This is a genomic window from Pseudomonas sp. TSO6 (assembly GCF_056098905.1).
Genome location: NZ_JBLZWV010000074.1, coordinates 1 through 55926 on the forward strand (window position 1 = coordinate 1; position 55926 = coordinate 55926).

At 63.1% G+C, this 55926-nt stretch carries 55 protein-coding genes (1 of these 55 only partly in view); 28 read left to right on the forward strand and 27 right to left on the reverse strand.

What is annotated here, in order from left to right; genetic code table 11:
- Nucleotides 1–137: 137 nt before the first annotated feature.
- Complete coding sequence (gene pyrE, locus ACN6NG_RS29205; RefSeq protein ID WP_003253405.1) at nt 138–779, reverse strand: orotate phosphoribosyltransferase; 642 nt, start codon at nt 777–779, stop codon at nt 138–140.
- An 80-nt stretch (nt 780–859) separates the two neighbouring features.
- On the opposite strand from pyrE, the gene ACN6NG_RS29210 reads away from it, so the two are divergent.
- A complete protein-coding gene (locus ACN6NG_RS29210) occupies nt 860–1639 on the forward strand; it encodes an exodeoxyribonuclease III (protein WP_003253401.1) in 780 nt (259 codons plus the stop codon).
- A 61-nt stretch (nt 1640–1700) separates the two neighbouring features.
- On the opposite strand, the gene rph is transcribed toward ACN6NG_RS29210, so the two are convergent.
- Nucleotides 1701–2423, reverse strand: a complete 723-nt coding sequence (gene rph, locus ACN6NG_RS29215) for a ribonuclease PH (protein WP_016489819.1) — start codon at nt 2421–2423, stop codon at nt 1701–1703.
- 228 nt (nt 2424–2651) lie between these two features.
- Here rph and ACN6NG_RS29220 point away from each other — a divergent pair, with 228 nt between their 5' ends.
- Nucleotides 2652–3515, forward strand: coding sequence for a YicC/YloC family endoribonuclease (locus tag ACN6NG_RS29220; protein ID WP_016502227.1), 864 nt, complete (start codon nt 2652–2654; stop codon nt 3513–3515).
- Nucleotides 3516–3528: 13 nt separating this feature from the next.
- Complete coding sequence (gene gmk / locus ACN6NG_RS29225; protein ID WP_016502228.1) at nt 3529–4149, forward strand: guanylate kinase; 621 nt, start codon at nt 3529–3531, stop codon at nt 4147–4149.
- A 132-nt stretch (nt 4150–4281) separates the two neighbouring features.
- Here gmk and ACN6NG_RS29230 read toward each other — a convergent pair whose 3' ends face one another.
- From ACN6NG_RS29230 to ACN6NG_RS29240, 3 genes are all read right to left on the reverse strand, one after another.
- Nucleotides 4282–5823, reverse strand: a complete 1542-nt coding sequence (locus ACN6NG_RS29230) for an APC family permease (RefSeq protein ID WP_019471048.1) — start codon at nt 5821–5823, stop codon at nt 4282–4284.
- Nucleotides 5824–5936: 113 nt separating this feature from the next.
- Complete coding sequence (locus ACN6NG_RS29235) at nt 5937–6710, reverse strand: gamma-glutamyl-gamma-aminobutyrate hydrolase family protein (RefSeq protein ID WP_063422519.1); 774 nt, start codon at nt 6708–6710, stop codon at nt 5937–5939.
- 4 nt (nt 6711–6714) lie between these two features.
- Nucleotides 6715–8097 carry a glutamine synthetase family protein gene (locus tag ACN6NG_RS29240; RefSeq protein WP_474317442.1) on the reverse strand — a complete coding sequence of 461 codons (1383 nt, stop codon included), beginning with the start codon at nt 8095–8097 and terminating at the stop codon, nt 6715–6717.
- Between the two features lie 205 nt (nt 8098–8302).
- On the opposite strand from ACN6NG_RS29240, the gene ACN6NG_RS29245 reads away from it, so the two are divergent.
- The 5 genes from ACN6NG_RS29245 (at nt 8303) to ACN6NG_RS29265 (ending at nt 13038) form a co-directional block, all read left to right on the forward strand.
- Nucleotides 8303–9175: a LysR family transcriptional regulator gene (locus ACN6NG_RS29245; RefSeq protein WP_016502232.1), complete on the forward strand. Its 873-nt coding sequence runs from the start codon at nt 8303–8305 to the stop codon at nt 9173–9175.
- Between the two features lie 239 nt (nt 9176–9414).
- Nucleotides 9415–9678, forward strand: coding sequence for a DNA-directed RNA polymerase subunit omega (gene rpoZ, locus ACN6NG_RS29250; RefSeq protein ID WP_003253383.1), 264 nt, complete (start codon nt 9415–9417; stop codon nt 9676–9678).
- A gap of 59 nt (nt 9679–9737) precedes the next feature.
- Nucleotides 9738–11846 (forward strand): bifunctional GTP diphosphokinase/guanosine-3',5'-bis pyrophosphate 3'-pyrophosphohydrolase, encoded by a 2109-nt coding sequence (gene spoT / locus ACN6NG_RS29255; protein ID WP_019471052.1) that lies wholly within the window; start codon nt 9738–9740, stop codon nt 11844–11846.
- Nucleotides 11847–11869: 23 nt separating this feature from the next.
- A complete protein-coding gene (locus ACN6NG_RS29260; RefSeq protein WP_043199829.1) occupies nt 11870–12250 on the forward strand; it encodes a RidA family protein in 381 nt (126 codons plus the stop codon).
- Between the two features lie 56 nt (nt 12251–12306).
- Nucleotides 12307–13038 (forward strand): hypothetical protein, encoded by a 732-nt coding sequence (locus tag ACN6NG_RS29265; protein WP_474317445.1) that lies wholly within the window; start codon nt 12307–12309, stop codon nt 13036–13038.
- A gap of 67 nt (nt 13039–13105) precedes the next feature.
- On the opposite strand, the gene ACN6NG_RS29270 is transcribed toward ACN6NG_RS29265, so the two are convergent.
- Complete coding sequence (locus ACN6NG_RS29270; protein ID WP_063422521.1) at nt 13106–13963, reverse strand: NAD-dependent epimerase/dehydratase family protein; 858 nt, start codon at nt 13961–13963, stop codon at nt 13106–13108.
- A gap of 191 nt (nt 13964–14154) precedes the next feature.
- Here ACN6NG_RS29270 and exbB point away from each other — a divergent pair, with 191 nt between their 5' ends.
- The 6 genes from exbB (at nt 14155) to ACN6NG_RS29300 (ending at nt 20883) form a co-directional block, all read left to right on the forward strand.
- On the forward strand, nt 14155–15138 hold the full coding sequence (gene exbB, locus ACN6NG_RS29275; RefSeq protein ID WP_474317447.1) for a tonB-system energizer ExbB: 984 nt from the start codon (nt 14155–14157) through the stop codon (nt 15136–15138).
- Nucleotides 15139–15141: 3 nt separating this feature from the next.
- Nucleotides 15142–15570: a TonB system transport protein ExbD gene (gene exbD, locus ACN6NG_RS29280; RefSeq protein ID WP_003253367.1), complete on the forward strand. Its 429-nt coding sequence runs from the start codon at nt 15142–15144 to the stop codon at nt 15568–15570.
- Nucleotides 15567–16298, forward strand: coding sequence for an energy transducer TonB (locus tag ACN6NG_RS29285; protein WP_016489831.1), 732 nt, complete (start codon nt 15567–15569; stop codon nt 16296–16298). The genes exbD and ACN6NG_RS29285 overlap by 4 nt, the downstream gene beginning before the upstream one ends.
- A 94-nt stretch (nt 16299–16392) precedes the next feature.
- Nucleotides 16393–17319, forward strand: a complete 927-nt coding sequence (locus ACN6NG_RS29290) for a hydrogen peroxide-inducible genes activator (protein ID WP_016502238.1) — start codon at nt 16393–16395, stop codon at nt 17317–17319.
- A 3-nt stretch (nt 17320–17322) separates the two neighbouring features.
- On the forward strand, nt 17323–19401 hold the full coding sequence (gene recG / locus ACN6NG_RS29295; protein ID WP_474317451.1) for an ATP-dependent DNA helicase RecG: 2079 nt from the start codon (nt 17323–17325) through the stop codon (nt 19399–19401).
- A 78-nt stretch (nt 19402–19479) separates the two neighbouring features.
- Nucleotides 19480–20883, forward strand: a complete 1404-nt coding sequence (locus tag ACN6NG_RS29300; RefSeq protein ID WP_059394540.1) for an aminoacyl-tRNA deacylase and HDOD domain-containing protein — start codon at nt 19480–19482, stop codon at nt 20881–20883.
- Nucleotides 20884–21018: 135 nt separating this feature from the next.
- Here the strand turns inward: ACN6NG_RS29300 and ACN6NG_RS29305 are convergent, their stop codons facing one another.
- From ACN6NG_RS29305 to ACN6NG_RS29320, 4 genes are all read right to left on the reverse strand, one after another.
- Nucleotides 21019–21393, reverse strand: coding sequence for an SCP2 sterol-binding domain-containing protein (locus ACN6NG_RS29305; RefSeq protein ID WP_016502241.1), 375 nt, complete (start codon nt 21391–21393; stop codon nt 21019–21021).
- Nucleotides 21394–21540: 147 nt separating this feature from the next.
- On the reverse strand, nt 21541–21846 hold the full coding sequence (locus tag ACN6NG_RS29310; RefSeq protein ID WP_063422523.1) for an HU family DNA-binding protein: 306 nt from the start codon (nt 21844–21846) through the stop codon (nt 21541–21543).
- Between the two features lie 187 nt (nt 21847–22033).
- Nucleotides 22034–23182 carry an NAD(P)/FAD-dependent oxidoreductase gene (locus ACN6NG_RS29315; RefSeq protein WP_063422525.1) on the reverse strand — a complete coding sequence of 383 codons (1149 nt, stop codon included), beginning with the start codon at nt 23180–23182 and terminating at the stop codon, nt 22034–22036.
- Nucleotides 23183–23198: 16 nt separating this feature from the next.
- On the reverse strand, nt 23199–23366 hold the full coding sequence (locus tag ACN6NG_RS29320) for a rubredoxin (RefSeq protein ID WP_003253349.1): 168 nt from the start codon (nt 23364–23366) through the stop codon (nt 23199–23201).
- 130 nt (nt 23367–23496) lie between these two features.
- Between ACN6NG_RS29320 and ACN6NG_RS29325 the strand changes: the two genes are divergently transcribed.
- Both ACN6NG_RS29325 and ubiA read left to right on the forward strand, forming a co-directional pair.
- Nucleotides 23497–24054: a chorismate--pyruvate lyase family protein gene (locus ACN6NG_RS29325; protein WP_084967337.1), complete on the forward strand. Its 558-nt coding sequence runs from the start codon at nt 23497–23499 to the stop codon at nt 24052–24054.
- Nucleotides 24054–24950, forward strand: coding sequence for a 4-hydroxybenzoate octaprenyltransferase (gene ubiA / locus ACN6NG_RS29330; protein WP_241800180.1), 897 nt, complete (start codon nt 24054–24056; stop codon nt 24948–24950). The genes ACN6NG_RS29325 and ubiA overlap by 1 nt, the downstream gene beginning before the upstream one ends.
- A gap of 111 nt (nt 24951–25061) precedes the next feature.
- Here ubiA and ACN6NG_RS29335 read toward each other — a convergent pair whose 3' ends face one another.
- A complete protein-coding gene (locus ACN6NG_RS29335; protein ID WP_016502247.1) occupies nt 25062–25430 on the reverse strand; it encodes a COG4315 family predicted lipoprotein in 369 nt (122 codons plus the stop codon).
- A 172-nt stretch (nt 25431–25602) separates the two neighbouring features.
- Between ACN6NG_RS29335 and phoB the strand changes: the two genes are divergently transcribed.
- The 3 genes from phoB (at nt 25603) to ACN6NG_RS29350 (ending at nt 29161) form a co-directional block, all read left to right on the forward strand.
- A complete protein-coding gene (gene phoB / locus ACN6NG_RS29340; protein WP_003253341.1) occupies nt 25603–26292 on the forward strand; it encodes a phosphate regulon transcriptional regulator PhoB in 690 nt (229 codons plus the stop codon).
- 48 nt (nt 26293–26340) lie between these two features.
- On the forward strand, nt 26341–27648 hold the full coding sequence (gene phoR, locus ACN6NG_RS29345) for a phosphate regulon sensor histidine kinase PhoR (protein ID WP_063422528.1): 1308 nt from the start codon (nt 26341–26343) through the stop codon (nt 27646–27648).
- A 172-nt stretch (nt 27649–27820) separates the two neighbouring features.
- A complete protein-coding gene (locus ACN6NG_RS29350; protein WP_059394542.1) occupies nt 27821–29161 on the forward strand; it encodes a hemolysin family protein in 1341 nt (446 codons plus the stop codon).
- 117 nt (nt 29162–29278) lie between these two features.
- Here the strand turns inward: ACN6NG_RS29350 and ACN6NG_RS29355 are convergent, their stop codons facing one another.
- The 8 genes from ACN6NG_RS29355 to ACN6NG_RS29390 all read right to left on the reverse strand — a co-directional run bounded on the left by ACN6NG_RS29355 (nt 29279) and on the right by ACN6NG_RS29390 (nt 39815).
- Nucleotides 29279–30175, reverse strand: a complete 897-nt coding sequence (locus tag ACN6NG_RS29355) for a peptidoglycan DD-metalloendopeptidase family protein (protein ID WP_016502250.1) — start codon at nt 30173–30175, stop codon at nt 29279–29281.
- Between the two features lie 114 nt (nt 30176–30289).
- On the reverse strand, nt 30290–31186 hold the full coding sequence (locus tag ACN6NG_RS29360; RefSeq protein ID WP_063422533.1) for a response regulator: 897 nt from the start codon (nt 31184–31186) through the stop codon (nt 30290–30292).
- 164 nt (nt 31187–31350) lie between these two features.
- Nucleotides 31351–32121 (reverse strand): phosphate signaling complex protein PhoU, encoded by a 771-nt coding sequence (phoU, locus tag ACN6NG_RS29365; protein WP_016489846.1) that lies wholly within the window; start codon nt 32119–32121, stop codon nt 31351–31353.
- A 73-nt stretch (nt 32122–32194) separates the two neighbouring features.
- Nucleotides 32195–33028 (reverse strand): phosphate ABC transporter ATP-binding protein PstB, encoded by an 834-nt coding sequence (gene pstB / locus ACN6NG_RS29370; RefSeq protein ID WP_016502253.1) that lies wholly within the window; start codon nt 33026–33028, stop codon nt 32195–32197.
- Nucleotides 33029–33130: 102 nt separating this feature from the next.
- On the reverse strand, nt 33131–34747 hold the full coding sequence (pstA, locus tag ACN6NG_RS29375) for a phosphate ABC transporter permease PstA (protein WP_192902504.1): 1617 nt from the start codon (nt 34745–34747) through the stop codon (nt 33131–33133).
- Between the two features lie 71 nt (nt 34748–34818).
- A complete protein-coding gene (locus ACN6NG_RS29380; RefSeq protein WP_063422537.1) occupies nt 34819–37107 on the reverse strand; it encodes an ABC transporter permease subunit in 2289 nt (762 codons plus the stop codon).
- A 139-nt stretch (nt 37108–37246) separates the two neighbouring features.
- Nucleotides 37247–38245 carry a phosphate ABC transporter substrate-binding protein PstS gene (locus ACN6NG_RS29385; RefSeq protein WP_019470240.1) on the reverse strand — a complete coding sequence of 333 codons (999 nt, stop codon included), beginning with the start codon at nt 38243–38245 and terminating at the stop codon, nt 37247–37249.
- Nucleotides 38246–38525: 280 nt separating this feature from the next.
- Nucleotides 38526–39815, reverse strand: a complete 1290-nt coding sequence (locus ACN6NG_RS29390; protein ID WP_049277693.1) for an MFS transporter — start codon at nt 39813–39815, stop codon at nt 38526–38528.
- A 360-nt stretch (nt 39816–40175) separates the two neighbouring features.
- On the opposite strand from ACN6NG_RS29390, the gene ACN6NG_RS29395 reads away from it, so the two are divergent.
- Complete coding sequence (locus tag ACN6NG_RS29395; protein ID WP_016489852.1) at nt 40176–40574, forward strand: acyl-CoA thioesterase; 399 nt, start codon at nt 40176–40178, stop codon at nt 40572–40574.
- A 71-nt stretch (nt 40575–40645) separates the two neighbouring features.
- Nucleotides 40646–41542 (forward strand): D-hexose-6-phosphate mutarotase, encoded by an 897-nt coding sequence (locus ACN6NG_RS29400; RefSeq protein WP_063422539.1) that lies wholly within the window; start codon nt 40646–40648, stop codon nt 41540–41542.
- Nucleotides 41543–41603: 61 nt separating this feature from the next.
- Here ACN6NG_RS29400 and ACN6NG_RS29405 read toward each other — a convergent pair whose 3' ends face one another.
- The 5 genes from ACN6NG_RS29405 to ACN6NG_RS29425 form a co-directional block, all read right to left on the reverse strand.
- The gene (locus tag ACN6NG_RS29405) at nt 41604–42137 is read right to left on the reverse strand and encodes a DUF3299 domain-containing protein (RefSeq protein WP_161775560.1); all 534 of its coding nucleotides are present in this window, start codon (nt 42135–42137) and stop codon (nt 41604–41606) included.
- Nucleotides 42138–42185: 48 nt separating this feature from the next.
- Nucleotides 42186–42431, reverse strand: coding sequence for a GlsB/YeaQ/YmgE family stress response membrane protein (locus ACN6NG_RS29410; RefSeq protein WP_012054121.1), 246 nt, complete (start codon nt 42429–42431; stop codon nt 42186–42188).
- Between the two features lie 108 nt (nt 42432–42539).
- The gene (locus tag ACN6NG_RS29415; protein ID WP_474317458.1) at nt 42540–43622 is read right to left on the reverse strand and encodes a 5-(carboxyamino)imidazole ribonucleotide synthase; all 1083 of its coding nucleotides are present in this window, start codon (nt 43620–43622) and stop codon (nt 42540–42542) included.
- Nucleotides 43623–43632: 10 nt separating this feature from the next.
- Nucleotides 43633–44124: a 5-(carboxyamino)imidazole ribonucleotide mutase gene (gene purE / locus ACN6NG_RS29420; RefSeq protein WP_016489856.1), complete on the reverse strand. Its 492-nt coding sequence runs from the start codon at nt 44122–44124 to the stop codon at nt 43633–43635.
- A 171-nt stretch (nt 44125–44295) separates the two neighbouring features.
- Entirely contained in the window at nt 44296–45228 is a 933-nt protein-coding gene (locus ACN6NG_RS29425) for a LysR substrate-binding domain-containing protein (RefSeq protein WP_353457183.1), read from the reverse strand.
- 182 nt (nt 45229–45410) lie between these two features.
- On the opposite strand from ACN6NG_RS29425, the gene aspA reads away from it, so the two are divergent.
- The 4 genes from aspA to ACN6NG_RS29445 all read left to right on the forward strand — a co-directional run bounded on the left by aspA (nt 45411) and on the right by ACN6NG_RS29445 (nt 50372).
- Nucleotides 45411–46835: an aspartate ammonia-lyase gene (gene aspA, locus ACN6NG_RS29430; RefSeq protein ID WP_041168153.1), complete on the forward strand. Its 1425-nt coding sequence runs from the start codon at nt 45411–45413 to the stop codon at nt 46833–46835.
- Between the two features lie 180 nt (nt 46836–47015).
- The gene (locus ACN6NG_RS29435) at nt 47016–48008 is read left to right on the forward strand and encodes an AraC family transcriptional regulator (protein ID WP_049273962.1); all 993 of its coding nucleotides are present in this window, start codon (nt 47016–47018) and stop codon (nt 48006–48008) included.
- 217 nt (nt 48009–48225) lie between these two features.
- Nucleotides 48226–49269, forward strand: coding sequence for a histone deacetylase family protein (locus tag ACN6NG_RS29440; protein ID WP_049273960.1), 1044 nt, complete (start codon nt 48226–48228; stop codon nt 49267–49269).
- Nucleotides 49269–50372: a polyamine ABC transporter substrate-binding protein gene (locus tag ACN6NG_RS29445; protein WP_016502264.1), complete on the forward strand. Its 1104-nt coding sequence runs from the start codon at nt 49269–49271 to the stop codon at nt 50370–50372. Before ACN6NG_RS29440 ends, ACN6NG_RS29445 begins: the two co-directional genes overlap by 1 nt.
- Nucleotides 50373–50493: 121 nt before the next feature.
- On the opposite strand, the gene pdxR is transcribed toward ACN6NG_RS29445, so the two are convergent.
- The gene (gene pdxR, locus ACN6NG_RS29450; protein WP_474317462.1) at nt 50494–52023 is read right to left on the reverse strand and encodes a MocR-like pyridoxine biosynthesis transcription factor PdxR; all 1530 of its coding nucleotides are present in this window, start codon (nt 52021–52023) and stop codon (nt 50494–50496) included.
- 90 nt (nt 52024–52113) lie between these two features.
- On the opposite strand from pdxR, the gene ACN6NG_RS29455 reads away from it, so the two are divergent.
- The 3 genes from ACN6NG_RS29455 to ACN6NG_RS29465 are packed head-to-tail and all read left to right on the forward strand — an operon-like array spanning nt 52114 to nt 53881.
- The gene (locus ACN6NG_RS29455) at nt 52114–52743 is read left to right on the forward strand and encodes an FMN-binding negative transcriptional regulator (protein WP_474317465.1); all 630 of its coding nucleotides are present in this window, start codon (nt 52114–52116) and stop codon (nt 52741–52743) included.
- Between the two features lie 12 nt (nt 52744–52755).
- On the forward strand, nt 52756–53202 hold the full coding sequence (locus tag ACN6NG_RS29460) for an N-acetyltransferase family protein (RefSeq protein WP_474317468.1): 447 nt from the start codon (nt 52756–52758) through the stop codon (nt 53200–53202).
- A 7-nt stretch (nt 53203–53209) separates the two neighbouring features.
- On the forward strand, nt 53210–53881 hold the full coding sequence (locus ACN6NG_RS29465; RefSeq protein ID WP_474317471.1) for a GNAT family N-acetyltransferase: 672 nt from the start codon (nt 53210–53212) through the stop codon (nt 53879–53881).
- Nucleotides 53882–54065: 184 nt separating this feature from the next.
- Here ACN6NG_RS29465 and oadA read toward each other — a convergent pair whose 3' ends face one another.
- A complete protein-coding gene (oadA, locus tag ACN6NG_RS29470; RefSeq protein ID WP_063422549.1) occupies nt 54066–55871 on the reverse strand; it encodes a sodium-extruding oxaloacetate decarboxylase subunit alpha in 1806 nt (601 codons plus the stop codon).
- 11 nt (nt 55872–55882) lie between these two features.
- Nucleotides 55883–55926, reverse strand: partial view of an acetyl-CoA carboxylase biotin carboxylase subunit gene (locus ACN6NG_RS29475; protein ID WP_016502270.1) — the final stretch only. The gene runs 1372 nt beyond the window's last position; only the last 44 of its 1416 coding nucleotides appear in the window; its start codon lies beyond the right edge, outside the window — the gene reads right to left on this strand; its stop codon occupies nt 55883–55885.

Below are 55926 nucleotides of genomic sequence, written 5' to 3' on the forward strand. Positions count from 1 at the left end.
GCTCCCACAGGGATGGCGCCAACCTCGAAACTGGCGCATTACCTGTGGGAGCTGGCTTGCCGGCGATGAGGCCGGGACAGGCGACACAAAAAAGGCGACCCTCATGGAGGGTCGCCTTTTTCTTTACCCGGCCAGGATCAGATCCCGTACTGCGCCCGGTAAGCCTCGACAGCCGGCAGATGCTGCTTGAGCTGCGGGTCATCGGCCAGGAACTCCAGCACCTGGGTCAGCGAAACGATGCTGACCACCGGGATACCGAAGTCGCGTTCCACTTCCTGGATCGCCGACAGTTCGCCATTGCCGCGCTCTTCGCGGTTCAGCGCGATCAGCACGCCAGCGGCCTTGGCCTGCTGGGCGTTGATGATCTGCATGACCTCGCGGATAGCGGTACCGGCGGTGATCACGTCGTCGATGATCAGCACATCACCGGCCAGCGGCGCGCCGACCAGGCTGCCGCCTTCGCCGTGGTCCTTGGCTTCCTTGCGGTTGAAGCACCATGGCACGTCGAGCTGATGCTGATCGGCAAGGGCCACGGCAGTGGTCGCCGCCAGAGGGATACCCTTGTAGGCCGGGCCGAACAGCACGTCGAACGGGATCTTGCTGTCGACAATGGCTGCGGCATAGCACCGCCCCAGCTCGGCCAATGCAGAACCGGTGTTGAACAGGCCGGCATTGAAGAAATACGGGCTGGTACGCCCCGATTTCAGGGTGAATTCACCGAAACGCAGTACCCCGCGATCGATGGCAAAACGGATAAAGTCGCGCTGATACGGCTGCATGAATAGTCCCGGACACCACGGATTTAGCTAAATGGGTTGAGCTCGGGTATCATACACGCACGAGATTTTTGGGGCCATTTATGCGGATCATCAGTGTGAACGTAAATGGCATTCAGGCTGCGGCCGAGCGTGGTTTGCTCAGCTGGCTACAAGCCCAGAATGCCGACGTCATCTGCCTTCAGGATACCCGCGCCTCGGCCTTTGAACTCGATGACCCAGCTTTCCAGCTCGATGGCTATTTCCTTTATGCCTGCGACGCGGAGGTGCCTGCCCAAGGTGGTGTGGCCCTTTACTCGCGCATGCAGCCCAAGGCAGTCATCACCGGCCTGGGCTTCGAGACAGCCGACCGCTACGGGCGTTACCTGCAAGCAGATTTCGACAAAGTCAGTATTGCCAGCCTGCTGCTGCCTTCGGGCATGAACGGCGACGAAGACTTGAACCAGAAGTTCAAGTTGATGGACGACTTCGCCAAGTACCTGGACAAACAGCGTCGCAAACGTCGCGAATACATCTATTGCGGCTCGTTCTACGTGGCGCAGCAGAAGCTCGACATCAAGAACTGGCGTGACAGCCAGCAGTCGCCGGGCTTCCTGGCGCCGGAACGCGCCTGGATGGATGCGATCACCGGCGAGATGGGTTACGTCGATGCCCTGCGCGAAGTCAGCCGTGAAGGCGACCAGTACAGCTGGTGGCCGGACAACGAGCAGGCCGAGATGCTCAACCTGGGCTACCGGTTCGACTACCAGATCCTCACCCCGGGCCTGCGCCGCTTCGTGCGCAACGCCCGCCTGCCGCGTCAGCCGCGCTTCTCCCAGCATGCGCCGCTGATCGTGGACTATGACTGGACGTTGACCATCTGATTGCTGTTCAAACACGAAAAAGCCGACATTGATGTCGGCTTTTTCGTATCTACAGGAACAGTCAGTCAGCCAGAGCAGCCTGCTGCAGCTCGAAGATATCGTTCATGCCCTTCTGCGCCAGGGCGAGCATGGCGTTGAAGTCTTCCGGCTGGAACGGCGCACCTTCGGCGGTGCCCTGCACTTCGATGAAGCCACCGGCGCTGGTCATCACCACGTTCAGGTCGGTTTCGGCAGCGGAGTCTTCCGGGTAGTCCAGGTCGAGCACGGCTTCGCCCTGGTACATGCCTACCGACACGGCAGCAATCATGTGCTTGAGCGGGTTGCCGCCCTTCAGGCCGCCGCGCTTCTTGATCACCGCCAAGGCGTCGCACAGTGCGACCATGGCACCGGTGATGGACGCAGTACGGGTGCCGCCATCGGCCTGGATCACGTCGCAGTCGACATACAGGGTGATGTCACCCAGCTTGCTCATGTCCAGCGCGGCGCGCAGCGAACGGCCGATCAGGCGCTGGATTTCGAGGGTGCGGCCACCCTGCTTGCCACGGCTGGCTTCGCGCTGGTTACGCTCACCGGTGGAGCGCGGCAGCATGCCGTACTCGGCAGTCAGCCAACCTTGGCCCTGGCCTTTGAGGAAGCGCGGGACACCGTTTTCCACGCTGACCGTGCAGATGACCTTGGTGTCACCGAACTCGACCAGTACCGACCCTTCGGCGTGCTTGGTGTAGTTGCGGGTGATGCGGATCGAGCGGAGCTGATCGGCGGCGCGACCACTTGGACGTTTCATCTGGGATACCTGTACTGGGACTTTGAATCTGCCGAGCATTATAGAGCCCGCAGCGCGGGGAAGACATGCCTATTGTCGCGCCCGACACAGCCCGTCGCCTTTTCCGACTGCCATGGCCACCCCTCTGTAACATAGGCGGATTGGGCGCCGAGGCCCCACTGCGCTACAATCCTGCGCCTTGCAGCCGAGAGGCTCCCACCGTTCATTCATCTACGCGAGGTACTCCCCATGGTGCACAGCATGACCGCTTTTGCTCGTGTCGAGCGCGCCGGCAGCCAAGGCACCCTGATCTGGGAGCTGCGTTCGGTCAACCACCGTTACCTGGAACCCCACCTGCGCCTGCCCGAGGCCCTGCGCGACCTCGAAGGTGCCGTGCGTGAAGGCCTGCGCCAGGGCCTTTCGCGGGGCAAGGTGGAATGCACCCTGCGCCTCAATGAAGACAGCAACGGCAAGCCGCTGAAGGTAGACCGCGAGCGCGCGGCACAGCTGGTCGCAGCCGCCGAGGAAGTGGCCGGCCTGATCAAGCAGCCGGCACCGCTGAACCCGCTGGAAGTGCTGTCGTGGCCGGGTGTGCTGGTGGCCGACACCAGTGACCCACAGGCGCTGAACGCCGAAGCCATGGCCCTGTTCGACGAAGCACTGGCCGAACTCAAAGCCGGCCGCCAGCGCGAAGGCCAGGAACTGGCCCGGCTGATCAACGAGCGCCTGGACAACATGACCAGCGAAGTCACCACCCTGCGCGCCCTGGTGCCGCAGATGCTGGCGGCGCAGCGGCAGAAGATTCTCGACCGTTTCGGCGACATGCAGGCCGAACTCGACCCGCAGCGCCTGGAGCAGGAAATGGTAATGCTGGCCCAGAAGAGCGACGTGGCCGAGGAACTCGACCGCCTCAGCACCCACGTCACCGAAGTGCGCCGCGTGCTCAAGGGTGGTGGCGCCGCCGGCCGACGCCTGGACTTCCTGATGCAGGAACTCAACCGCGAAGCCAACACCCTGGGCTCCAAGGCCTTCGACCCACGCAGCACGCAAGCGGCGGTCAACTTGAAGGTATTGATCGAACAGATGCGTGAACAAGTACAGAACATCGAGTAAGGCCAACCCGACCATGAACCACAGCAGCGGCACCCTCTACATCGTTTCGGCCCCTTCGGGCGCCGGCAAGACCAGCCTGGTAACAGCCCTGACCAAGGACGACCAGCAAATCCGCGTCTCGGTCTCGCACACCACTCGCGCCATGCGCCCGGGCGAGGAACACGGGGTGAACTACCACTTCGTTGTCCACGAGGAGTTCAAGGCGCTGATCCAGCAAGGCGACTTCCTGGAGCATGCCGAAGTGTTCGGCAACTTCTACGGCACCTCGCGCAGTGCGCTGCAGCAGACCCTTGACCAAGGCTATGACCTGATCCTGGAGATCGACTGGCAAGGCGCCCAGCAGGTGCGCAAGCTGATGCCGCAGGCGTTGTCGGTGTTCATCCTGCCGCCAAGCCAGGAAGCGCTGCGTCAGCGCCTTGACGGCCGCGGGCAGGACAGCGAAGAGATCATCGCCGGGCGCATGAAGGAAGCGGTCAGCGAGATGGTGCACTACGACGAGTATGACTACCTGATCATCAATGATGATTTCGACGCGGCGCTGGAAGATTTGAAAGCGGTGTTCCGCTCGAACCGGCTGGTGCTGAAGAAACAGCAACAGCGCCACGGGTCTCTACTGAAGCAGTTGATCGGCTGAAAAACGATTGGGGCTGCTTTGCAGCCCTTCGCGGGCACGCCCGCTCCCACAGGTTAGTCACCGCCCTGAGGCGTGCGCTGTACCTGTGGGAGCGGGCGTGCCCGCGAAGGGCCGCAGAGCGGCCCCAATTATTTATTCCTGCAAAGGCAGGGTAGCCTGCTGACGCAGGGTAGCCCCCAGGAAGTAAGCCGGCGCCCGCATGCGCGACAGCATCATCAGCCCGATGCCGAGCACCGAGATGATCGCGGCAATCACGAATACCAGCCCCAGCCCGCCCACATGCGAGCCACTGCCGAAGTCCGGCGAGGCGCTGTCGATGGCGGTACGCGCGAAGATCACCGACAAGATCACCCCACCTACCAGCGGGCACAGGCCGCGCATGATGAAGTGGCGCAGGCTGTCGAACAGGCTGGCGCGGAAATACCAGACGCAGGCGAACGCGGTCAGCGAATAGTAGAAGCAGATCATCATGCCTAGCGCGGTGATGGTATCCGCCAGCACGTTCTCGCTCAGGGTACGCATGGTCACGTAGAACAGGCCTGCTGCCAGGCCGGCGCAAATGGTGGCGTAGCGCGGGGTTTGCGAACGCGGGCAGACGCTGGCGAACTTCTGCGGTACCGCACCGTAGTAACCCATGGCCAACAGGGTGCGCGCCGGCGCCACGAAGGTGGACTGCAGCGACGCCGCGGTGCTGGCCAGCACGGCGATGGACATCAGGATTGCCAGCGGCCCCATGACCGGGCCGGCCAGGTGGGCGAAGACGTTCTCCTGGATGCGTGGGTTGTTCAGGCCCAGCCCGGTTTCGCTGATACCGGCAAACTGTAGAGTGGCGATGGCGGTGAACAGGTACAGCCCGAGGATCAACATCACCGTCCAGGTGGCGGCCTTGCCTGGCACTTCTTCGCTGCCCACCGACTCTTCGCTGACGGTCAGGCACGTGTCCCAGCCCCAGAAGATGAAGATCGACAGCGACAGCCCGGCGGCAAAGGCCGAGAACGACTCGACACCGAACGGGTTGAACCAGGCGAAATCGAACGCCAGCGGTGGCGGCGCAGTGGTGCCGCCGAAGGCGGCGAAGGCAAAGCCGATCAGCACCAGCAACTGCAGGGCCACCAGGCCGTACTGCACGGTCATGGTGGTGGCGATGCCGCGACAGCAGATCCACACGGCCAGGCCGATGAACACGCAACAGGTGCTGATGTTGATCAACAGGTTGTCGGCCAACGCTGCCAGCTCATGCTTGCCGGTGATCTGGCCAAGGAACAGGTAGAAGAAATCGACCGCCACCCCCGCCAGGTTCGAGAGCACGATGGTAGTGGCGACCACCAGCCCCCAACCGCCGATCCAGCCGATCATCGGGCCGAAGGCACGCGCCGACCAGGTAAACGAAGTACCGCTGTCCGGTTCTGCCGAGTTCAGTTCGCGGTAGCCCAGGGCCACCAGCAGCATCGGCAGGAAGCCGACGATGAACACGGCGGGCAGGTGGGCACCCACCTCGCGCACAGTCGGGCCAAGGGCGCCCGTCAGGGTGTAGACCGGGGCGATGGTGGAAATGCCCAGCACCACGCTGGCCAGCAGGCCCAGGCGGCCTTTGGCCAAGCCCTTGCCGCGTTGGGTGTTGCCCGCGTCGGCCGCCACATCGGGTGGGCGGCCGGCTTCTGTATAATTGCTCATGAGTATTTGCCGTAAATTTTGGAATTGTTTTCGCAGGCCTTGTGCACAAGGCCTGCTTTCACTCATTGAAAGCTTGCTGCCGGGAACCAGTCATCCAAGACCTTCGGCTGACGTCAGAATGTCTCCTGCCGTGCGCCCTCCCGTGCCGCGTAGACAACGCAGGCCTCGCGAAACGCCTGGAACAGGCGCAGCGAGACCGGGTTTTCGGTGAAGCGCCACTCCGGGTGCCACTGCACGCCAAGCACAAAGCCCGGCGCCGCAGGCATGGATACCGCTTCGATCAGGCCATCCGGGGCCCGTGCCTCGACACGCAGGCCCGGGGCGAGGCGGTCGATGCCCTGGCTGTGCAGCGAGTTGACCTCGAACTGCGCCGCCAGGCCCAGGCGCTCGAACAACCCGCCTGGCTCGATGCCGACAGGGTGACGAGGGCCGTATTGCACCTCCAGGGGTGCGTCCTCAGGTTCGCGGTGGTCAAGGTACCCGGGCATTTCCTGCACGCGCTGGTGCAGGCTGCCGCCAAGCGCCACATTCAGTTCCTGGTAGCCACGGCAGATGCAGAACACCGGCACGCCGGCGGCAATCGCTGCCTGCAGCAGCGGCAGGGTCAGGCGATCGCGCGCCAGATCGTGCCGGGTACCGGCTACGCTAGGGGCGCCATTGTAATGATGCGGTTCGATATTTGAAGGCGAGCCGGTAAAAACAATGCCGTGCAGCCGGGCCAACAGCGCCTGCGTGTCGCTGCCCCCGTCTCGGGCCGGCAGGATCAGCGGCAAACCGGCAAAGCCGGCCGCCTCGACATACTTGTCGCCTACCGTGTGCGACGAGTTCTTCCCCACCTGCTGGCGGCAGGCGCTGACACCGATCAAGGGGACCGCATTTGCGCTCATGGGCTTACACCGTGTGCAGGTACCAGTTGTACTCAAGGTCGGAAATCGACACTTCGAACTCGGCCAGCTCGCTTTCCTTGCAGGCCACGAAGATATCGATGTAGTCCGGGCTGATGTATTGGTTGAGCACTTCGCTGTCGTCCAGCGCGCGCAGGGCATCACGCAGGTTGTTCGGCAGGCTCTGTTCCAGCTGCTCGTATGAGTTGCCCTCGATCGGGGCATCCGGCTCGACCTTGTTGGTCAGGCCGTGATGCACGCCGGCAAGGATTGCCGCGAGCATCAGGTACGGGTTGGCATCGGCGCCGGCCACGCGGTGTTCCAGGCGCACGTTTTCGCTGCTGTCGGTAGGCACGCGCACGGCCACGGTGCGGTTGTCCAGGCCCCAGCTCGGCGCATTGGGCACGTAGAACTGCGCGCCGAAGCGGCGGTAAGAGTTGATGTTCGGGCAGAGGAAGGCCATCGACGCCGGCATGGTCTCCAGCACACCACCAATGGCGTGGCGCAGCGTGTCGCTTTGCAGCGGGTCATCGCTCGAGAAGATGTTCTTGCCGGTTTTCTTGTCCAACAGCGAGATATGCACGTGCAGGCCGTTGCCGGCCTGGCCCGGGTAGGGCTTGGCCATGAAGGTGGTGTCCATCTCATGGTCGTAGGCAACGTTCTTGATCAACCGCTTGAGCAGGATCGCGTAGTCGCAGGCCTTCAGCGGGTCGGCCACGTGGTGCAGGTTGACCTCGAACTGCGCCGGGGCGCTTTCCTTGACGATGGCATCGGCAGGCAGGCCCTGCTCCTTGGCCGCTTCGAGCATGTCCTGCAGGCAGTCGGCATATTCGTCGAGGTCGTCGATCAGGTACACCTGGGTCGACTGCGGACGCTTGCCGGAAATGGGCGAGCGCGGCGGCTGCGGGCGGCCGTTGAGGTTGTCCTGATCGATCAGGTAGAACTCCAGCTCGAACGCCGCGCAAATGGTGAGGCCCAGGTCGTCGAACTTGCTCACCACCTGACGCAGCACTTCACGCGGGTCGGCGAAAAACGGCGCGCCTTCGATCTCGTGCATGGTCATCAGCAGCTGCGCGGTGGGGCGTTTCTGCCACGGCTCATCCGACAGCGTGCCGGAGATAGGGAAGCAGATGCGGTCGGCATCGCCAATGTCCAGGCCAAGGCCGGTGCTCTCTACCGTGGAGCCATTGATGTCCAGGGCGAACAGCGAAGCCGGCAGGTTGATGCCTTTCTCGTACACCTTGTGCAGGCTGGCCCGCTCGATGCGCTTGCCACGTACCACGCCATTCATGTCGGAGATCAGCAGGTCGACGTACTGCGTTTCCGGATGGGCCTGGAGGAAGTCATTCATCTCGCTGGAAGAACTGGCGCACGGGGTTACCGACGTCATGGTGTACATCCTTTGATGTGCTGCGGCGATGTGGGGATACGGCTGGCGCCTCACGGGCGACGATGGTTGCAGCTGTTGTTTTTTTCACTTTCCCATCGTGGGGATTGGTTACCCGACCGGACGCATTGATTCCGGGGGGCCGTTTCACTATAAAATGGCCCCGACGCAACAGACATTGGCAATTCGGCAAGCAGAGCGTGCACCAATGCAATATCAGATCACCCACGCCGACCTCTCCCTGGTCCTGGCACTGGAGCGCGGCCGCTCGCTGGCCAAAGCCGCCGAGCTCCTCAAAGTCGACGTTTCGACGGTATTCCGCTCGATCCGCCGGCTGGAGTCGGCGCTGGGCACCGCCTTGTTCGTCAAGAGCCGCAAGGGCTACCTGCCGACCGACACCGCCCAGGCCCTGGCCGAGCAGGCCGAGCGCGCGGAACAGGCGCTGGAGGCGGCGCGCATTGCCATGACCAGTGGCGAGCAGGTTGTAAGCGGCACGGTGCGGGTGACCTGCACCGAGGCGGTGATGCATAGCCTGCTGCTGCCGGCGCTGGCCGAGTTCATGCCCAACTACCCGGCCTTGTCGCTTGAGATGGGCACCTCGAACACCTTCGCCAACCTCAGCCGGCGCGATGCCGACATTGCCCTGCGCCTGACCAATACACCGCCGGAACACCTGGTGGGTCGCAACCTGGGGTCCACCTCCTATGTGGTCTGCGGCAAGCCGCAGTGGCGCGAGCGCCTGGCAGAATCGGCCGTCAGCGTGCCATGGATCGCCCCAGACGACTCGATGCAGGACCACCCCACGGTGGTCTGGCGCAACCAGCAGCACCCTGGGTTGAGCCCGCGCTATCAGTGCAGCGGCATGTCGACCATCGCCCAGCTGGTAACTGCCGGTCTGGGCGTGGCGGCGCTGCCGGACTACATGGTGCACGCCCTGCCCGGCGTGGATGCGCTGAGCGGACCGCTGCCGGGTTGCGACACCCAGCTGTGGCTGCTGACCCGGCCGGACTGCCGGGCGCTGCGCTCGGTGCAGACCCTTTTCGAAGAGCTGACGCCGCGGTTGCGTGGCGCGATGCTCTGAGGTTATCGTCGGCTCAAGTATTGCGGCTGTCTGGTTCGGCCCTTTCGCGGGAAACCCGCTCCCACAGGGTAGGCGGTGCCTGTGGGGGCAGGTTGGCCCGCGAAGAAGCAAACACAGTGCTTCAAGGTGACCGCCCGGCAAAACAGCGCTTCCCTATTGGCTGGTGAATTTTTATACTATCGAGTCCGCCTGCCCATTACTGGGCTGCACGCCCACCGCATTTGCTACTGAGGAAGACCATGGCCCGCGTAACTGTTGAAGACTGCCTGGAACACGTGGATAACCGCTTCGAGCTGGTCATGCTCTCGACCAAGCGCGCTCGCCAGCTGGCGACCGGCGGCAAAGAGCCACGCGTTGCGTGGGAAAACGACAAACCGACCGTTGTTGCCCTGCGTGAAATCGCCGAAGGCATCGTCACCAACGAGTTCATCGCCGCTGAAGAGATCGTCACCGAGGATCCGGTCTTCGCCGCCTTCGAGGACGAGAACAACGAGGCTGTCTGATTGATGCCAGGTCGACGTCGCACGGCGCAAGGCCCTCGTCCTCCGCAGGAGGTGAACCCATGCCGGGTATAGAAGCCTTGGCCGAACGGCTGTCGACCTACCTTGGCCCCGAACAGGTCAACCTGGTTCGGCGCGCCTATTTCTACGCCGAACAGGCCCACGATGGGCAGCGCCGCCGCAGCGGCGAGCCCTACGTGACCCACCCGCTGGCCGTGGCCAGCATCCTCGCCGACATGCACATGGACCATCAAAGCCTGATGGCGGCTATGCTGCACGATGTGATCGAAGACACCGGTATCGCCAAGGAAGCCCTCAGCCAGCAGTTTGGCGAGACGGTGGCCGAACTGGTCGATGGGGTCAGCAAGCTGACCCAGATGAACTTCGAAACCAAGGCCGAGGCGCAGGCCGAAAACTTCCAGAAGATGGCCATGGCCATGGCCCGCGACATTCGCGTGATCCTGGTCAAGCTGGCCGACCGCCTGCACAACATGCGCACCCTGGAAGTGCTGTCCGGCGAAAAACGTCGGCGCATCGCCAAGGAAACCCTGGAAATCTACGCCCCCATCGCCAACCGCCTGGGCATGCACACCGTGCGCGTGGAGTTCGAGGACCTCGGCTTCAAGGCCATGCACCCGATGCGCTCGTCGCTGATCCACCGGGCGGTGAAAAGCGCACGCGGCAACCGCAAAGAGATCGTCGCCAAGATCGAGCACTCGCTGGCCAACTGCCTGGCTGCCGACGGCATCGAGGGCGAGGTCAGCGGCCGGCAGAAACACCTCTATGGCATCTACAAGAAGATGCGCGGCAAGCGCCGTGCCTTCAACGAGATCATGGACGTGTATGCCTTCCGCATCATCGTCGACAAGGTCGACACCTGCTACCGCGTGCTTGGCGCCGTGCACAACCTGTACAAGCCGCTGCCCGGTCGCTTCAAGGATTACATCGCGATCCCCAAGGCCAACGGCTACCAGTCGTTGCACACAACGCTGTTCGGCATGCACGGCGTGCCCATCGAAATCCAGATCCGCACCCGCGAAATGGAAGAGATGGCCAACAACGGCATCGCCGCGCACTGGCTGTACAAGTCCAACGACGACGAGCAGCCCAAGGGCAGCCACGCCCGCGCGCGGCAGTGGGTGAAGGGTATCCTCGAGTTGCAGCAACGTGCCGGCAACTCACTGGAATTCATCGAGAGCGTGAAGATCGACCTGTTCCCGGACGAGGTCTACGTGTTCACGCCCAAAGGCCGCATCATGGAGTTGCCCAAAGGCTCCACGGCGGTGGACTTCGCCTACGCGGTGCACACCGACGTCGGCAACAGCTGCATCGCCTGCCGCATCAACCGACGCCTGGCGCCGCTGTCCGAACCGCTGCAAAGCGGCTCGACGGTGGAAATCGTCAGCGCACCGGGCGCACGGCCGAACCCGGCCTGGCTCAACTTCGTGGTGACCGGCAAGGCGCGCACGCACATCCGCCACGCACTCAAGCAGCAACGTCGCTCCGAGTCCATCAGCCTGGGCGAACGCCTGCTGAACAAGGTGCTCACCGGCTTCGACAGCAGCCTGGAGAAAATCCCCCAGGAGCGCATCCAGGCGATTCTCGCCGAGTACCGCCTGGAACTGATCGAAGACCTGCTCGAAGACATCGGCCTGGGCAACCGCATGGCCTACGTGGTCGCACGCCGCCTGCTGTCGGCCGAAGGCGAACAGTTGCCTGCACCAGAAGGCCCGCTGGCGATCCGGGGCACCGAAGGCCTGGTGCTGAGCTATGCCAAGTGCTGCACGCCAATCCCTGGCGACCCGATCGTCGGCCACCTGTCGGCCGGCAAGGGCATGGTCGTGCACCTGGAGAATTGCCGCAACATCAGTGAAATCCGCCATAACCCGGAGAAGTGCGTACAGCTTTCCTGGGCCAAGGACATCACCGGTGAGTTCAATGTCGAACTGCGTGTCGAACTGGAGCACCAGCGCGGCCTTATTGCCCTGCTGGCCAGCAGCGTCAACGCGGCCGACGGCAACATCGAGAAGATCAGCATGGACGAACGCGACGGCCGTATCAGCGTGGTCCAACTGGTGGTCAGCGTGCACGACCGTGTGCACCTGGCGCGTGTGATCAAGAAGCTGCGTACCTTGACCGGTGTGGTCCGCATCACCCGCATGCGTACGTAGTCCGCCAACCGCAAGGAGTCATCATGAGCAAGACCGTCATCAATAGCGACAAGGCCCCAGCCGCCATCGGCACCTACTCGCAGGCGATCAAGGCCGGCAACACGGTGTACATGTCGGGCCAGATCCCGCTGGACCCCAAGACCATGGAACTGGTCGAAGGCTTCGAAGCCCAGACCGTGCAGGTGTTCGAGAACCTCAAGTCCGTGGCCGAGGCCGCTGGCGGTTCGTTCAAGGACATCGTCAAGCTGAACATCTTCCTCACCGACCTGAGCCACTTCGCCAAGGTCAACGAGGTAATGGGCCGCTACTTCGAACAGCCCTACCCGGCCCGCGCCGCCATTGGCGTTGCCGCGCTGCCGAAAGGCGCCCAGGTCGAAATGGACGCCATCCTGGTCATCGAATGATGCCCCCGGTGACGGGCGCCCTGCCCGTCACCCCTCCTTTGCAAGGTTACCCCGTCATGCGTCAAGCACTGCCCCTCGCGCTGGCAGCCCTGATACTGGGCGGCTGCGCCAGCCACAAACCCGAAGACTTCAACGGCACCTGGATCAACCAGGAGGCCATCACTGCTGCGGTAAAAGGCGGCAGCCTGCGCCAAGCGCTGAATGAACACGGCCCGGTGTTCGAATGGAAGCTCGACGTTGCCAGCCAGCAGGCCAGCTACAGCAATGGCTTCGAGGCCGCTGACGGCCAGCTGAGCAGCAACGAAAAGCAATGGCAGGCCAGCTTCGAGGGCGGCCAGACCGAGCAGCTGTCGCTCGACGGTGACGAACTGCAAGCCGTCGACCAGCGTGGCGCCAAGCAAACCTTTGTCCGTGCCAAGGCGCCGGCGACTGCCAATGCGCCGCTGGGCAGCAGCTTCGAGAAAGCGCTGTACCAGGCCTACCTGGGCGGCAACTGGAAGGTGGTCGAAGGCGAGGGCAAAGGTGCCAGCGTGCGCTTCAGCGACACCGGCAACGTCACCGGCCTGCCGGGGCCAGACCGTTTCGCACTGTGCCTGGCAGGCGACTGCGCGACCATGGGCGGCAGCAATGACAGCCTGTGGCTGGAGCGTAACCAGCGTGGTGCACCGTTCATCATCAAGCGTGATGGCGACAAGCTGGAGATTTTCCAGGCAGTGAACCGTGCGCAACCGGATGAAATGCCGGAGCTGGCGGCGGGCAAGCGCCAGTGGGTGCTGGAGCGCAGCTGAGTCCTGCTGCGTTTGCACTGAATGCACTGGACTCTTCGCGGGTTTACCCGCGAAGAGGCCGGTAAATTCAACGCCCTCCTTTCAGGATGGCTGCGTACCCTTCCTTGTAGCTTGGGTACACCGGCGCCCAGCCCAGCGCCCGGGCCCGGGCGTTGCTGCAGCGCTTGCTGCCGGTACGCCGCACCCGTTGTTCATCGGACCACTCGGTAACCCCCATGTATGCCCGCAGCCAGGCCACCACGTCAGCCAGCGGCGCCGGGTCGTCATCAACGCCAATGTAGTAGTCGTCCAGCACCTTGCCATCGGCATCGGCCTGCAGCAGGTGCGCCAACAGGCTGGCAGCATCCTCGGCATGAATACGGTTGCCATACAGCGGCGGCTCCTCGGCGACGCGGTAACCCTGGCGCACCTGGCTCAGCAGCCACTCGCGGCCTGGGCCGTAGATGCCCGTCAGGCGCACAACGCTCGCCGGGATACCACTGGCCAGCGCCAGCCGCTCAGCCTCCAGCATCACCCGCCCGGAATAACCTTCAGGCTCGGTGGCCGCGCCTTCCTCGATCCACTCGCCGTCCTTCTGCGCATACACACTGCTGCTGGAGACGAACAGCAGGCGACGGGGGCGCTGGCCTCGCTCGGCCAGCCAGGCCAGCACATGGCGCAAGCCATCCACATAGGCCGCCTGGTAACCGGCCTCGTCGTGCTGGCTGGCCGCCACGCAGTACACCAGGTAATCCAGCGGACCCTGTGGCCAGGCTTGCGGGATCGACGGTTCGGCCAGGTCCGCGGCAACCGGTTGAACGCCCGCAGGCAGCTGCCCGACAGCGCGGCGCAGGCCGCTTACCTGCCAGCCTTTGCCCAGCATTTGCAGGGCCAGACGCCCACCTACATCACCACAACCCACCACCATCACGGAAAGGTCTGACATCTCTGAACTCCCTAGACCAATTGATCAGCCCGGCCACGCTACACGATGGGCGGCTAGACCATAGGCGAAAAAAGCAACAAGATTACTTTTGTTAACAAGAATTACTTGCAATAATGGCCGCCAATTTGTTCTCGGCCTACCTCGAGGCCTTGGAGAACGCTCACTTTATTTCTTCATCAGGTCCGGCCAGCATGACACGTATTCAACCTTCCGCTTCGCCAACCCCGTCGCGCGCCTGGCGCGCCATCGCCGCGCTGACACTCAGCCTGGTGCTGGCCCCGGTGGCCATGGCCGATGAGCCAACCGCCAGCGCCGCCGCGCCTGCTGCTGCCACTGCCCCGGCCGCACCTGCTGCAGCCCCGGCTGCCGACGCGCAGTCGCCTGCTGCCAACGCCACTGCTGCCACCCCGGCCGATGCAACGCCCCCGGCAGACTCGAACGCTCAAGCCTTGGTAGAAGACACCTCGCTGGGCATGGCCCACGACCTGTCCCCATGGGGCATGTACAAGAACGCCGACATCGTGGTGAAGATCGTCATGATCGGCCTGGCCATCGCCTCCATCATCACCTGGACCATCTGGATCGCCAAAGGCTTCGAGCTGATGGGCGCCAAGCGTCGTCTGCGTGGTGAAATCGCCCAGCTGAAGAAGTCCACCACCCTGAAAGAAGCCAGTGACCTCTCCAACAAGGAAGGCACCCTGTCCCACACCTTGGTCCACGACGCCCTCGAGGAGATGCGCCTGTCGGCCAATGCCCGCGAAAAAGAAGGCATCAAGGAGCGCGTCAGCTTCCGCCTGGAGCGCCTGGTGCATGCCAGCGGTCGCACCATGAGCAGCGGCACCGGCGTACTCGCCACCATCGGTTCCACCGCGCCGTTCGTCGGTCTGTTCGGTACCGTATGGGGCATCATGAACAGCTTCATCGGCATCGCCAAGACCCAGACCACCAACCTGGCCGTAGTTGCCCCAGGTATCGCCGAAGCCCTGCTGGCCACCGCCCTGGGCCTGGTCGCTGCAATCCCGGCTGTAGTCATCTACAACGTCTTCGCCCGCTCTATCGCAGGCTACAAGGCCCAGGTGTCCGACGCCTCCGCCCAGGTACTGCTGCTGGTCAGCCGTGACCTGGACCACCAGGGCAGCGAGCGCGCTGCCCCGCACATGGTGAAAGTGGGGTAAGCCATGGGCCTGCATCTCAACGAAGGTGGCGACGACCTCGCCGAAAACCACGAAATCAACGTTACGCCGTTCATCGACGTGATGTTGGTGCTGCTGATCATCTTCATGGTCGCGGCCCCCTTGGCCACGGTCGACATCAAGGTCGACCTGCCCGCTTCAACCGCCAAACCGGCGCCGAGGCCCGAGAAACCGGTGTTCGTCAGCGTCAAGGCCGACCAGAAACTGTACGTCGGCGACGATCAGGTTGCTGCGCCCGACCAGCTTGGCCCGATGCTCGACGCCAAGACCAAGGGTGACAAGGAAACCACCATCTTCTTCCAGGCTGACAAAGGCGTGGATTACGGCGACCTGATGGAAGTGATGAACAACATGCGCGCGGCCGGCTACCTCAAGGTCGGTCTGGTAGGTCTAGAGACGGCAGCCAAGAAATGACGAAAACGCGCTCAAACATGGCGCGCTACGGTGGCAGCCTGGCGATCGTGCTGGGCGTGCACGTGGTCGCCGTGCTGCTGACGCTCAACTGGTCGGTGCCCCAGGCCATCGAACTGCCCCCGGCAGCGATGATGGTCGAGCTGGCACCGTTACCGGAGCCAGCGCCACCACCGCCACCGAAAGCGGCGCCACAGCCACCGGCACCGGTCGAAGAACCGCCACTGCCCAAGCTGGCCGAAGCCCCCAAGCCCAAGATCGCCATCCCCAAGCCGCCCAAGCCGAAGGCCAAGCCCCAGCCGCCGAAGCCCGAGAAAAAGCCTGAGCCGCCGAAGGAAGCGCCACCCACCGAGCAAACGGTAGACGCACCGCCAAGCAACACGCCACCGCAGAAGTCCGCGGCACCGGCGCCGAGCATTGCGTCCAACAGCAACGCCCTGCCAACCTGGCAGAGCGACCTGCTGCGCCACCTGGCGAAGTACAAGCGTTACCCGGAAGACGCGCGCCGTCGCGGCCTGCAAGGCATCAACCGCCTGCGCTTCGTGGTCGATGCCGAAGGCAAGGTGGTGTCGTACTCCATGGCTGGTGGTTCGGGCAGTGCTGCACTGGACCGGGCGACCCTGGAAATGATCCGTCGGGCCGGCACGGTACCCAAGCCGCCACCCGAGTTGCTGAACAATGGCACGATCGAAGTCGTGGCACCGTTCGTCTACTCGCTGGACCGCCGCTAAGACTTTTGCTTCTGTCACAAATCGGCAACTCTGATAACGTGCGTCTATCGATTGCAGCCGCTATGCTGGGCCCGCAACTTCATGGACGCACGTTATGACTCTCACCGAATTACGCTACATCGTCACACTCGCCCAGGAACAGCACTTCGGCCATGCCGCCGAACGCTGCCACGTGAGCCAGCCGACCCTGTCGGTCGGTGTGAAGAAGCTCGAGGACGAGCTTGGCGTTCTGATCTTCGAGCGCAGCAAAAGCGCGGTACGCCTGACCCCGGTCGGCGAAAGCATCGTCGCCCAGGCGCAGAAGGTACTGGAGCAGGCCCAAGGCATTCGCGAACTGGCCCAGGCTGGCAAGAACCAGCTGACCGCCCCGCTCAAGGTCGGTGCCATCTACACCGTCGGCCCCTACCTGTTCCCGCACCTGATCCCGCAACTGCACCGCGTAGCGCCGCAGATGCCGCTGTACATCGAAGAAAACTTCACCCACGTGCTACGTGAAAAGCTGCGTAACGGCGAGCTGGATGCAGTAATCATCGCCCTGCCGTTCAACGAAGCCGATGTGCTGACCCTGCCGCTGTACGATGAGCCGTTCTGCGCCCTGATGCCCGCCGACCACCCATGGACGGCAAAAAAGACCATCGACACCGCCATGCTCAACGACAAGAGCCTGTTGCTGCTCGGTGAGGGCCACTGTTTCCGCGACCAGGTACTGGAAGCCTGCCCGACCCTGAACAAGGGCGGCGAAGGTGCCAGGCACACCACGGTCGAATCCAGCTCGCTGGAAACCATTCGCCACATGGTGGCCTCGGGCCTTGGCGTGTCGATCCTGCCGCTGTCGGCGGTGCACAGCCATCATTACGCCCCTGGCATCATCGAAGTGCGCCCACTGACTGCACCGGCACCGTTCCGTACCGTGGCCATCGCCTGGCGCGCCAGCTTCCCGCGGCCGAAGGCCATCGAGATCCTCGCCGACTCGATCCGCCTGTGCTCGGTCGCCAAAGCCCCTGCGGAACAACCGGCCTGAGTCATGAGTGAGCTGTCGAAGGTCCCGGTCACGGTACTCAAGGGTGTTGGCGAGGCCATGGCGGAAAAACTCGCCAAGGTTGGCCTGGAGAACCTGCAGGATGTGCTGTTCCACCTGCCCATGCGCTACCAGGACCGCACCCGCGTGGTGCCGATCGGCCAACTGCGCCCCGGCCAGGATGCGGTTATCGAAGGTGTGGTCAGTGGTACCGACGTGACCATGGGCAAGCGCCGCAGCCTGGTGGTACGCCTGGGCGACGGCAGCGGCGTGCTGACCTTGCGCTTCTACCACTTCAGCAACGCGCAGAAGGAAGGCCTGAAACGTGGCACCCACCTGCGCTGCTACGGCGAAGCCCGCCCCGGCGCCTCGGGCCTGGAAATCTACCACCCGGAGTACCGCGCGCTGAACGGCGACGAGCCGCCGCCACCGGTCGAACAGACCCTGACGCCGATCTACCCGTCCACCGAAGGCCTCACCCAGCAACGCCTGCGCCTGTTGTGCCAGCAGAGCCTGGGCCTGCTTGGCCCGCGCAGCCTGCCCGACTGGCTGCCTGACGAGCTGGCCCGGGACTACCAATTGGCGCCGCTGGACGATGCCATCCGTTACCTGCACAACCCGCCAGCCGACGCCGACCTCGACGAACTTGCCGAAGGCCAGCACTGGGCCCAGCACCGCCTGGCCTTCGAAGAACTGCTGACCCACCAGCTGTCGCAGCAACGCCTGCGCGAGAGCCTGCGCAGCCTGCGGGCGCCGGTGCTGCCCAAGGCCACGCGGCTGCAGGCGCAGTACCTGGCCAACCTGGGCTTTCAGCCGACCGGCGCACAGCAGCGGGTGGCCAACGAAATTGCCTACGACCTCAGCCAGCACGAGCCGATGATGCGCCTGGTGCAGGGCGATGTCGGTGCCGGCAAGACCGTGGTCGCCGCCCTGGCAGCGCTGCAAGGGCTGGAAGCCGGCTATCAGGTGGCGCTGATGGCGCCCACCGAGATCCTCGCCGAACAGCACTTCATCACCTTCAAGCGCTGGCTCGAGCCGCTGGGCATTGAAGTGGCCTGGCTGGCCGGCAAGCTCAAGGGCAAGGCCCGGGCCAGCGCCCTGGAGCAGATTGCCAACGGTGCGCCGATGGTGGTCGGCACCCACGCGCTGTTCCAGGAAGAAGTGAAATTCAAGCACCTGGCCCTGGCGATCATTGACGAACAGCACCGTTTTGGCGTGCAGCAACGTCTGGCCCTGCGCAAGAAAGGCGTAGCCGGCCAGTTGTGCCCGCACCAGCTGATCATGACCGCCACGCCTATTCCGCGCACCCTGGCCATGAGTGCTTACGCCGACCTGGACACCTCGGTGCTCGACGAGTTGCCGCCTGGGCGCACCCCGGTAAACACCGTGCTGGTAGCCGACAGCCGACGCTTCGAGGTGGTCGAAAGGGTTCGCGCAGCCTGCGCCGAGGGGCGCCAGGCCTACTGGGTGTGCACCCTGATCGAAGAATCCGAAGAGCTGACCTGCCAGGCCGCCGAAAGCACGTATGAAGAACTCGGCAGCGCCTTGGGCGAACTGCGTGTGGGCCTGATCCACGGCCGTATGAAGCCGGCTGAAAAAGCCGAAATCATGGCGCAGTTCAAGGCAGGTGAATTGCAGCTGCTGGTCGCGACCACCGTCATCGAAGTAGGCGTGGACGTACCCAACGCCAGCCTGATGATCATCGAAAACCCCGAACGCCTGGGCCTGGCCCAGTTGCACCAGCTGCGCGGCCGCGTTGGCCGGGGCAGTGCCGTCAGCCATTGCGTGCTGTTGTACCACCCGCCGCTGTCGCAGATCGGCCGCGAACGCTTAGGGATCATGCGCGAGACCAACGACGGCTTCATCATTGCCGAGAAAGACCTCGAACTACGCGGCCCAGGCGAAATGCTGGGGACACGCCAGACCGGCCTGCTGCAATTCAAAGTCGCCGACCTGATGCGCGATGCCGACCTGTTACCGGCTGTGCGCGATGCCGCCCAGGCCCTGGTGGCCCGCTGGCCGGACCATGTCAGCCCGCTGCTCGACCGCTGGCTGCGCCATGGCCAGCAATATGGCCAAGTGTGACGCTAGTCCCAGAATGGATCCAGATTTGCTCGCAGGCTGGTTATACTTCGCGTTTAAAAGAATCAGTGGATACGGACCATGACTGAAGTTGCCCTGGACACCGCAACCCCACACGCCCCCTCTGTCATCAAGCTGCTGCTCGACAAGCTCGGCGTGGTCTACCGCGAGGTCGTCGAACACCCGCAGCTGCCTGCGGCTTCGCGGGTACAGGCGGTGCTTCTCGACGACGAGGTCGGCGCCCTCATGGTGCTGTTCCCGCAGAGCCAACTGCTGGACCTCAGCCGCCTGGCCGAGCTGACCGGGCGCAAGCTGACCGCAGTGTCGGTACCACGCCTCAAGCAAATGCTCGACAAACACCATCTCAAGGCCCTGCCCGGCATTCCCGCCCTGACCAGCTCACCGTGCCAGTACGAAAAGAGCCTGCTCAGCGCCGAGACCGTGTACATCCAGTCTGGCGAAAGCGGGCTGCTGCTGGAGATCGAGCGCGCCCACTTCAAGCGCATGCTGGCCAAGGCCAGCGAAAGCAGCTTCGGCCAGGAGATCGAGGCCATCAGCCCCAACCTCGACCGCCCCCATGACGACACCCAGGAAATCACCGATGCCGTTCAGGCCTTCACCGCCCGGCGCATCCAGAAGCGCCTGGAAGAAACCATCGAGATCCCGCCACTGGCCGATACCGCGCAGAAGATCATCAAGCTGCGGGTAGACCCCAACGCGAGCATCGATGACATCACCGGCGTGGTCGAAACCGACCCGGCGCTGGCGGCACAGGTGGTGAGCTGGGCCGCGTCGCCCTACTACGCTTCGCCGGGCAAGATCCGCTCGGTAGAAGACGCCATCGTGCGCGTGCTGGGCTTCGACCTGGTGATCAACCTGGCCCTGGGCCTGGCGCTGGGCAAGACCTTGAGCCTGCCGAAAGACCAGCCGCAGCAGGCCACACCCTACTGGCAGCAGTCGATCTACACTGCCGCGATCATCGAAGGCCTGACCCGCGCCATGCCTCGGGCAGAACGCCCCGAAGCCGGTCTGACCTACCTGGCCGGGCTGCTGCACAACTTCGGCTACCTGCTGCTGGCGCACGTGTTCCCGCCACACTTCTCGCTGATTTGCCGCCACCTGGAGGTCAACCCGCACCTGAACCACACCTATGTGGAACAGCACCTGCTGGGCATCAACCGCGAACAGATCGGTGCCTGGCTTATGAAGCTGTGGGACATGCCCGAAGAGCTGTCGACCGCGCTGCGCTTCCAGCACGACCCGGCCTACGACGGCGAGTTCTCGGCGTTCCCCAACCTGGTGTGCCTGGCCACCCGCCTGTTGCGCTCGCGGGGGATTGGCTCCGGGCCGCAGGAAGAGATTCCTGACGAGCTGTTGGAGCGCCTTGGGATTACCAGGGAAAAGGCCGAGGATGTGGTAAACAAGGTGCTCGAAGCCGAGAACCTGCTGCGCGAGCTGGCTTCGCAGTTTCAAGCACCGCACTGATATCGCGAGGGGCCGCTTTGCCGCCCAATCGCCGGCAAGCCAGCTTCCACATCGACCGCATTGGTCTCAAACCCTGTGCGGTACCTGTGGGAGCTGGCTTGCCGGCGAATGGACTGCGCAGCAGCCGCGGCAATTTCAGCCTTTCTTCTTCGGTTTCAGGTACTTCATCAGCCCCTGGAACCACATCACAAGCGCCGGGTTGCCCTTGATCTGGATGTTCTTGTCCTGAATCCCCTGCATGAACGCCAACTGCTTGTTGCCCGCCTGCATCGTGGCGTAGCCGTAGGCAGCGTCCTTGAAGGCGATGGCGAAGGCCGGCTGCGGATGTGCGCCGCCCTTGCTGCTGATGCGCTCGTTGTTGACGACGAAGTGCCGGGCAACCTTGCCGTCCAGGGTCTGCATCTGGAACACCAGGTCCTTGCCCTTGAGCTGCTGCTGGAATGCCGGGTTGTTACGGCTGGCCCTGGCCATCAAAAGCCCCATGGCCCAGAGAAGAAAGCGGAACTTCATCGACACGCCTCGATTGAAAAGTGACTAAGTTTCGCAGTTTATCCTCTTAACGACCTTTTTATGCAAGTTCGCAGCAGTTACCGCGTGTAAAGCACAACGGGCGCCATGAAGGCGCCCGTTCGGGATCAACGAATCGTCAGCAGAAGCTTACTTTTTCTTGGCGGCCTTGGCTGGCGGGGCCGGTGGATTGACGCTGTCCTTGAGGTTCTTGCCTGGCTTGAAGGCCACGGTATTGCTGGCTTTGATCTTTACCGGCTCACCCGTTTGCGGGTTTTTGCCGGTACGCGCGCCGCGATGACGTTTTTCGAAGGTGCCGAAACCGACCAGGGTCACCGTGTCCTTGTCCAGGGCACCGGTAATGCTGTCGAGAATCGCGTTCAACACCTGATTGGCCTTTTCCTTGGTCAGATCAGCCTTATCGGCGATGACGGCGGCGAGTTCTGGTTTGCGCATAGTGAAGCCTCTTTGACGGAATTCTTGTTGTTATGCCGTGCTGCCTTTGGGAGCAGCGCTCAAGGCACCGCAGGCTCTAATCTGCGGCAGACGGAAGTGAGAATGGCACGTGCTCAGGGGCCGCGCCAGTATCAGGCCGGCCATTGTGCAGGCAACAACAGGATAAATCCGACAGAACGCCCTCTATTTACGCCATTACCGGCGGTAACTGGCGATTCAGTGCCAGCTTCTCCATCACGGCAGCCCCGGTCAGGGCATAGCCCAGCAATGCGCCGTCAGCGGCGTGGCAGAGCACCTTGAGGTCACTGCCCTGCCCCTCCACTTGCCAAGTGCCCTCGTGGGCCAGGGGCGGCGGCGACACCACCAGCGGGCAGGCCGGGGTTTTCACGGTGATCGGCATCGGCCCGTAGGCAACCGCGGTCGGTTTGCCGGCCAGGGTTTGCGCCAGCGCCCGGGCACAGCTCATCAGCGGCATCACGTAGAGCAGGTTGATGCCATCGACCTCGGCACAGTCGCCGAGGGCGAAGATGTTGGCGTGAGAGGTACGCAGTTCGCGGTCTACGCTGACGCCACGATTGGTCTGCAAGCCGGCTGCGGCAGCCAGGTCGATACGTGGGCGCAGGCCGATGGCCGAAACCACCAGGTCGCAGGCGATCACACTGCCATCCGACAGGTGCGCCTCCAGACCCTGGGCCACCTGCTGCAGGCGGGTCAGCACCGGCCCCAGATGAAAGCGCACACCCAGGCCCTCCAGCCCGCCCTGCACCGCTGCCGCAGCGGCCGGGTGCAGCAGGGTCGGCATGATCTGTTCGCACGGCGCCACCACGTCGACCTGGAAGCCACCCAGGCTCATGTCGTTGGCGAATTCGCAGCCGATCAGGCCGGCACCGAGGATCAGCACACGTTGTTTGCCTACGGCGGCGGCACGGAAGCGTGCGTAATCTTCCAGGTCGTTGATCGGGAACACCAGATGGCTGCCATCGCCTTCGATCGGCACCTGCACGGTCTGCGCCCCCCAGGCCAGCACCAGGTCGCGGTACTCCACGGCCTCTTCGCCGATCCACAGGCGCTTGTGGCCAGGGTCGATGCCGCTGATGCGGGTATGGGTGCGGATCTCGGCGTTCAGTTGCTCGGCCATGACGCCCGGCTCGGCCATGCACAGGCCGTCGGCGTCCTTCTGCTTGGCAAAGCCCATGGAGAGCATGGGCTTGGAGTAGGAGCGACCATCGTCGGCGGTGATCAGCAGCAGCGGCGTCTGCGCATCGAGCTTGCGAAATTCACGGGCCAGGTTGTAGCCCGCCAGGCCGGTACCGATGATTACCACAGGGGACGTCATGTCGTGCTTTCCTCGATTAGCCGATGGAGATCATTTCAAAGTCGCTTTTGCCGACACCACAGTCGGGGCACAGCCAGTCTTCAGGCACATCTTCCCAACGGGTGCCGGGGGCGATGCCGTCGTCGGGCCAGCCTTCGGCTTCGTCGTAGATCAGGCCACAGACAATACATTGCCACTTTTTCATCAGGTCTTTTTCCTCGGTTCAGGCTGGGGGCTTTATCTGGCGGGTCTTCGCCCTGCTTCAGGCATTATGCAAGCAGTCGGGGCAATCATGCTAAGCTCGCCGCCTCATTGGTTGTAACAAGCAGACCGACGTGTCGTACGAATCCCCGCAAGCAGCCGCTGTCGCGTGGCTGCCGTATTCACAGCTGGCGACCGACTTCGACCAGCCTACCCTTGACTGGCTGTTCGACGAAGGCTCGCTGACCCGCCGCCTGACCCGCCTGTCTTCTGATCACTTCTCTGTTACCCCGCTGTTCGAGGGCTGGCAAGCGCTGCGCGAGGATGAATGCCAGGCGTTGGGCATTGCTGCCGGCAGCGAAGGCTGGGTGCGCGAGGTGTACCTGCGCGGCCATGGCCAGCCTTGGGTGTTCGCCCGCAGTGTGGCCAGCCGCAGCGCCCTGGAGCGCGGCGGACTGGACCTGGAAACCCTCGGCAGCCGCTCGCTGGGCGAGTTGCTGTTCTGCGACCAGGCGTTCATCCGCCACCCGATCGAAGTGTGCAGTTATCCACAGGCCTGGCTACCGCCCGACGCAGCCCATGCAGCCCTGTGGGGCCGTCGCTCGCGCTTTGAACGAGGCGGCCTGGAGCTGCTGGTGGCAGAAGTGTTTCTGCCGGCATTGTGGCAAGCGGCCAGGGAGGAAAACCGCTGATGTACCTGCAACTGCTCAAGTCGCTGAACCGCCTGCACCCGCGGGCCTGGGACTTCGTCCAGCTCAGCCGCATGGACCGCCCGATCGGTATCTATCTGCTGCTGTGGCCAACCCTGTCGGCGGTGTGGATTGCCGGCAACGGTTCTCCCACCGTGGCCAACGTGCTGATCTTCGGCCTTGGCGTGGTGCTGATGCGGGCCGCGGGCTGCTGCATCAACGACTTTGCCGACCGCAAGGTGGACGGCCACGTCAAACGCACCGCCGACCGGCCGTTGGCCAGCGGCAGGGTCAAGCCGCGCGAGGCGCTGGCACTGTTTGCGATTCTGGTCGCGGTAAGCTTCCTGCTGGTGCTGTGCACCAACAGCCGCACGGTGTGGCTGTCGTTCGGCGCAGTGGCGCTGGCGTCCTGCTACCCGTTCATGAAGCGCTACACCTATTACCCACAGGTGGTGCTGGGGGCGGCGTATTCCTGGGGCATCCCCATGGCCTTCACTGCCGCGGGCGGCGAGCTGCCGGCCAGCGCCTGGCTGCTGTACATCGCTAACCTGCTGTGGACGGTGGGTTACGACACCTATTACGCCATGGTCGACCGCGATGACGACCTGAAGATCGGCGTGAAGTCGACCGCCATTCTGTTCGGCGAGGCCGACCGCTCCATCATCCTCACCTTGCAGCTGCTGTCGCTGGGCTGCCTGTTGCTGGCGGGTAGCCGCTTCGAGCTGGGGGGCTGGTTCCACCTGGGGTTGCTGGGCGCTGCGGCGTGCTTTGCCTGGGAGTACTGGTCGACGCGCAAGCTGGACCGCGAGTCGTGCTTCAAGGCGTTTTTGCACAACCACTGGGCGGGGTTGCTGGTGTTCATCGGGGTAGTGCTGGACTACACACTGCGTCAAGGCTGATGGCCCTGTCGCCGGCAAGCCAGCTCCCACAGGTACAGCGCTGCCTGCGAGGCCTGCACAATTGTGGGAGCTGGCTTGCCGGCGATGGGCCGCACAGCGGCCACGGCAATCTCAAGGCTTGGCGATATGCCAGACGTCTTTCACGCCGTCACCGGTCTTGTCCCCGGCCTTCTTGTCCTTGATGAAGGTATACAGCGGCTTGCCGTCGTAGGCCCACTGCATCGAGCCGTCGTCACGCTTGATCTGCGTCCACTTGCCATCGGCCTTTTCGCCATCCATTACCTTCAATGGCGGCCAGTTGGTGGCGCAATCGCCATTGCACATCGACTTGCCGCCCGCGTCCTTGTCAAAGGTGTACAGGGTCATGCCGGCATGATCGACCCACATGCCGTCCTTCTCCATGGCATGGTGGGCCGACGCCACCCCCGGGAGCGCCAGCGCAGTGAAAAGGGCCATCCAGCTCAGCGTTTGTCGTGTCATTGGATTCACCATTGTTTCGGGGGAAATTGGGTTCAGGTGCCACAATTGCGGCTCTTTCAAGCCTAGTTCAGTCACGCAATGTCGCCAGAACGGCCAACACCCTGTCACACAGCTGCAATAATTCCGTTATCTAATGCGGGCCAAGACACCGAATCCAGGAGAGGTTTTGAGCATGGTTGGCAGGAACATTCTGATCGTCGACGACGAAGCGCCCATTCGCGAGATGATCGCCGTTGCCCTGGAAATGGCCGGCTATGACTGCCTGGAAGCGGAAAACTCCCAACAGGCCCACGCGATCATCGTCGACCGCAAACCGGACCTGATCCTGCTCGACTGGATGTTGCCCGGCACCTCCGGTATCGAACTGGCCCGCCGCCTGAAGCGTGATGAGCTGACGGGCGACATCCCGATCATCATGCTCACCGCCAAGGGTGAAGAGGACAACAAGATCCAGGGCCTGGAAGTGGGCGCTGACGACTACATCACCAAGCCGTTCTCGCCGCGTGAGCTGGTAGCGCGCCTGAAAGCCGTGCTGCGTCGTACCGGCCCGAGCGACAGCGAAGCACCGATCGAAGTCGGCGGCCTGCTGCTCGACCCGATCAGCCACCGCGTCACCATCGACGGCAAGCCCGCCGAGATGGGCCCCACCGAATACCGCCTGTTGCAGTTCTTCATGACCCACCAGGAGCGCGCCTACACCCGTGGCCAGTTGCTGGACCAGGTGTGGGGCGGCAACGTCTATGTCGAGGAACGCACGGTCGACGTGCACATCCGTCGTCTGCGCAAGGCGCTGGGTGAAGCCTACGAAAATCTGGTACAAACCGTCCGGGGCACTGGCTACCGCTTCTCGACCAAGAGCTGATCGAGCTCCAGAGCGCCAAGCTGCACGTCGTTGTACAAGGACCGTCAATTGAACCAGAACTGGCACGCAACCCTGATTCGCCATCTGTTGTTGCTGATTACCGTCTGCCTGATCGGCGGGCTGGTCAGCGGCTACTATGGCTGGAGCCTGGCCATTGGCCTGGCGCTCTACCTGGGCTGGACCCTCAAGCAACTGCTGCGCCTGCACGACTGGCTGCGCAACCACCAGCCCGATGAAGCACCGCCCGATGGTTACGGCCTGTGGGGCGAGGTGTTCGACAGCATTTACCATCTGCAACGCCGCGACCAGCGCGTACGTGGCCGCCTGCAGGCAGTGATCGACCGGGTACAGGAGTCTACCGCCGCGCTGCGCGACGCGGTGATCATGCTCGACAGCGACGGCAACCTGGAATGGTGGAACCGTGCCGCCGAAACCCTGCTGGGCTTCAAGACCCCACAGGACGGTGGCCAGCAGGTCACCAACCTGGTGCGCCACCCACGCTTCAAGGAATACTTCGAGGCGGAGAACTACCTCGAACCGCTGGAAATCCCCTCGCCCATCAACGACCGCATGCGCGTGCAGTTGCACATCACCCGGTACGGCAACAACGAACACCTGATGCTGGTGCGCGATGTCACCCGCATCCACCAGCTGGAACAGATGCGCAAGGACTTCGTCGCCAACGTGTCCCACGAACTGCGCACACCACTGACGGTGATCACGGGTTACCTTGAAACCCTGCTGGACAACGTCGAGGATGTGAACCCGCGCTGGACCCGCGCCCTGCAGCAGATGAGCCAGCAAGGTTCGCGCATGCAGACGCTGCTCAACGACCTGCTGCTGCTGGCCAAGCTGGAAGCCACCGATTACCCGTCGGACAACCAGCCGGTGGCGGTCGAAGCCCTGCTCGCCGCGATCAAGAACGACGCCCAGGCCCTGTCTGGGCCACGCAACCAGCGCATCACCCTCGAAGCCGCGCCCGGCGTCAAGCTGAAGGGCAGCGAGTCGGAACTGCGCAGCGCCTTTTCCAACCTGGTGTTCAACGCGGTGAAGTACACCCAGGACGAGGGCAACATCCGCATCCGCTGGTGGGCCGATGCACAGGGTGCGCACTTGTCTGTGCAAGACTCGGGGGTGGGCATCGACGCCAAGCACTTGCCGCGCCTGACCGAACGCTTTTACCGGGTGGACTCCAGCCGTGCGTCGAATACCGGTGGCACCGGGCTGGGGCTGGCGATCGTCAAGCATGTGCTGATGCGCCACCGCGGCAAGCTGGACATCAGCAGCGTGCCGGGCCATGGCAGCACCTTTACCTGTCACTTTGCGCCAGCACAACTGGTCAACGAAAAGGCTTGAAACCGGGGCCCCTGCGCAGCCCTTCGCGGGCACGCCCGCGCCCACAGGGACCGCAATAAGCCCGCTACCCTTTGCTTTTACGGCCCCAGCCGCTACATTGGATCCCCTGTGCCAGCTAGAGCTGGCACTTTTTTTCTCCCAATCTCAAGACGGACCCCGTAAAAACTCCATCATGGACCCTTCCCCTGGTATCAGCGTCACCTCGTTATTCGCCGATTTCGGCATGATCATCTTTGCCTTGCTGCTGGTGCTGCTCAACGGCTTCTTCGTTGCCGCCGAGTTCGCCATGGTCAAGCTGCGCGCCACCCGCGTGGAGTCCATCGCTGAGCAACATGGCTGGCGCGGCAATATCCTGCGCAAGGTACACAACCAGCTCGACGCCTACCTGTCGGCGTGCCAGCTGGGCATCACCCTCGCCTCCCTGGGCCTGGGCTGGGTCGGCGAGCCAGCCTTTGCCCACTTGCTCGAGCCCCTGCTCGCGTACTTCGGGGTGGACTCGCCCGAACTGATCAAAGGCGTCTCGTTCTTCGTCGCGTTCTTTGTCATTTCCTACCTGCACATCGTGGTCGGTGAGCTGGCGCCCAAGTCCTGGGCCATCCGCAAGCCCGAGCTGCTGTCGCTGTGGACGGCCGTGCCGCTGTACCTGTTCTACTGGGCGATGTACCCGGCCATCTACCTGCTCAATGCCAGCGCCAACACCATCCTGCGCATTGCCGGCCAGGGCGAACCGGGCCCGCACCACGAACACCACTACAGCCGTGAAGAGCTGAAGCTGATCCTGCACTCCAGCCGTGGCCAGGACCCGAGCGACCAAGGCATGCGTGTGCTCGCCTCGGCCGTGGAAATGGGCGAGCTGGAAGTGGTCGACTGGGCCAACTCGCGTGAAGACATGGTCAGCATCGATGCCCATGCGCCGCTGAAGCAGATCCTGGCTTTGATACGTCGCCACAAATTCAGCCGCTACCCGGTGTACGACGCCGAGCGTGAAGAATTCACCGGCCTGCTGCACATCAAGGACTTGCTGCTGGAGCTTGCCGAGCTGGAGCACTTGCCCGAAACCATCGACCTGGACGACCTCGCCCGGCCGCTGGAGCGCGTATCGCGGCACATGCCGCTGTCGCAACTGCTGGAGCAGTTCCGCAAGGGCGGCGCGCATTTCGTGCTGGTGGAGGAAGCCGACGGCAAGGTCATCGGCTACCTGACCATGGAAGACGTGCTGGAAGTGCTGGTGGGCGATATCCAGGACGAGCACCGCAAGACCGAGCGCGGCATCCTCGCCTATCAGCCGGGCAAGCTGCTGGTGCGGGGTGATACGCCGCTGTTCAAGGTGGAGCGCCTGCTGGGCATCGACCTTGATCACATCGAGGCGGAAACCTTGGCGGGGCTGATCTACGAGACGCTCAAGCGCGTGCCTGAAGAAGAGGAAGTGCTGGAGGTCGAAGGGCTGCGCATCATCATCAAGAAGATGAAAGGGCCCAAGATCGTGCTGGCCAAGGTGCTCAAGCTCGATTGAGGGGTATGGGGCTGCTGCGCAGCCCATCGCGGCACAAGGCCGCTCCTACAGGGGTTCGCGTAATCCTGTAGGAGCGGCCTTGTGCCGCGAAAGGGCCGCAAAGCGGCCCCAAAAATCTCAAGGGTTACCCGCAGTAAAGTCGGGCAACCCGCTGATCGGCCGGTCGAACCGGTAAGGTATCGACTCCAGCGCCAACCCCACATTGCGCTGCACCACGAAATGCAGGTGCGGGCCTGTGCTGTTGCCGGTATTGCCCGACTTGGCCAGCATCTGCCCCTGGCGTACCCGTTGCCCCTCCGCCACCACCACCGAACCACGCATCAGGTGCAGGTACACACCCATGGTGCCGTCGGGGTGCAGGATCCTGACAAAGTTACCCGAGGGGTTGGGCGCGCGCCCGCTCTGGCTGTTTTCCGTCTTCACCACCACGCCCTCGCGCGCCGCGATGATGGTAGTGCCTTCGGGCATGGCGATATCCATGGCGTAGCGCCCCTTGGGCCCAAAATGGCTGACTCGGCCGTTAGGGCCCTGGGTGACGCGGAACGGCCCACCGACCCAGGGGAACGCATACCGGAAGCCCTGGGGCCGCTTGCCCGGGTCACCCATGGCCTGCAGCAGGGTCGAACGGTAGTTCAGCAACAGCCCGGGCCGCCCCCTGAGCACGCTGAGCATTTGCGTGGTGCGCGGCGGCAGCAGCCGGCGCACGATACGCGGGGCATCGCCGCCTTGCGCGTTTACCAGGTTGTCCAGGCGCAATTCGACCTCTACCGGCACATGCAGCTCGTTGCGTGCGGAAAAGCTCACGCCGCCGTCGAAGGTTTTCGCGTTCAGCAGCACTTGGCCTTCGAGGGTTTCGACCATGGGCTCGCGCAGCACCAAGGGCTTGGCGCCCGGGCCTGGCCGGTCGGAATATGAGATGACACCGAAGTCGTCGGTGATCTTGTAGAGCGTCACACCCAGGCTCGACGCCGAGGCCATGAGCAATGCACAGAACAGCAGCAGGCGGGCGGGCATGATAGTGGCTTTTTGACAGTTATGATCTGTCGAAGCCTAGCAGCGGGTTTTGTGACAGGTATTGCAGTTGGTCGGATGGTGCAGGAGCAGCCCTGTGCTGCCCCTGCTCAGGCGTCAGGCGCCGGGTGTGAAGTGCTTCTGCGCCGTCCCGCGGGCGATCAGGCGCGACAGGTAATCGAGCTTCTGGGCGTCCTGGTCAACAAACTTGAAGGTCAACTGCAGCCAGTCGCTGTCGGGCTTGGGCTCCAACGCTGCGACGGCATGCAGGTAGCCGTTCAAACGCGCAACTTCAGCGTTCTCGCCCTGCTCCAGGTCCAGCACGGCGCCCTCCAGCACCTGCGGCAGCGCTTCGCTGCGGCGTACCACCAGCAGCGCCTCTTTCAGGCTCAGCGCCTTGATCACGCACGGTTGCATGCCGCTGGCCAGGCGCAACTGGCCTTGGCCACGCCCCGTCGGAGCAGGGGCCGACGGCGTGGGTGCAGTGACCAATGGCTTGGCAGCGCCCGGCGCTGGCGCGGGGGCCGTCACCTTGGCCGCCTCTGGCTTGCCACCTGTCAGGGCACTCAGCGAATCGTTGGCGAATGCAGAGTTGGCACGCGCCGGGCCGATGGCCATCAGGCTGTCGAGCTTGCCGATCTTGGTCAGCGCCTTTTTCACCTTGGTCAGCAGTTGCTCGTTGGTAAACGGCTTGCCGACAAAGTCGGACACGCCCGCCTGGATCGCCTGAATGACGTTTTCCTTGTCGCCACGGCTGGTCACCATGATGAACTGCAGGTTCTTCAGCGCAGGCTGCTGACGGCACCAGGTGAGCAATTCCAGGCCGGACATTTCCGGCATTTCCCAGTCGCACAGGACCAGGTCGAAGGCTTCCTTGCCGAGCATGGCCATGGCCTTGCGACCATTGACGGCGTCGTCGATGGCCATGCCCGGGAAGGCATTGCGCAGGCACTTGCGGACCAGGTCACGGATAAACGGGGCGTCATCCACGACCAGCACATTCACTTTACTCATCAACACTCCTTCTGAATCCCGACTAGCCTACTGCCAAATAATGGCTATTTGCTACAACCTGGTCACGCCGGGACTTCTTCACATCGTTCGCGGGTGCCTGCCGGCTCCTCGACCGCAAACGAAAACGCCCGGCCAAGGCCGGGCGTCGAAGCTCGGGAGCAACCTTACTTATCGTCAGATTCGCCCGGAACATTAGCCTTTTCGCCATCGGCGACAGCGGTACCCTGCACTTCTGCCGTCATGCGCTTGAGGCCCATGTGGCGAACGTCGGTGCCGCGCACCAGGTAAATCACCAGCTCGGAGATGTTGCGCGCGTGGTCACCGATACGCTCCAGCGAGCGCAGCGCCCAGATCACGCTCAATACCCGCGAGATGGAGCGCGGGTCTTCCATCATGTAGGTCACCAGCTCGCGCAGGGCGGTCTTGTACTCGCGGTCGATGGTCTTGTCGTACTGGGCCACCGACAACGCCAGGTCGGCATCGAAGCGGGCAAAGGCGTCCAGCGCATCGCGAACCATGTTGCGCACCTGGTCGCCAATGTGGCGCACCTCGACGTAGCCGCGCGGCGACTCGCCTTCTTCGCACAGCTGGATGGCGCGGCGGGCGATCTTGGTCGCCTCGTCGCCGATGCGCTCAAGGTCGATCACCGACTTTGAAATGCTGATGATCAGGCGCAGGTCAGACGCCGCCGGCTGGCGACGGGCGAGGATACGCACGCATTCCTCGTCGATGTTGCGCTCCATCTGGTTGATCTGCTCGTCGACTTCGCGCACTTGCTGGGCCAGGCCCGAGTCGGCCTCGATCAGCGCCGTAACGGCGTCGTTGACTTGTTTTTCCACCAGGCCACCCATGGCCAGCAGATGGCTGCGCACTTCTTCGAGCTCGGCGTTGAACTGCTGGGAAATATGGTGCGTAAGGCTTTCTTTGTTGATCATCGTTCGCTCCGCGAAGAGGCTGCAAGCTTCATGTAGTTCGTGTCATTCCCTGTGGGAGCGGGCCGCGTGGCTGCTAGCCGTAGCGACCGGTGATGTAGTCTTCGGTCTGTTTCTTCGCCGGGTTGGTGAACAGGGTATCGGTGTCCCCGAATTCGACCAGTTTGCCCATGTACATGAACGCGGTGTAGTCCGAAACCCGGGCCGCCTGCTGCATGTTGTGGGTCACGATGACGATGGTGTACTTGGATTTCAATTCGTAGATCAGTTCTTCAACCTTCAAAGTCGAGATCGGGTCCAGTGCCGAGCAAGGTTCGTCGAGCAACAGCACTTCCGGTTCCACGGCAATGGTGCGGGCGATGACTAGGCGTTGCTGCTGGCCGCCGGACAGGCCCAGCGCCGACTCGTGCAGGCGGTCCTTGACCTCGTCCCACAGGGCCGCGCCTTTCAGCGCCCACTCGACGGCTTCGTCCAGCACACGCTTCTTGTTGATGCCCTGGATACGCAGGCCGTAGACCACGTTCTCGTAGATGGTCTTGGGGAACGGGTTGGGCTTCTGGAACACCATGCCCACACGACGGCGCAGCTCGGCCACGTCTTCGCCCTTGCGGTAGATGTTGTTGCCGTAGAGGTTGATGGCGCCTTCCACACGGCAGCCGTCAACCAGGTCGTTCATGCGGTTGAAGGTGCGCAGCAGGGTCGACTTGCCGCAGCCGGACGGGCCGATGAAGGCGGTCACCCGCTGCTTGGGAATGTTCATGCTGACGTCGAACAGCGCCTGCTTGTCGCCATAGAACAGGCTCAGGCCCGGCACTTCGATGGCCACGGTTTCTTCGGCCAGTTGCAGGCCCTGCTTGTTGCGGCCCAGGGCAGACATGTCGATGCCGTGGGTATGAGAATCTTGCTGCATGGTCTCACTCCGTTTGTAGCTGCGAGCTTGAAGCTGCAAGCTGCAAGTTAGGGCAAAGCGGCAATCTGCTTGGAGCTTGCCGCTTGTGACTTAAAGCTTTGATCAGCTGTCCAGCGCCTTGTACTTCTCGCGCAGGTGGTTGCGGATCCACACGGCCGAGAGGTTGAGGGAGGCGATCACCAGCACCAGCAGCAGTGCCGTGGCGTACACCAGCGGCCGCGCGGCCTCGACGTTCGGGCTCTGGAAGCCGACGTCATAGATGTGGAAGCCCAGGTGCATGATCTTCTGGTCCAGGTGCAGGTACGGGTAGTTGCCGTCCACTGGCAGCGAAGGCGCCAGCTTCACCACACCCACCAGCATCAGCGGCGCCACTTCACCGGCGGCGCGGGCCACGGCGAGGATCATGCCGGTCATCATTGCCGGGCTGGCCATGGGCAAGACAATCTTCCACAGCGTCTCGGCCTTGGTCGCGCCCAGGGCCAACGAGCCCTCGCGCACGGTACGCGGAATACGCGCCAGGCCTTCTTCGGTGGCCACGATCACCACCGGTACGGCCAGCAGGGCCAGGGTCAGCGATGCCCACAGCAGGCCCGGGGTACCCAGGGTAGGCGCCGGCAGTGCTTCGGGGAAGAACAGGCGGTCGATAGAACCACCCAGCACGTAGACGAAGAAGCCCAGGCCGAACACGCCGTAGACGATCGCCGGCACGCCAGCCAGGTTGTTCACCGCAATGCGGATCAGGCGGGTCACCGGGCCTTGCCGTGCGTATTCGCGCAGGTAGACGGCAGCCAGCACACCGAACGGGGTGACGATCACGGCCATGATCAGGGTCATCATCACGGTACCGAAAATGGCCGGGAAGATACCGCCTTCGGTGTTGGCCTCACGCGGGTCGTCGCTGAGGAACTCCCACACCTTGGCAAAGTAGGTACCCAGCTTGGTGAAGCCGGACATGCCATTCGGCTGGATGGCGTGCACCACCTTGCTGAGGTTGATTTCCACTTCACGGCCGTTGCCATCGCGGGCCACCAGGCTGTCGCGGGCGAAGGCCTGGTGCAGGCCGCTCAAGCGGTCTTCGATGGCCTTGTAGCGGCTGTTCAGCTCGGCGCGGTCGGCGTCCATGTCGGCCTGGGCGGCGGCGTCCAGCTTGCCGTCCAGCTCCAGCTTGCGGGCCTGCAGACGCAGGCGCTCAAGGCCATGGTTGATGGCACCGATGTCCTTCTTCTCCAGCTGCTGCAGCTCACCGTTGAGCTGGCTGGCACGCTTGAGGCGGGCCTGCAGTTCGTTCCAGGCAGCAGGGCCTTGGGCAACCACGCGGCCTTCTTCCTTGACGCTGACCAGGTAGCCATAGAAGTTGCCCCACTCGCGGCGCTCCAGGGCGATCAGGTCGGCCGGGCGCTGTTCATCGACCAGCCATTCGCCGACCACCCAGGTGAAGTCGCTGCCGTTGAGGTCGCGGTTACCCACCTTGATCAGCTCGCGGGTCATGAACTCCGGGCCCTGCTCCGGTACCGGCAGGCCGGCCCCCTTCAGGCGGGCACGGGGTACCTCTTCCTTTTGCACCACTTCGCCGATGACGATGTGGTCAGCCTGGCCCGGTACCTTGTAGGTGGCCTGGACAAGATCGGCCGGCCAGAAGTGGCCCAGGCCGCGCACGGCAATCACCGCCAGCAGGCCAACGGTCATGATCACCGCCATGGCCACGGCGCCGCCGCTCATCCAGACGCCTGGGGCGCCGCTCTTGAACCAGCCTTTGAGGGAATCCTTTTTCACGGATCGCTACCTTTCTATCAAAGCGACGAGTATTTCTTGCGCAGACGCTGGCGAATCAGCTCGGCCAAGGTGTTCATGACGAACGTGAACATCAGCAGCACCAGCGCGGCCAGGAACAGCACGCGGTAGTGGCTGCCACCGACTTCCGATTCCGGCATTTCCACGGCCACGTTGGCGGCCAGGGTGCGCATGCCCTCGAACAGGTTCATTTCCATCACCGGGGTGTTGCCGGTGGCCATCAGCACGATCATGGTCTCGCCCACCGCACGGCCCATGCCGATCATCAGCGCCGAGAAAATGCCCGGGCTGGCGGTGAGGATGACCACGCGGGTCAGGGTCTGCCAAGGCGTGGCGCCGAGGGCCAGCGAGCCCAGGGTCAGGCTGCGCGGCACGCTGAACACGGCGTCTTCGGCAATGGAATAGATGTTGGGGATGACCGCAAAGCCCATGGCGATACCCACGACCAGGGCGTTGCGCTGGTCGTAGGTGATGCCCAGGTCGTTGGTGATCCACAGGCGCATGTCACCGCCGAAGAACCAGTTTTCCAGGTGCGGGCTCATGGTCAGGGCGAACCAGCCGGTGAACAGGATGACCGGTATCAGGATCGCGGCTTCCCAACCATCCGGCACACGCAGGCGGATCGACTCCGGCAGGCGGCTCCAGGTGAAGCCGGCCAGCAGGATGCCGAGCGGCATCAACAGGAACAGGCTGAACACGCCTGGCAGGTGGCCTTCGAGGTACGGGGCCAGGAACAGGCCGGCGAAGAAGCCGAGGATCACCGTCGGCATCGCTTCCATCAGCTCGATCACCGGCTTGACCTTGCGGCGCATGCCCGGGGCCATGAAGTAGGCGGTGTAGATGGCGGCGGCAATGGCCAGCGGGGCGGCCAGGATCATCGCGTAGAACGCGGCTTTCAGCGTACCGAAGGTCAGCGGCGAAAGGCTCAGCTTGGGTTCGAAGTCGGTATTGGAAGCGGTCGATTGCCAGACGTATTTCGGTTCGTCGTAGTTCTCGTACCACACCTTGCCCCACAGCGCGCTGAAGGAAACTTCAGGGTGCGGGTTGCGCAGGCTCAGCGGCAGCAGCTTGCCGCCTTCTTCAATAATGATGCGGTTGGCACGCGGCGACAGGGCCAGAATACCAGGGCCTTCGGCAGCCGGCTCGACCAACAGGGTGCGGTGCGCGGTGCTGTGGAACACGCCCAGCTTGCCGTCGGCGTCCAAGGCGATGAAGCCCTTGCGGCGCTCTTCGGCGTCAATCTGCACCACCGGGGCCTTGCCCATCTGGAAGGTACGGATCTGCTTGAAGCGCGATTCGCCGTCCGGGTCACGGGCCATGAACCATTGGGCCAGGCCACCTTTGGAGTCACCGATAATCAGCGATATGCCGCCGACCAACTGGGCGCTGGCGGTGATTTCGGTGTCAGCGCTTTCGGCCAGCTTGTAGCGGCCGTTGAGGCTCTTGTCACGCAGGCTGAACACGTCGGCGGTGGCGCGGCCGTTGATCACGTAGAGCCACTGCTGACGCGGGTCGATGAAGATGTTCTTCACCGCTTCGGTCATCTGCGGCAGCACGATACGGTTCTGCTCGGTGGTGACCTCTTCGGTCATCATGTTTTCGCTGCGGGTAAGCTGCACCACCTGCAGGTGCGCGCCGGTGGACCCGGCCAGTACCAAGGTGTCGCCATTGACGTTGACGTTGACGTGCTCCAGCGCACGGCCCTGTTCGTCAAGCACGAACGGCTGCTCGCCGTAGGGATAGTCGATGCCGGGGGTGATGGTTTTCTTGTTGTCCGGGTAGGTGATCTTGTAGGTGTGGTGGAACACCAGCGCCTGACCATTGGACAAACCCAGTACCACCAGCGGGCTGCCCGGCTGGTCGGTACTGATCGAGGTTACCTGGGTGCCTGCCGGCACTGGCAGGTCGACCCGCTTGAGCTCGTTACCGGTCTTGGTATCGAAGAACAGTGCCTGGCCCTTGTCCGAAACTCGCATCCCCACCAGGTTCTGTTCTTCAAGCGCAATCAGCAGCGGCTTGCCGGCATCCTGCTGCAGCCAGGCCGGCTCCAGGGCCTTCTTGCTGGTCAGCTCGGCGCCTTGGAACAGTGGCAACACCACATAGGCCAGGTAGAAGAAGATCAAGGTGATTGCCGCCAATACGGCAAGCCCGCCCACCAGCACGTACCAGCGGGTCAGGCGGTCCTTCAGCGCGCGGATGCGGCGCTTGCGTTGCAACTCGGGCGTATTGAAATCAATGCGCACGGGCTGGGAGTTTTGGGTCATGTTGGAATTGGCCAGATCATTCATGCGCACACCCTAGCGGTCCCGTGTGACAAAAACATTACAAAGTGGTGACGCGCGAAAGCCCGCCGCACAGGGGACCTGGCTTCGGACTGGAAATTCGTGGAAGAGGCCGGGCATCAGCACCGGCCCCTTCTTCAGTTACTTACTTCTTTGCAACGTTACCCGTGTGGGACAGGCCCAGGTCAGCCAAGGTCTTGTCGACGACTTTGGACGGCAGCGGGATGTAGCCATCCTTCACCACGACCTGCTGGCCAGCTTGCGACAGTACCAGCTTGACGAACTCGGCTTCCAGCGGGGCCAGAGGCTTGTTCGGGGCCTTGTTGACGTAGACGTACAGGAAGCGCGACAGCGGGTACTTGCCGTTCAGGGCGTTTTCTTCGTTGTCTTCGATGTACTCGGTGCTGCCTTTCTTGGCCAGCGGAACAGTCTTCACGCTGGCGGTCTTGTAGCCGATACCCGAGTAGCCGATGCCGTTCAGCGAGCTGCTGATCGACTGCACGACCGAAGCCGAGCCAGGCTGTTCGTTCACGTTAGGCTTGAAGTCGCCTTTGCACAGGGCTTCTTCCTTGAAGTAACCGTAGGTGCCCGATACCGAGTTGCGGCCGAACAGCTGCACTGGCTTGTTGGCCAGGTCGCCGGTCACACCCAGGTCGCCCCAGGTTTTCACGTCTGCTTTGCCACCGCACAGGCGGGTGGAGGAGAAGACTGCGTCGACCTGCTCCATGGTCAGGCCTTTGATCGGGTTGTCCTTGTGCACGAACACGGCCAGGGCGTCGACGGCGACCGGAATGGCGGTCGGCTTGTAGCCGTACTTCTGCTCGAAGGCCTGCAGCTCGACGTCCTTCATCTTGCGGCTCATCGGGCCGAGGTTGGCGGTGCCTTCGGTCAGCGCGGGTGGCGCAGTGGAAGAGCCGGCAGCCTGGATCTGGATGTTTACGTTCGGATATTCCTTCTTGTAGGCCTCGGCCCACAGAGTCATCAGGTTCGCGAGGGTATCGGAACCGACGCTGGAGAGGTTGCCCGAAACACCGGTGGTTTTGGTGTAGGTCGGGATTGCAGGATCGACAGCGGCTACCGCGTTGGCGGTTGCAACGCCAGCGGCGGCAAAGGTGAGGGCCGCCATCAAACGCTTCAGTTTCATGCCTTGCTCCTAGCAGGAATATTGGGGTGTTGGATGGAACGGGCCCAAGTATCGGCAGGCCGCATGAACACGATATGACTTCATTGTGACAATTGGATGAAAGGCCATCATCGTAAAAGCAGCATGCTGACACCAAACCTTGTGGGAGCGGCCTTGTGTCGCGAAAGGGCTGCGAAGCAGCCCCATTAATTCATGCATCTTCGCTGGCAACCTTGGGGCCGCGTTGCGGCCCTTTCGCGACGCAAGGCCGCTCCCACAATGCCCGCGCCAGCCAGCCAGATCAGCGCTTGTTGGCGAGCAGGTACAGGCCCACGGCCAGACCAACGGCGCACAGCCCTGCCACATAGTAGGCAGGCGCCATCGGGCTTACTTTCAGCAGCGCGGTCACCACCATCGGCGTCAAACCGCCGAAGATCGCGTAGGCCACGTTGTACGAGAACGACAGCCCGCTGAAGCGCACCGCCGCCGGGAATGCCTTGACCATTACATAAGGCACCGCGCCGATCACACCCACGCACAGGCCGGTCAGCGCGTACAGCGGGAACAGCAGCTCGGGCCGGGTCGGCAGGCTGTGGTAGAAGGTCCAGGAGCTGGCCAGCAGCAACAGGCTGCCGATCACGAACACCCGCCCCGCGCCAAAGCGGTCGGCCAGGCTGCCGGCGCCGATGCAGCCGAAGCTGAGCAGCACGATGGCCATGCTGTTGGCCTTGAGCGAGTCGATCGGGCTGATGTGGTAGAAGCTCTGCAGCAGCGCCGGGGTCATCAGGATGACCACCACGATACCGGCCGACAGCATCCAGGTCAGCAGCATCGACAGGATGATCGGGCCGCGGTGGTCGCGCAGCACGGCGCGCAGCGGCAGCTCCTCGGCCAGCGCCTTGCGTTGCTGCATCTCGGCGAACACCGGGGTTTCATGCAGCCAGCGGCGCAGGTACACCGAGAACAGGCCGAACACACCGCCGAGAAGGAATGGAATACGCCAGGCGTAATCGGCCACTTCTTCAGCGCTGTACACGCTGTTGATCAGGGTTGCCACCAGCGAGCCCAGCAGAATGCCGGCGGTCAAACCTGCTGTAAGGGTGCCGCAGGCATAGCCGGTGTTGCGCGCCGGTACGTGCTCGGAGACGAATACCCAGGCGCCCGGCACCTCGCCCCCAATCGCCGCGCCCTGGATCACCCGCATCAGCAGCAGCAGGATCGGCGCCCACATGCCAATTTGGGCATAGGTTGGCAGCAGGCCCATGATCAGGGTCGGCAGGGCCATCATGAAGATGCTCAGGGTGAACATCTTCTTGCGCCCGAGCAGGTCACCAAAGTGAGCCATGATGATGCCGCCCAGCGGCCGCGCCAGGTAGCCGGCGGCGAAAATGCCGAACGTTTGCATCAGGCGCAGCCACTCGGGCATGTCGGCCGGGAAGAACAGCTTGCCGACCACTGTGGCGAAGAACACGAAGATGATGAAGTCGTAGAACTCCAGTGCGCCACCCAGGGCGGACAGTGAGAGTGTCTTGTAATCGCTGCGGGTCAGCGGCCGCGGGGGCTGCTCGATACTGCTCGGCACGGAAGTCATCGCTCGTTGTTCTCTTGTAGGGCATGCAGGCCGCTTGGCACGCGGCTTCTGGATTGGGAGACAGGCGAAGATAGCAAATTGCCGAGGCGCGCCGAAAGCGATACAAAATCCATACAGATATTCATGAGTGCGCGGTCGTCGCTGGCGGTTATGCTCTATATACTGGCGATTCGTAGGAAAAGGTTGCTGCCAGCGTGGGATGTTGTGCGAAAACGCCGGTCTTTATGTCAGACGGTTTCGCAGAGTTTCCCTACGGCCGTCCAGTGAAACGAAATCGGCGTAGTATGTTTCAAGCTGAATCGTTTACCCGGCCTTTGCGCCACACCAACGAAAAGCGTCACGGGTCAGAGGCCCCATCGCATGATTGAGCTCGAACAAGAAGATCCAATCCCGCAAGGCGACCTGGCCTTGCAAATCACCGCACTCCCGCGCGAAACCAACGGATTTGGCGACATCTTCGGCGGCTGGCTGGTTGCCCAGATGGACCTGGCCGGCACCGCCATGGCCAGCCGCGTCGCCGGTGGCCGCGTGGCGACCGTGGCCATCGAACGCATGGCGTTCCTGGTACCGGTCGCGGTGGGCGCACAGCTATCGTTCTATACCCAGACCCTGGAAATCGGCCGAAGCTCGATCCAGATGATGGTCGAAGTGTGGAGCGACGACCCGTTGTCCAGTGAATGGCGCAAGGTTACCGAAGCAGCATTCGTCTTCGTTGCCATCGACGGCAGTGGCCGCACCCGCTCCGTGCCTCGTCGCTGAGCCACGCGGGCGGTAAACTCATTGCATGTGCCCGGGTCCAAGGCCCACTGGCAATCAATGAGACGAACGCAATGGCTACCTACCAGGTCGTAACCGAGCAACATGGCGAACTCAACTGCTGGCGTATCAGCAGCGACCGCGCCGAACTCCTGATCGCCCAGCAGGGCGCGCAGATCCTCAGCTACCAGCGGGTCGGCGAGCCGCCGCTGCTGTGGCTGAGCGACCAGGCCATCTTCCGTCACGGCAAGTCGGTACGCGCCGGTGTGCCGGTGTGTTGGCCGTGGTTCGGCAACCTGCAGCGCAACCCCCAGGCCGTTCAGGCCATGTACCACGGCGAGCAGGCGCCTGCTCACGGGCTGGCGCGCTCGCGTGACTGGCAGCTGCTGGGTATCGAGGAAGCGGGCACCGGCCTGCGCATCGAATTCCAGTTGCCTGAAGCGCAGGGCGATCTGCCCGACTGGCCCCATGACGTCGAACTGAAACTGGTGGTGGAGCTGGGTGATGCGCTGACGCTTAAGCTGACCAGCTGCAACATGGGCAATACCCCCGTTACCATCAGCCAGGCCCTGCACAGCTACTTCGCGGTCAGCGATGTGCGCCAGGCGCGGGTCGAAGGCGTCGAGGGCCTGAGCTATATCGAAACGCTGGCGGACTGGGAACAGCGTCAGCAGCAGGGCGCACTGGGGTTTGCCGGGGAGACGGACCGGATCTACCTCGACACCCCGCAGACCCTGAGCATTGTCGACCCGCACTGGAGCCGGCGGATAAACCTGACCAGCAGCGGCTCGCGGTCGGCGGTGATCTGGAACCCATGGACCGAGCGGGCCAGGGAGCTGGCGGATATGGCTGACGACGGCTGGCAGCGGATGCTGTGCATCGAGACAGCGAATGTGTGGGATGACCTGGTGGAATTGGAGCCTGGCGCGAGTCATTCGCTGGGTGTACAGATCGATTGTGAAATGATCTGAGGCCTGCAATGTTTTTGCCGGCCTCTTCGCGGGCTTGCCCGCGAAGAGGCCGGGCCAGGTGTCAGAGGTCTGCGTCTTCCACCACCCTCACCTTCCCCGCATCCAGCGCATAGGCCGCATCGGCCAGGTCATTACTGACCTTCTCTACCTTCAGCTTGCCGCTGACCCACAGCGGTGTGTAGATATCATCGATCTTCAACCCTTTCGGGTAGCGCACCAGCACCAGCTGGTTCGGCGGCGGAGGCGGCACATGGATGCACGCGCCTGGGTAAGGCACCAGGAAGAACAGCGTGCTGTTGCCCTTGGCATCGCTTTCCAGCGGCACCGGGTAGCCGCCCAGACGAATGTCCTTGCCGTTCATGGCCGCCACGGTCTTGGTCGAATACATCACCGCTGGCAGGCCCTTGCTCTGCTTCAGCCCGCCCTTGTCGGTAAAGGTGCCCATGGCTTCCGGCGAGTTGTGGTCGATTTCGGGCATTTGCTCGAGCGCCTTCTGATCCGACTTGGGCATCAACTCCAGCCAGTCGGTTTCAGGCAGTTCGGCATGGGCCAGGGTACTGGCCAACAGGAGGGGGACGAGGAAAAAGGCTCGCATGGCAATGCTCGGCAACTCGAATGAATTGCCGGGCATTCTAACCAGTATTCAGCGTTTCTTGATGAATCCGTAGATCACCAGAAGGACCACGGCACCGATCAGCGCGCCAAGGAAGCCCGCCGCCTGCCCGGCTTGGTAGATGCCCAGTGCCTGGCCGCCGTAGGTAGCCAGCAACGAGCCGGCAATACCCAGCAGGATGGTCATGATCCAGCCCATGCTGTCGTCGCCCGGCTTGATGAAGCGGGCCAGCAGGCCGACGATGAGGCCGATGAAGATGGTTCCAATGATGCCCATGGCAATCCCTCTGCAGTGAATATGGAGCAAGCCAAAGCCTAGACGGGCTTTGGCTTGTTGCCATGTTCAGAGGGCAAGCCGCTTGCAGAAGTTCGATTTACAGCCCGATCAGTTGCTGATCAGAGCCTCTACTTCGGCAATCTTGCGCTCGAGGGTGGCCATGTCATGGCAGCGCAGGGTGGCGTGGCCAACCTTGCGGCCGACCTTGAAGGCCTTGCCGTAGTGGTGCAGGTGGCAGTCGCCGATGGCGACAACCTTGTCCACGGCCGGCACTTCACCGATGAAGTTGAGCATCGCGCTCTCGCCCACCTTGGCCGTGGAGCCCAGCGGCAGGCCGGCAACGGCGCGCAGGTGGTTCTCGAACTGGCTGCACTCGGCGCCTTCGATGGTCCAGTGCCCGGAGTTGTGCACACGCGGAGCGATTTCGTTGGCCTTCAGGCCACCGTCCACTTCAAAGAACTCGAAGGCCATGACGCCGACGTAGTCCAGCTTCTGCAGCACACGGCCCACGTAGTCTTCGGCCAGGGCCTGCAGCGGGTGCGCCTGGCTGGCTACCGACAGGCGCAGGATGCCGCTTTCGTGGGTGTTGTGCACCAGCGGGTAGAAGCGGGTGTCGCCATCACGGGCACGCACGGCCACCAGCGACACTTCGCCAGTGAACGGCACGAAGCCTTCCAGCAGGCACGGCACGCTGCCCAGCTCGGCGAAGGTGCCTACCACGTCTTCTGGCGTGCGCAGCACTTTCTGACCCTTGCCGTCGTAGCCCAGGGTGCGGGTTTTCAGCACGGCCGGCAGGCCGATGCTGGCTACCGCAGCGTCCAGGTCTGCCTGGGAGAGGATGTCGGCGAAGGCCGGGGTCGGGATACCCAGGTCGCGGAACATGCTCTTTTCAAACAGACGGTCGCGGGCGATGCGCAGCGCTTCGGCGCTGGGGTACACCGGTACGAACTGCGAGAGGAAGGCCACGGTCTCGGCCGGGACGCTTTCGAACTCGAAGGTGACCAGGTCGACTTCGTCGGCCAGCTGGCGCAGGTGGTCCTGGTCGCCGTAGTCGGCACGCAGGTGCTCGCCCAACGGCGCGGCACAAGCGTCCGGTGCCGGGTCGAGGAAAGCGAAGTTCATGCCCAGCGGGGTGCCCGCCAGGGCCAGCATGCGGCCCAGCTGGCCGCCACCGATTACACCGATCTTCATGGGTTGAGCCTCAAGCCTGGCGCGGGTCTGGGTTGTCCAGCACAGTGTCGGTCTGTTCCGTGCGGAACTGCTTGAGCGCCGCGTGGTACTGCGGGTACTTGGCGCCCAGGATGCTGGCCGACAGCAGCGCAGCGTTGATCGCACCGGCACGGCCGATGGCCAGCGTGGCAACCGGCACGCCGGCTGGCATTTGCACGATCGACAGCAGCGAATCGACACCCGACAGCATCGACGACTGCACCGGCACGCCCAGCACCGGCAGGTGGGTCTTGGCGGCGCACATGCCTGGCAGGTGGGCTGCGCCACCGGCACCGGCGATGATCACCTCGATGCCGCGGCCTTCGGCCTCCTCGGCATACTGGAACAGCAGATCCGGGGTGCGGTGGGCAGAAACCACCTTCACTTCGTAGGGAATGCCGAGTTTTTCCAGCATATCGGCGGTGTGGCTAAGGGTGGACCAATCGGACTTGGAGCCCATGATCACGCCAACCAGTGCACTCATCGTCGAGCCTCTTCGCTTGTGCGCCCGCGGGCGCGTCAAAAAACAACAAGCCACGCGGGACGACCGGCGTGGCTTGTTTGCTGATCTGGACCGGACGCATCCGGTCGAAAGGCCGCGCAGTATACCGTAAGGTGGTGCGTTTAAGGCACCCCGGCGACCAACTGTCGGGCCTTATTTTTCGGGGCTTTGGCTGACTTTTGGGTCAACCGTCGCCGTACCCTCGAGCTTGCGCCACAACAGCCTGACGTTGGCCTTGCGCACCAGGGCGCAGCGGTACAGGCGAATTTCCAGTGGCACGTGCCACTGGCTGCCGCCGCAGACGGCCAGCTCGCCCCGTTCCAGCTCGCCACGCATCGACAGGCGCGGTACCCAGGCAATACCCATGCCCTCAAGCGCCATGCTCTTGAGGCTGTCGGCCATGGCGGTTTCATAGACCGTGGTATAGCGCAAGTTGCGCTGGCGCAGCAGCAAATTGACCGACCGGCCCAGGAAGGCGCCAGCGGTATAGGCCAACAACGGCACGCTGCCCTCACCTTCCAGGTCGAACAACGGCTTGCCCTCGGCATCCACGGCGCACACCGGCAACATTTCGGTGTTGCCCATGTGCAACGACGGGAAGATCTCGGCATCCATCTGCAGGGCGGCGTCCGGGTCATAGAAGGCAAGCATCAGGTCGCAGCCACCTTCACGTAATGCATGCACGGCATCTCCGACGTTAGTCGCAACCAGGCGGGTGGCGATGTTCAAACCGTCGTTGCGCAACTGGGCCACCCACCGGGGGAAAAAGCCCGACGCCAGGGAGTGTGCCGCAGCCACCTGCACCACCTCGCCCTGCCCGCCCTCAAGATGATGCAAATGGCGGAGAATTTCGCCCAACTGGTCGACAACCGTGCGCGCCGTGACGAGAAACAGCTGGCCGGCTTCGGTCAGTTCGATGGGCGTGCGGGAACGATTCACCAGTTGCAACCCCAACGCCGCTTCAAGGCTGCGAATACGCCGGCTGAAGGCCGGTTGGGTGACGAAACGCCGCTCTGCGGCCTGGGAAAAACTGCGGGTAGAAGCCAGCGCACTGAAATCTTCCAGCCATTTGCTTTCAAGGTTCACGAAGCACATCTCCCGGCGTGCACCAAAATGGAACACGCTCGAATGTCAATTGGCGTCACATGAAACACTATGCCGTTTGTGCATAGGTTAGCGTGCAACAGCATTGGCCGCAAAATCACCTTCAGGCCTAGGATTGGCGCCATTCCGGCATGTGCCGGGTCAATATCGAGATGATATACATCATGTCCTCCGCTGCATCGTTCCGCGTCGAAAAAGATCTGTTGGGTACCCTTGAAGTTCCTGCTGATGCCTACTACGGCATCCAGACCCTGCGCGCTGCCAACAACTTCCACCTCTCCGGCGTTCCGCTGTCGCACTACCCGAAACTGGTAGTCGGCCTGGCGATGGTCAAGCAGGCAGCTGCTGACGCCAACCGTGAGCTGGGGCACTTGAGCGATGCCAAGCACGCCGCGATCAGCGCAGCCTGCGCACGACTGATCAAGGGCGACTACCACGAGCAGTTCGTGGTGGACATGATCCAAGGCGGTGCTGGTACTTCTACCAACATGAACGCCAACGAAGTCATCGCCAACATCGCGCTGGAGGCCATGGGCCACCAGAAGGGTGAGTACCAGTACCTGCACCCGAACAACGATGTGAACATGGCGCAGTCGACCAACGACGCCTACCCGACCGCTATCCGCCTGGGCCTGCTGCTGGGTCACGATGCCCTGCTGGCCAGCCTCGACAGCCTGATCCAGGCCTTCGCTGCCAAAGGTAAAGAGTTCGACCACGTACTGAAGATGGGCCGTACCCAGCTGCAGGACGCCGTGCCGATGACCCTGGGCCAGGAATTCCGCGCCTTCGCCACCACCATGACCGAAGACCTCAACCGTCTGCGTTCGCTGGCGCCTGAGCTGCTGACCGAAATCAACCTGGGTGGTACTGCCATCGGTACCGGCATCAACGCCGACCCGGGCTACCAGATGCTCGCCGTACAGCGCCTGGCAACCATCAGCGGCCAGCCGCTGGTACCGGCTGCCGACCTGATCGAAGCCACCTCCGACATGGGCGCCTTCGTACTGTTCTCCGGCATGCTCAAGCGTACCGCGGTCAAGCTGTCGAAGATCTGCAACGACCTGCGCCTGCTGTCCAGCGGCCCGCGCACCGGCATCAACGAGATCAACCTGCCAGCGCGTCAGCCAGGCAGCTCGATCATGCCAGGCAAGGTCAACCCGGTTATCCCGGAAGCCGTCAACCAAGTCGCCTTCGCCATCATGGGCAACGACCTGGCCCTGACCGTCGCCGCCGAAGGTGGCCAGCTGCAGCTGAACGTGATGGAGCCGCTGATCGCCTACAAGATCTTCGACTCGATCCGCCTGCTGCAACGCGCCATGGACATGCTGCGCGAGCACTGCATCGTCGGCATCACTGCCAACGAACAGCGCTGCCGTGAACTGGTCGAGCACTCGATCGGCCTGGTCACCGCCCTGAACCCGTACATCGGCTACGAAAACGCCACCCGTATCGCCCGCGTTGCCCTGGAAACCGGCCGCGGCGTACTGGAACTGGTGCGCGAAGAGAAGCTGCTGGACGAAGAGATGCTCAACGACATCCTGCGTCCGGAAAACATGATCGCTCCACGTCTGGTTCCGCTGAAGGCGTAACCCGGCCGCTGCAAACAGTCTCACCAGGTTAAGGGACTAGACACCTCTCAACCTTTCAAGGCCCGAGCGATTGCTTCGGGCCTTTTTTTTGCCTGAGAGATGGTGGGGTCGCAAGCGGCACCGGGATATCGGCACACAACTTGCTCCATAATGCATCCCAGCCCCCCGGGATTACCCAGCATGCTGCACAGTCACCTGACCACCCTGAACGCAGTTTCGCTGATCCTCAACGTCTTCCAGGCAGACGGTTGCGAGGCTTCTGCGCTGCTGGCCGGCAGCGGCATTGGCCCGGCAGACCTGGGGCACGCCGATGCGCGCATCACCACCCAGCAGGAACTGCAGGTGTGCGCCAACGCCGTAGCCCGGCGCGAGGACATCGGCCTGGAACTGGGCCGCCGCATGCACGTGTCGTGCTACGGCATGCTGGGTTACGCCCTGCTCTCCAGTGCCACTTTGGGTGACGCCTTGCGCCTGGCGCTGCAATATCCGGCACTGCTGGGAACAGTCTTCAAGCTGCGGTTGATCGACGATGGCCAGCGGGTCTGGTTCAGCGCCAGCGATTACCACGACAGCCCGGCGCTGAGCGCTTTCAACGCAGAATTCTGCATGGTGTCGCTGAAAGTCATTTGCGACGACCTGCTTGGCCGCACGCTACCATTGCTGGCCGCCCGCTTCGAGCACCCACGGCCCGGCTATCACGCGCGCTATGCCGGTGCATTCCAGTGCCCCGTCGGTTTCGCCGCCGAGGACAATGCCTTTGCCTTCGAGCGGCGCTGGCTGGATACGCCCCTGCCGCTGGCCGACCCGATTACCCACCAAGCCATGAGCGAGCGCTGCCGGCGCCTGAACCTTGAGTTCACCGGCCGTCAGGCCTGGCTGGGGCGGATCCGTCAGTTGCTTACGCAGCAACTGGATGCCGCGCCTGGGCTGGAAGGCCTGGCACGGCAGATGAACTGCTCGTCGCGCACCTTGCGCCGGCATTTGCAGGCGCTGGGCAGCAGTTATCAACAGCTGCTGGACGAGCTCAGGTTCGAGCGCGCCAAGCAGTTGCTGGCCGATGAGCAGATGCCCATCTACCGTATTGCCGAAACGTTGGGGTTCAGCGAGACGGCCAGTTTCCGCCATGCCTTCCAGCGCTGGAGTGGTGTGGCGCCCAGCCACTTCCGCGGTTGACCTGTTCCGGCCCTATCGCCGGCAAGCCAGCTCCCACAGGTACTGCGCTGCATTCAAGGCCTGTGCGGTACTTGTGGGAGCTGGCTTGCCGGCGATAGGGCCAGCACAGGCCAATCAACCTTGGCCACATCGATCCCCTTTTGGCCATTTGCGTCGTTCTCCGCTACTGACCCGCCCATGACAATGGACCCACGCCAGTACCCAACGGAGAACAACAATGCTGACGATCTATTCCGATGACCACCGCCTGCACCATGGCCGCTGCGAGCTGATCGACGGCAAGCTGATGCCCTGTTTCGAAATGCCTTCGCGCGCCGACCATGTGCTCGATCAGGTGAAAAAGCGCAACCTCGGCGATATCCAGGGCCCGACTGACTTCGGCCGCGCGCCGTTGCTGCGTGTCCACAGCGCCGATTACCTGAACTTCTTCGAAGGCGCCTGGGCCCGCTGGGCTGCACTGGGCCAGGAAGGCGACCTGCTGCCGTTCACCTGGCCTGCTCGCACCCTGCGCCAGGTAAAACCCACTGGCCTGCACGGTGAGCTGGGCTATTACAGCTTCGATGCCGGTGCGCCGATCACCGCTGGCACCTGGCAAGCGGCCTACAGCGCTGCCCAGGTCGCCCTTACCGCCCAGGCAGCAATCCAGCAAGGCGCCCATTCGGCGTTCGCGCTGTGCCGTCCGCCAGGGCACCACGCCGCAGGTGAAGTGATGGGCGGCTACTGCTACCTGAACAACGCTGCCATCGCCGCTCAGGCGTTCCTCGACCAGGGCAAGCGCAAAGTCGCCATCCTCGACGTCGACTACCACCACGGCAACGGCACCCAGGACATCTTCTACAGCCGCGACGACGTGTTCTTCGCCTCGATCCACGGTGACCCGCAGGATGAATTTCCGTTCTTCCTCGGTTATGCCGACGAAACCGGCGAGGGTGCCGGCGAGGGCTGCAACATCAATTACCCATTGCCGGCCGGTAGCGATTGGGCCGCCTGGAACGCCGCCCTGGAAGACGCCTGCCAGCGCATTGCCCGCTATGACGCCGATGTGCTGGTCATTTCGCTGGGCGTGGACACCTTCAAGGACGACCCCATCTCCCAGTTCAAGCTCGACAGCCCCGATTACCTGGAAATGGGCAAGCGCATCGCCCAGCTCGGCAAGCCGACCCTGTTCGTGATGGAAGGCGGCTACGCTGTGGAAGAAATCGGTATCAACGCGGTCAATGTGCTGGAAGGCTTCCAGCGCGCCCAGCCAGGAGCCCGGTAATGGTCCGACTCAAGCGTCTGCTCGCCCCGTTCATCGCTGCCACCCTGTTCACCGGTGCCCTGCAAGCCCAGGCCGAGCAGCGCACCTTGCGTGTGTATAACTGGTTCGATTACATCACCCCGCAGACCTTGACCGACTTCCAGAAGGACAGCGGCGTCAAACTGATCTACGACATCTTCGACACCAACGAAGCGCTCGAGGCCAAACTGCTCACCGGCAACTCCGGCTATGACGTGGTGGTGCCGTCCAACGTGTTCCTCGCCAAGCAGATCGAGGCCGGGGTATTCCAGCCGCTGGACCGCAGCAAGCTGCCGAACTGGCAACACCTGGACCCGGCACTGATGAAGCTGATCGAGGCCAACGACCCGGGCAACAAGTTTGCCGTGCCGTACATGTACGGCACCGTGCTGATCGGCTTCAACCCGGCCAAGGTCAAGGCGGCGCTCGGCGACAATGCGCCGGTAGACAGCTGGGACCTGATCTTCAAAGAAGAGAACATCGCCAAGCTCAAGCAGTGCGGGGTGGCCCTGCTCGACTCGCCTTCGGAAATTCTGCCGCTGGCCCTGCAGTACCTGGGCTTGCCACCGAACAGTGACAAACCGGCCGACTACAAGAAGGCTGAGGCACTGATGCTGAAGATTCGCCCGTACATCACCTACTTCCACTCCTCGAAGTACATGGCAGACATCGCCAATGGCGATATCTGCGTGGCGGTGGGCTACAGCGGCAGCTTCTCACAGGCCGCCAACCGCGCCCGCGAGGCCAAGAACGACGTGGTGGTGGACATGCGCCTGCCCAAGGAAGGCGCGCCGATCTGGTTCGACATGCTGGCGATTCCGAAGAATGCGGCCAACCCTGAGGACGCCCATACGTTCATCAACTACCTGCTGCGGCCGGAGGTAATTGCGCCGATCAGCGACTTTGTCGGGTACCCCAACCCGAACAAGGATGCGACCGACAAGGTGAACCCGGCGATTCGCAACAACCCCAACCTGTACCCGACGGCAGAGGCGATGGCCAAGCTGTATACCCTCAAGCCATTGGCGAGGGATGCAGAGCGGGCCAGGACCCGGGCCTGGACGCGAATCAAGTCCGGCACCTGATATAGCGCCGTGGGCTGCCTTGCAGCCCAATCGCCGGCAAGCCAGCTCCCACATTGATTGCATGCCACGCGGACTCTGTGGGAGCTGGCTTGCCGGCGATTGGGCCGCACAGCGGCCCCGTTCACCTTCTCCAGGCCTTGCGCAGTTTCATCAGCGCCTCGGCAATCTCCACCTCCGGAACCGCTGCAAAGCCCAGCACCAGCCCCGCCCGCTTATCCACAGGCACCTCGCTGTCCGCCAACCAGAAATTACTCAGCGGCGTAACCTCCACACCCACCGCTTCAGCCTTGGCCACGAGTGCCTGCTCCCGCGCAAAGTTATCCACATCAACCTTCACATGCAGCCCGGCCGCCACTGCCGGCATGGCGCCCAAACCTGGAATATCCACAGGCCAGCCTGCCTTGAGCACATTGCGTCGGCTCAACGCTGCCTTGCGCATGCGCCGGATATGCCGCTGAAAGTGCCCGCGGGCGATGAACTCGGCCATCACGCATTGGCTGCTCACCTCAGAATGGCGCACCGCAAGCGCCTTGCCCTGGCTGAACGCCTGCGCCAACTGCGGTGGGAGTACCAGATAGCCCAGGCGCAGCGCCGGGAAGGCAATCTTGCCGAAGGTGCCGACGTACAGGACCCGCCCGTGCCGGTCGAGTGCCGCCAACGGAGCCAAAGGCGCGCCGCTGTAACGGTACTCGCCGTCGTAGTCGTCCTCGATGATCCAGCCATCGTTGCGGTCAGCCCAGGCCAGCAGTTCCAGGCGACGCGCCAGGCTCATGGTTACCCCGGTCGGGTATTGGTGAGCAGGCGTCACGTAGGCCAGCCGGCAATCCTCCAACTGACCGAGCCGGCCGCAGTCCATCCCCTCTTCATCCACCGGTACGCCAAGCACTCGGCCACCCGCCAGTGCGAAGGCATGGCCAGCCGCCCGATACCCCGGGTTTTCCACAGCCACACCGTCGCCCGGCTGCAACAGCAACTGTGCACAAAGGCTGATGGCCTGCTGTGCACCACTGGTGATCACAATTTGTTCAGCCATGCAACTCAGCCCACGCGAGCGACGCAAGTAGGCAGCGATCAGTTCGCGCAGCATCGGCTCGCCCGCCGGGTCGCCATAACCCAGTTGTGCGGGGCTCGGATTACGCCAGAAACCCGCCTGCAGCTTGGCCCAGACGTCAAACGGGAACAGGTCGAATGCGGGAATACCCACGCGAAAAGCACGCGGCTGGCCGCTTCTTGGCGGCGGCAAGTGGTTGGTTTTCAGCCGCTGCAAAGCTTCACTGGAACGTCGGTTGCTGGATAAATCCTCAGTGTCGTTTACTGAAAATGTGGATAAACCTGTTGATAACCCATGGGATAACCCTGTGGATACTTGTGTGGATAGTTTGGGTAGCCGGCTTACATAGGTGCCATCGCCCACCCGGCTTTCGATGTAGCCCTCGGCGTACAACTGGTCATAGGCCCGCACCACGCTGTTGCGTGACAGCACCAGCATGGTGGCCAACTCGCGGGTGGCCGGCAGCCGGGTACCGCTGCTCAAACGGCCGTCCAGCACTCGCGCGCGCAGCGCCTGGTACAGCTGCTGGCTGAGCCCGCGGCGGCGGTCCAAGGCGATTCCGGAAGGGTCGAAAGGCAAGACGAGGGGGTTATCGCGCATGGCATTGGACCTATCAAAACAGGCAGTAATGGCTCTTACCCAGAACCAATAGCCTGCCTAGGATGGCACCATTGCACAAGGAAACCGAGCATGTACAACAGCAAACCCCACCAGGAGCACGACCTCGGCCGTCTGCACCAGCACATGCTCGACACCCGCCTGGCCGTGCTGGTCAGCCAAGGGGAGCAAGGCCTGTTGGCCACACACCTGCCGGTACTGGTCGACACGGGCGAAGGCGAGTTTGGCACCGTCTATGCGCACCTGGCACGGGCCAACCGCCAATGGCAGGACCTGGCACAAGGTGGCGAAGCCCTGCTGGTCTTCCCCGGCGCCGATGCCTATGTCAGCCCCGGCTACTACCCAAGCAAAGCCGATAACCCCAAGGTCGTGCCGACCTGGAACTACCTGGCCGTACACGCCTATGGCCCGGCCGAAGTCATCCATGAAGCCGAGCCTCTGCTCGCTATCGTCAGCCGCCTGACCGAGCGCCACGAACAAGGCCGCAATGAACCGTGGAGCGTCGCCGATGCCCCGGCTGACTACATCGACGGCATGCTCCGCGCCATCGTCGGTATCCGTCTGCCCATCGCCCGCCTGCAAGGTGCGCGCAAGCTCAGCCAGAACCGCTCCGAGCAAGACATCTCCGGCGTGCGTGAAAGCCTGAGCGCCAGCCCTGATCAACTGGACAACCAACTCGCGGCGCACATGCGCCAACTGTGAAGGAATAGCCCCATGCCCAGCGTTACCCTGCGCCCCGTCAACGCCCAAGACCATGCCGCCTGGCTCGCCCTGTGGCAGGCCTACCTGCACTTCTATGAAACCGAGTTGGCCGATGAAGTCAGCCTCAGCACCTGGCAGCGCCTGCTCGACCCACGTGAGCCGACCCATTCGGCACTGGCCTGGGTCGATGGCAAGGCGGTGGGGATGGTCAACTTCATCTACCATCGTTCCAACTGGAGCATCGAAAACTCCTGCTACCTGCAGGACCTGTACGTGGACAGCTCGCAACGTGGCCTGGGCATTGGTCGCCAGCTGATCGAGCACGTCTACACCACAGCCAAGGCCGACAACTGCATCAAGGTCCACTGGCTGACCCACGACACCAATGCCACCGCCATCAGCCTGTATCAGCAGGTTGCCGAGCGCTCGGGCTTCATTCAATTCCGCAAAGGCTTGTAGGCCGAACATGACAGACGTATTGAACTGGAAACCCGCCGCAACGCCCGAGGCCGAGCCTATTGACGGCCGCTTCATCCGCCTGGAAAAGCTCGACCCGGCGCGCCATGGCGACGACCTCTGGGAAGTACTGCAAGGCCCAACCGCCGACCCGGTGCTGTGGGACTACCTGCCCTATGGCCCGTTCGCCGAACGTGCTGCCTTCGACCGTTGGCTGGAGGGCAACGCCGCGGGGCGCGACCCGCTGTTCTACACCGTCATCGACCGCCCCAGCGGCCAGGCCCAGGGCATTCTCAGCCTGATGTCGATCGTGCCCGACCACGGCCGCATCGAAATCGGCCACATCGCCTTCGGCGCCGCCATGCAGCGCACACCCAAGGGCACCGAGGCGGTGTACCTGCTGGGCAAGCTGGGCTTCGAACTGGGCAACCGCCGGCTGGAGTGGAAGTGCAACAACGCCAACGCGCGCTCCAAGCGCGCGGCTGAACGGTTCGGCTTCGTCTACGAAGGGGTGTTCCGCAAGCACCTGGTGGTGAAGGACCATAACCGCGATACGGCGTGGTATTCGATTACCGATGATGAATGGCCAGCAGTGGCTGCGGGGTTCGAACGGTGGTTGAGCGAGGAAAACCAGCAGCCGGGAGGCCAGGTAGAAACGCTTGAGGCATGCCGTAAAAGCTGACAAATGTGGCTGATCAGCTGGCCTCTTCGCGGGTAAACCCGCTCCCACAGGTTCACCACTGACCTCAAGGCTTGTGGAAATCCTGTGGGAGCGGGTTTACCCGCGAAGAGGCCAGCAAATACAGCACAAAAAAAGGGGAGCATCCGCTCCCCAGAGGTTAACCGCTTGTAGATGAGGGCTTATCTCAGCCTTCGATCTCGATCAGGATCTCACCCGGCGTCACGCGATCGCCCTTGGCCACATGGATGGCCACGACCTTGCCGGCGATGGCCGCCTGCACTTCGGTTTCCATCTTCATGGCCTCGGTGATCAGCACGGCCTGGCCAGCCTTGACCACGTCACCTTCCTTGACCAGTACATCGACGATGTTGCCTGGCATGTTGGTGCTGACGTGGCCTGGGTCGGTGGCTTGCTTGCGCTTGCTGCCGCCGCCGACGAACTCGTTGAGTGGCTCGAACACCACTTCTTCCGGCATGCCGTCGATCGACAGGTAGAAGTGGCGCTTGCCTTCGGACTTCACGCCAACGCCAGTGATGTCGACACGGTAGGTTTCGCCGTGCACGTCGATGACAAACTCGGTCGGGACGCCTTCACCGCCTGGCGCAGAAACGGCGCCAGCCTCTGGAATTGGCAACAACGCTTCCGGGGTAAGGGTGCCGGCTTCGCGCTCTTCGAGGAACTTGCGGCCAATGTCCGGGAACATGGCGAACGTCAGCACATCTTCTTCGCAACGGGCCAAGGCACCGATGTCGGCACGCAGCTTGGTCATCTCCGGCTTCAGCAGGTCGGCCGGGCGCACGTCGATCACTTCTTCGCTGCCGATGGCCTGGCGGCGCAGCTGCTCGTTGACCACACCCGGGGCCTTGCCGTAACCGCCTTGCAGGTACAGCTTCACTTCGTTGGTGATGGTCTTGTAGCGCTCGCCGGCCAGCACGTTGAAGAACGCCTGGGTACCAACGATCTGCGAGGTCGGCGTCACCAGCGGCGGGAAGCCGAGGTCTTCACGCACACGCGGGATCTCTGCCAGCACTTCGTTCATGCGGTTGAGCGCGCCCTGCTCTTTCAGCTGGTTGGCCAGGTTGGAAATCATGCCGCCCGGCACCTGGTTGACCTGCACGCGGGTGTCCACGGCGGTGAACTCGCTTTCGAACTGGTGGTACTTCTTGCGCACGGCGTAGAAGTACAAGCCGATTTCCTGCAGCAGCTCCAGGTCCAGGCCGGTGTCGAACTCGCTGCCCTTGAGCGCAGCAACCATCGACTCTGTACCTGGGTGGCTGGTGCCCCAGGCGAAGCTGGAGATCGCGGTGTCGATGTGGTCGGCGCCGTTTTCCACCGCTTTCAGCTGGCACATGGCGGCCAGGCCGGAAGTGTCGTGGGAGTGGATGAACACCGGCAGCGACTGCTCGGCCTTCAGCGCCTTGACCAGTTCACCCGCGGCGAATGGGGTCAGCAGGCCGGCCATGTCCTTGATTGCCACCGAGTCGCAACCCATGGCTTCCATCTGCTTGGCCTGGGCAACAAAGGCGTCGATGGTGTGCACAGGGCTGACCGTATAGGCGATGGTGCCCTGGGCGTGCTTGCCGGCGGCCTTGACCGCTTCGATGGCCACGCGCAGGTTACGCACGTCGTTCATGGCGTCGAAGATGCGGAACACATCGATGCCGTTTACCGCAGCCTTGGCGACAAAGGCCTTGACCACGTCGTCGCTGTAGTGGCGGTAGCCCAGCAGGTTCTGGCCGCGCAGCAGCATTTGCAGGCGGGTGTTGGGCAAGGCTGCGCGCAGCTTGCGCAGGCGCTCCCACGGGTCTTCCTTGAGGAAGCGCACGCAGGCGTCGAAGGTGGCGCCGCCCCAGACTTCCAGCGACCAGTAGCCGACTTTGTCGAGCTTGTCGCAGATCGGCAGCATGTCTTCGGTACGCATGCGGGTGGCCAGCAGGGACTGGTGGGCGTCGCGCAGGATCGTGTCGGTTACGTGAATTTTCTTGGACATTATAGGTTTCCTCACAGGCCTGCGTGGGCGGCGATGGCGGCGGCGATGGCCAGGG

Coding starts and splice junctions, on each gene's coding strand:
- pstB (WP_016502253.1), bottom strand. CDS start 33,028: ATGCAGCAAGATTCTCATACCCACGGCATCGACATGTCTGCCCTGGGC.
- ACN6NG_RS29390 (WP_049277693.1), bottom strand. CDS start 39,815: ATGACTTCCGTGCCGAGCAGTATCGAGCAGCCCCCGCGGCCGCTGACC.
- ACN6NG_RS29440 (WP_049273960.1), top strand. CDS start 48,226: ATGCTGACGATCTATTCCGATGACCACCGCCTGCACCATGGCCGCTGC.
- ACN6NG_RS29455 (WP_474317465.1), top strand. CDS start 52,114: ATGTACAACAGCAAACCCCACCAGGAGCACGACCTCGGCCGTCTGCAC.
- ACN6NG_RS29385 (WP_019470240.1), bottom strand. CDS start 38,245: ATGAAACTGAAGCGTTTGATGGCGGCCCTCACCTTTGCCGCCGCTGGC.
- ACN6NG_RS29405 (WP_161775560.1), bottom strand. CDS start 42,137: ATGCGAGCCTTTTTCCTCGTCCCCCTCCTGTTGGCCAGTACCCTGGCC.
- ACN6NG_RS29260 (WP_043199829.1), top strand. CDS start 11,870: ATGAGCAAGACCGTCATCAATAGCGACAAGGCCCCAGCCGCCATCGGC.
- ACN6NG_RS29320 (WP_003253349.1), bottom strand. CDS start 23,366: ATGAAAAAGTGGCAATGTATTGTCTGTGGCCTGATCTACGACGAAGCC.
- ACN6NG_RS29235 (WP_063422519.1), bottom strand. CDS start 6,710: ATGAGCGCAAATGCGGTCCCCTTGATCGGTGTCAGCGCCTGCCGCCAG.
- ACN6NG_RS29415 (WP_474317458.1), bottom strand. CDS start 43,622: ATGAAGATCGGTGTAATCGGTGGCGGCCAGCTGGGCCGCATGCTGGCC.
- ACN6NG_RS29465 (WP_474317471.1), top strand. CDS start 53,210: ATGACAGACGTATTGAACTGGAAACCCGCCGCAACGCCCGAGGCCGAG.
- ACN6NG_RS29210 (WP_003253401.1), top strand. CDS start 860: ATGCGGATCATCAGTGTGAACGTAAATGGCATTCAGGCTGCGGCCGAG.
- phoU (WP_016489846.1), bottom strand. CDS start 32,121: ATGATCAACAAAGAAAGCCTTACGCACCATATTTCCCAGCAGTTCAAC.
- ACN6NG_RS29380 (WP_063422537.1), bottom strand. CDS start 37,107: ATGAATGATCTGGCCAATTCCAACATGACCCAAAACTCCCAGCCCGTG.
- aspA (WP_041168153.1), top strand. CDS start 45,411: ATGTCCTCCGCTGCATCGTTCCGCGTCGAAAAAGATCTGTTGGGTACC.
- ACN6NG_RS29285 (WP_016489831.1), top strand. CDS start 15,567: ATGACGAAAACGCGCTCAAACATGGCGCGCTACGGTGGCAGCCTGGCG.
- ACN6NG_RS29265 (WP_474317445.1), top strand. CDS start 12,307: ATGCGTCAAGCACTGCCCCTCGCGCTGGCAGCCCTGATACTGGGCGGC.
- recG (WP_474317451.1), top strand. CDS start 17,323: ATGAGTGAGCTGTCGAAGGTCCCGGTCACGGTACTCAAGGGTGTTGGC.
- purE (WP_016489856.1), bottom strand. CDS start 44,124: ATGAGTGCACTGGTTGGCGTGATCATGGGCTCCAAGTCCGATTGGTCC.
- ACN6NG_RS29360 (WP_063422533.1), bottom strand. CDS start 31,186: ATGAGTAAAGTGAATGTGCTGGTCGTGGATGACGCCCCGTTTATCCGT.
- ACN6NG_RS29400 (WP_063422539.1), top strand. CDS start 40,646: ATGGCTACCTACCAGGTCGTAACCGAGCAACATGGCGAACTCAACTGC.
- pstA (WP_192902504.1), bottom strand. CDS start 34,747: ATGAGCGGCGGCGCCGTGGCCATGGCGGTGATCATGACCGTTGGCCTG.
- pyrE (WP_003253405.1), bottom strand. CDS start 779: ATGCAGCCGTATCAGCGCGACTTTATCCGTTTTGCCATCGATCGCGGG.
- exbD (WP_003253367.1), top strand. CDS start 15,142: ATGGGCCTGCATCTCAACGAAGGTGGCGACGACCTCGCCGAAAACCAC.
- ACN6NG_RS29290 (WP_016502238.1), top strand. CDS start 16,393: ATGACTCTCACCGAATTACGCTACATCGTCACACTCGCCCAGGAACAG.
- exbB (WP_474317447.1), top strand. CDS start 14,155: ATGACACGTATTCAACCTTCCGCTTCGCCAACCCCGTCGCGCGCCTGG.
- ACN6NG_RS29355 (WP_016502250.1), bottom strand. CDS start 30,175: ATGCCCGCCCGCCTGCTGCTGTTCTGTGCATTGCTCATGGCCTCGGCG.
- spoT (WP_019471052.1), top strand. CDS start 9,738: ATGCCGGGTATAGAAGCCTTGGCCGAACGGCTGTCGACCTACCTTGGC.
- rpoZ (WP_003253383.1), top strand. CDS start 9,415: ATGGCCCGCGTAACTGTTGAAGACTGCCTGGAACACGTGGATAACCGC.
- ACN6NG_RS29310 (WP_063422523.1), bottom strand. CDS start 21,846: ATGCGCAAACCAGAACTCGCCGCCGTCATCGCCGATAAGGCTGATCTG.
- ACN6NG_RS29410 (WP_012054121.1), bottom strand. CDS start 42,431: ATGGGCATCATTGGAACCATCTTCATCGGCCTCATCGTCGGCCTGCTG.
- ACN6NG_RS29435 (WP_049273962.1), top strand. CDS start 47,016: ATGCTGCACAGTCACCTGACCACCCTGAACGCAGTTTCGCTGATCCTC.
- phoB (WP_003253341.1), top strand. CDS start 25,603: ATGGTTGGCAGGAACATTCTGATCGTCGACGACGAAGCGCCCATTCGC.
- rph (WP_016489819.1), bottom strand. CDS start 2,423: ATGAAACGTCCAAGTGGTCGCGCCGCCGATCAGCTCCGCTCGATCCGC.
- ACN6NG_RS29445 (WP_016502264.1), top strand. CDS start 49,269: ATGGTCCGACTCAAGCGTCTGCTCGCCCCGTTCATCGCTGCCACCCTG.
- oadA (WP_063422549.1), bottom strand. CDS start 55,871: ATGTCCAAGAAAATTCACGTAACCGACACGATCCTGCGCGACGCCCAC.
- ACN6NG_RS29230 (WP_019471048.1), bottom strand. CDS start 5,823: ATGAGCAATTATACAGAAGCCGGCCGCCCACCCGATGTGGCGGCCGAC.
- ubiA (WP_241800180.1), top strand. CDS start 24,054: ATGTACCTGCAACTGCTCAAGTCGCTGAACCGCCTGCACCCGCGGGCC.
- ACN6NG_RS29460 (WP_474317468.1), top strand. CDS start 52,756: ATGCCCAGCGTTACCCTGCGCCCCGTCAACGCCCAAGACCATGCCGCC.
- ACN6NG_RS29335 (WP_016502247.1), bottom strand. CDS start 25,430: ATGACACGACAAACGCTGAGCTGGATGGCCCTTTTCACTGCGCTGGCG.
- ACN6NG_RS29305 (WP_016502241.1), bottom strand. CDS start 21,393: ATGAAGTTCCGCTTTCTTCTCTGGGCCATGGGGCTTTTGATGGCCAGG.
- pdxR (WP_474317462.1), bottom strand. CDS start 52,023: ATGCGCGATAACCCCCTCGTCTTGCCTTTCGACCCTTCCGGAATCGCC.
- ACN6NG_RS29240 (WP_474317442.1), bottom strand. CDS start 8,097: ATGACGTCGGTAACCCCGTGCGCCAGTTCTTCCAGCGAGATGAATGAC.
- ACN6NG_RS29300 (WP_059394540.1), top strand. CDS start 19,480: ATGACTGAAGTTGCCCTGGACACCGCAACCCCACACGCCCCCTCTGTC.
- ACN6NG_RS29220 (WP_016502227.1), top strand. CDS start 2,652: ATGGTGCACAGCATGACCGCTTTTGCTCGTGTCGAGCGCGCCGGCAGC.
- ACN6NG_RS29315 (WP_063422525.1), bottom strand. CDS start 23,182: ATGACGTCCCCTGTGGTAATCATCGGTACCGGCCTGGCGGGCTACAAC.
- ACN6NG_RS29395 (WP_016489852.1), top strand. CDS start 40,176: ATGATTGAGCTCGAACAAGAAGATCCAATCCCGCAAGGCGACCTGGCC.
- ACN6NG_RS29245 (WP_016502232.1), top strand. CDS start 8,303: ATGCAATATCAGATCACCCACGCCGACCTCTCCCTGGTCCTGGCACTG.
- gmk (WP_016502228.1), top strand. CDS start 3,529: ATGAACCACAGCAGCGGCACCCTCTACATCGTTTCGGCCCCTTCGGGC.
- ACN6NG_RS29270 (WP_063422521.1), bottom strand. CDS start 13,963: ATGTCAGACCTTTCCGTGATGGTGGTGGGTTGTGGTGATGTAGGTGGG.
- ACN6NG_RS29350 (WP_059394542.1), top strand. CDS start 27,821: ATGGACCCTTCCCCTGGTATCAGCGTCACCTCGTTATTCGCCGATTTC.